We start from the raw sequence: 57,293 nt of genomic DNA, 5'->3' as shown, positions 1-57,293 counted from the left end.
GGCGTATCCGCGTCGACCGTTGCTTCGGTTATGAATGGCTCATGGGAAAATCGAAGAATTACCAAAGCAACCGCCGACAGAGTTCGAGTAATAGCGGGCGAACTCGGTTATACCACCAACCTTCAGGCACGCGGGTTGCGCATATCCAATTCCGGCATGATCGGCATGATCTTGCCTATGCTGGACAACCGATACTTCAGCTCCATGGCCGCATCGTTTGAGACGGTGGCGCGCTCACGGAATCTTATCCCCGTTGTAGCCAGCACATTACGCGACCCGCAGCAGGAACGCAGCACCGTGGAAACATTGATTGCCCACAATGTCGACGCCTTGTTGATCGCGGGCGCAACCGATCCGGACAGTGTCGCCGAACTCTGCGAAAAGGCTCATCTGAAACATATAAACGTGGATCTTCCCGGAAAGCATGGCGCATCCGTAATCAGTGACAACTATGACGGTGCCCGCGTGCTGACGCATCAGATTGCCAGCCGCAGGTCTCATCGAACGGAAAACAGCTTCTACTTCATCGGTGGCGTGGATAGTGACCACAACACGCGCGCACGTGTGCGCGGGTATAAGGATGAACTGGCTGCGCTGAACTTCCCTGTTCACTCCGACGCCATCATCACGAATGGTTATGGTCCCGATGACGCCGCGAGAACCATCCGCGATGTTTATAACAAATTGAATGGGTTGCCAGAGGCACTGTTCGTCAACTCGACGAGCCCCTTTGAGGGCGTCGTCAGTTTTCTCAAGACGCTGCCGGTTGACGAGGTCCGGGAGTGCTCCATCGGATGTTTCGACTGGGACCCCTTCATCGAAGTTCTCCACTTCCCGGTTGTGATGGTCCGGCAAAATGTTCAAGCAATGATCGAACGCGCCTTTGAACTTCTGGACGAGCCCGTTCAAACGATCAACCTGCCCGAAATGATACCGACAGAGCTCATTATTCCGCGTGGTCTTTGAACCTCATTCCGTGGATAAGAGAAACATGCCATCCACGCGATCACCGATTGTTTTGTTTTTTCAGATAGATAAGCTGAGCTGTCAGTCCTATGATGAGGATGATCAAAAGACTGCCCTGCGCGCCCAGCAACAACGGGGATTTGAGATCAGTCACAAATGGATGTCCATCTGGTACGCGCCGTGATACCTCGCTTCCCGCCGGCACCATTAGCAGGAAGGCAGTCAAGCTTAGAAAGACTGTTTCCAGGTAGCGGGTCGCACGACCGAAGACTGAACTGTAACCGATTGAATAACCGGCAATCAGCAGAACCATCGTCACAGCACCGATAACATAGCTGACCTGCTGGCGTGCAACGAGAAATGTTGTGCCGGCACCTATAAGCATCGAGACAAAATAAAGGCCTCCGGATTTTGACCGGGGCAAAATTCGCCCGTAGCGGACGAACATGTAGATGGCCAGGGGAATGGCAGGCAAACTGCCGATCGTGTGCACCCAGCCTAGCGGGGAAATTCCAAACATAACCAAAGCTCCTGTAAAGTTAACAACCTACTAGTAGATAGGTTTTAGAATAAAACCTTGTTCATTGATCAGGACGGTCGATTAACCATTCAAAAGATACTGATAGCATCCATCCACATTCACCACAGTCATCCTTCCCAAAATTCCCTCACCATTTCGACAACTGGCCGACGAGAAACATCGTCGCGACAGCGACATTCCAGAAACAGGCACGCAACATTTCGATATTCATTCCAGGCATTGCCTGCGCCCGGCATGTTTCGAAATATCAATGCGATGATGGCTGCAAGCTGGATAATGGGGTCGCCGCATTCACCTCCCTGCCAATTGATAGCCTGACTACCGAGCATGATCAGGCTTTGATCGAAATCACTGTGCCGCAGCCAGTCTGCGAAGCATTGGTTCAACTATAAGCGAAAACATCTTCGGATCGCTGTGGGCTCTCGCTGACAACATCCCTCCGTGAACGGTAGCAGCAAAGGCTTCTGCCTCGATGTCAGGGGAGTCGATCAAGCGAATGCGGCCCTGTCTTGCGCCGCGTGTGAGGACTGATGTCAACCATCTCGATAACGATCTGAAATAGTTTTGAATCTCAGAAGCAAGTTCCTGTGGCAATACAGGAATTTCGCTTGCCAGAAGCGCCCCTATACAGAATGGCGCACTCCCGTCTGTGATACACGCACTCCAGTATTGAGTATAAGCCTGCAGTTGCGCCAGCGGATCATCGACTTTGCTCTCGAGATTGGCAAAACCTGCTTCTGTATCTTCACGATGCCGCACGATTAGTGCCTTTACCAGATCGACCTTGCTCGGGAAGTGATGATGGATACTGGCCTTGCGAATGCCTACGACGCTGGCGATATCCGCGTAGCTGAATCCATTATACCCACCCGACATGATCAAGGTTTTGGCGCAAGCGAGAATATCATCGGAAGTGGTGGACAAATTGCTCATACTCAGTACCTACCTTCCAGTAGGTTGAATGTCAAGATAGATCAAAGTGAAGAGATTTGTCACACGGTCGAATTTTACCTCATGCAGAACCCGATCCCGTCGACACAGTTCATATGTTGCAACAGTCCGGGGCAAACGGCACGAAATGGATCGGCTCTGGACTTCGCAAACAGGTTAGTGCCGGAAGTCTTGACCGCGGTCGAGTTTCTGGCTCTGACGTATCACTGCAATTTCCTGGACCCTGGCGGTCGAAACTGTTTGCTGCAAAATCTTCAACTTGTCCTGCAGCGCCTCGAAGACGGAACGTTGTGCCGGAGGCACACGTTTGACGTTGTCACTGTCGCCGCGCATGATTGCGTTGCGCCCGAATCTGAGATCAAGAGCGCGGCTGACGCTGATAAACTCCCGACGAATATGCGGTTCGAGCGAACCGGCGAGGGCATCAGGCCGTGCGCCCTTCTCTTGCATCGCGGCTGTGATGCGACGGAGTTCCTGGCCAGCCTCTTCTGACAATCCGGGAATGGCGGTCGCCATCTGCTGACGCTCTGCGGCGATTGCTGTTGTTGCAGCCTTCAGGTGCATAGCGGCAATCTAGGTGAGATTCAGCGTCAATCAGGATGAGACTCGCGCCGGGGTGTGACGGAGTGAGGGCGTAGCCCGATCGTAGTCATACCCCGGCGCGGCGCAGAATTTGGCGTCTCAAGATCGCGGTCGGTCCGGTACATTTGCGGTTTTCTGGATTGGAGAACCAGTTTGTGCCGGGTTGCCATGTAACCGATCATCAGATGAGACTCTTCATGAAGTACCGACAAACGCATTCCGTAGAGGTCGCCGCAGCAAAAGCGTCGATCAGCCGAGCTACGGCATACCGCCTCGACAAGGAGGTGCAACTACCATCTCAGAGCAAAGCGCCGCGTGGACGCCGCCGCCCTGATCCCTTGGAGCCAATATTCGAGACTGAAGTCGTCCCGCTCTTGAAGGCCGCACCCGGCATCCGTGCCGTCGCTGTCTACAACGAGATGCTGCGCCGACATCCAGAACTGTCTGAAGGTATCCGCCGCACGCTTGAACGACGCATTCGGTCGTGGCGTGCTGTCCATGGCGAAGCGCAGGAGGTTATCTTCCGCCAGACGCACGAGCCAGGCCGGTTGGGCCTTTCGGACTTTACCGATGCCAGCGGTCTTGGTGTGACCATCGCCGGCCAGCCGCTTGATCACCTGTTCTATCACTTCCGGCTTGTCTGGTCGGGCTTCGAACATGCCCATGTCATTCTCGGCGGAGAAAGCTTTGTCGCGCTGGCCGAAGGGCTTCAAAATGCTCTATGGTCCGTGGGTGGTACGCCGCTTTATCATCGAAGCGACAGCCTTTCGGCGGCATTCCGCAACCTCGACGCCGATGCCAAGGTCGATCTCACGCACCGATACGACCAGCTTTGCTCCCATTATAGAATGACGCCGACGCGCAACAACAAAGGCGTCGCGCATGAGAACGGCTCGATAGAAAGCTCCCATGGCCATCTCAAGAACGCCGTTCATGATGCCCTGCTGATGCGGGGGACCAAGGAGTTCGACGATCTCGGTTCTTACCGCGCCTTTGTCGACGAGATCGTCAGCCGTCGCAATGCTGCCCATGGCAAGCGTATCGATGCTGAGCGATCCCATCTGCAGGCGCTGCCCGAGCGCAGGACCACGGACTTCGAAGAGATTGTCGTCACGGTGTCCCGGACGGGCGGCTTCACCTTGCGCAAGGTCTTCTACACCGTGCCATCCCGCCTGATCGGCCACAGGCTACGAGTTCGCCTGTTCGACGATCGGCTGGATGTCTTCGTCGGCGGTACGCATCTGATGACGTTGCGCCGCGGACGCGGCCACCCCGACGGGCGACACGATCAGGTCGTCAACTACCACCACGTCATCCATTCCCTGCGCAAGAAGCCGATGGCGCTCCGCGGCCTCGTTTATCGCGACAAACTCTTCCCGCGTCCGGAATATCGCAAGGCCTTCGAAGCCCTCATCGAGCATCTTCCCGACAAGCAGGCTTGCAAGATCACCGTTGAGCTTCTGGCATTGGCGCATGACCGTGGTTGCGAGCGCGAACTTGCCAAAGAATTGGCCAGGACCCTGGATGCGGGCGATTTACCGGATCTGGCCGCCATGCGAACGCTCTTCGGCCCGGATCCAGCCAAGCTGCCTACCGTTCATGTGCAGCTCGCATCGCTCAACGGTTATGAGGCCCTGATCGGGACAGGAGAAGCCGCATGAAGAACGCCCACGTGATCGACGAAGCACGGCTCGCCATCATGCTCAACGAACTTCGGCTACCGACCATCAAAACGCTGTGGCCGCAATTTGCCGAGCAGGCGGACCGGGAAGGATGGCCAGCAGCTCGCTTCCTGTCGGCTATTGCCGAGCACGAGCTGGCAGAGCGTGCCAATCGCAGGATTGAACGGCATCTCGCCGAAGCGCACCTGCCGCCCGGAAAGACCTTGGATAGCTTCGCCTTTGACGCGGTACCCATGATCTCGAAGGCGCAGGTCATGGCAATTACCGCCGGCGACAGTTGGCTCGCCAAGGGAGCCAACATCCTCATGTTCGGTCCGCCCGGCGGAGGAAAGAGCCATCTTGCTGCGGCTATCGGCCTTGCGCTGATCGAGAACGGATGGCGGGTCCTGTTCACCCGGACTACCGATCTTGTGCAGAAGCTTCAGGTCGCCCGCAGGGAACTGCAGCTTGAGTCTGCCATCGATAAACTCAATAAGTACGACTTGCTCATCCTCGATGACCTCGCCTACGTCACCAAGGACCAGGCGGAAACAAGCGTGCTATTCGAGCTGATCTCGGCACGATACGAGCACCGGTCGATCTTGATCACTGCCAACCAGCCGTTCGGAGAGTGGAACCGGGTCTTTCCAGATCCTGCCATGACACTCGCAGCAGTCGACCGGCTTGTGCACCATGCCACGATCTTCGAGATGAATGTCGAAAGTTATCGCCGCAGAACCGCGCTTGAGGAAAAACGCCAGCGGGGCCGACCGGCCTCGTTTGCGACAATCAGGACCTCAACGCTGTCTGTCGCGCAGCGGCAATCAGAAAACGAAGAAGAACTTGTCACCGGCAATCAGCATGATAATTTGATCCCCACCGCGACCTAAGAATCTCATCCAGATCGTCGCAAGCGTCTCATTCTGATTGTCGCGCTATACTTCAGGGCTGACGCCCAGCCCGACCCCAGCGAGCGGACACTTGCCTGCACATCCGGCACGGCTTCCAGTGCTGTCTTTCGCTCGCGGCCACCGGCCAGAAACCTGTCCCTCAGTCGACTGGAGCCGCGCAGGGCACCATAGGCCGCAGGATCATTGCCAATGGCTGCCGCAATCCGCCCGCCGGCAATGCCTTTCCGGATCAGTGCCTCGATCGTATCGACAGCACTGGCGGGTTCCCGCCAGAGATGAGAGGCCGTTTTGGCAAGTGCTGTTCGGTTATGGCGGTAGTGGGCTGCCGCGGATGCCCTCGCGCGCGCCTCAACCTCGACCGGGGTTTTGAACCCTGTCACGGCGGCAAGCAGCGGCGGTATGGAGCGGGCTTCCCGGTCCTGCCCGATATGGCCGGTCGGCCGGGCTCGGGGCGAATTCTGGGTGTTTCGATCCACGGACATCCGGGCTGTCGGATTCTGCACGGGGAATCTTCCGGATTGCCTCTCATGATAAGAAACCTTGCGTTCCCGATCGATTGCCAAACCGAGCGCCGCACCTGCCCGCTCCCACAGCATTGCCACCTGCTGGCGCCCTTGTGCCAGCCACGCCAGCTGGCGTCTTGCCCTCGCCCCTGTTTCGGCCACAACTTCGGCAAGTGTGTCGATACCACGCCTGCGGGCAAAGTCCCGCACATGTGCCTGGTAGCCAGCCTCGCCAGCAAAATCCAGCGTCGTGGTTTTGGCGCCCGAACGCCCGAGGCGCTTGGCCAGTTGCCGGAACAATTCCGGTGTGTGGCTTTCCCCTTCAATGCTTTTGCGGCGGACATCTGTGGTTTCATGCAGCCTGGCCGTCCAGACATTGCGTTCAACCGTGCGTTCCTCAAAGCGCCTTTTGCTCGCCTGTGCATCAGGGACTGCAATTTTTACCTTCACGGTCTCGACGCCATCCTTGCGAAGCGTGACCATATCACCTCTGGAAGCTCCCACAGCCGACAGGGCTGCCGGCAGACCGACACCCCGGAGGCGATGGACCTTCCCGCCCTCAACCTTCACATCAGCACAGGGCGTGTCATTCGTATCCTCATTCCCGGGCCGGAATTTTGTCACCCCGGTTTCGACCAGTTCACCCGTGATCCCCTTCGCGTAATCAATACGGGATCTGTCCTCGCGTTCGGGCCTGAAGTCCTCGCGTGCAGCATAAAGATCAGCCCTGTGACGATGACGGGTCATGGACACATAGGTCAGGTGCCTGTCCATCATGCCGCTGGCAAGCACAAGGGTCCGGTCGACAGTCGCGCCCTGCGACTTGTGGATGGTCACCGCATAGCCGTGATCGATGTTGCGGTAACTGTCCTCGCTGAGAACAATCTCGCTGCCACTGTCGAGCCGGACAGAAAGCAGCGGCGCGCGGAATGCGTTGCCGGTGGAGACCACCGTGCCGAACATGCCGTTCCTGACGTATTGCGGACTGTTTCCTCTTGCACGCGGCTCGAGGAAACGGGCGTTCTCGAGAAAGATGATCCGGTCGCCAGCCGCAAACTCCCGCATGCCCCGCTCCGTCCGGAAGCTGCGCGCGGCACCGAGTGCTCCCTCTTCCCCCATCACCTTGCGCAAGGCCTCATTCAGCCTGTGGACATCCCTGTTGGTGTGCGCCAGCACAAGCAATGCATCACCCCGCAACTGGCCACCACCGTTTGGTGCTGCGATCCCCATCCCTGGCCGCACGCCCCGTCCAGGCGATGATGGCGTGATCAGTTTCCGCCGCGCATCCGTCCAGTCCCTGACCAGACGCCCGATCAGTGCATCCCGGGTTTCCGCCTCGACCAGATGCCCGCGTCTGGCGTAGATCTCCAGTCCGGCCGCGGTGTCGCCGCGGGCGAGGAGCCTTGAGGCATCACGTGCCCATTGGTCCTGTTGCCGGCGCACACCGGCAAGTTCGGCCGAACCGATCCGTTCCGCGATTGCCCGGAAAGCCGCACCGGCCCCGATTGGCTGAAGCTGCATGGCATCGCCGACCAGAACAACCTTTGCGCCAGCCTCCTCTGCAGCATCCAGCACACGTGCCATTTGCAACGAGGAGACCATGCCTGCCTCGTCAATGACGAGGATGTCACCGCGCATCAGCTGGTCACGCCCGTTATTCCAGGCATGCTCCCACGCGGCAAGCGTTCGCGATCTGATACCGGAACTCTCCTCCAGCCCCTCGGCAGCCTTGCCGGAAAGTGCCGCACCAAGGACACGGTGATGCCCGCTCTCCCAGGCAAGGCGTGCAGCTGCAAGCAATGTCGACTTGCCCGTACCGGCAAGACCGACGACAGCAGCGATGCCGTTGTCGCCCGTCACATGCCGAATGGCTTCAATCTGCTCAAGATCCAGCCTGAACGGCTTCAGCGGATTGTCCCCTTCGACGAAACGCACTGCGCCTGCGCGTCCTGCGTCCGAAATCCCGAACCCCTTCCTCCCCGACAGGATATCGGCTGAACGCATCATGTCATGTTCGGTGCGCAGGATCTGGCGAGTGGTGAAGATTGCCGGTTCCATTGCCTCGCCAGTCGCCAGGCCATTCATCGGGCCAGTCACACGACCAGTCATCGGGTCAGCCTGCTGCGGTTTCAGGAGCACCAGATCAGGAGAGGCCATCAGTCGTGCACGGATGTTGGCAAAGTCTGCCGGATCATCGACGTAGCGGTGGATGACCCTTGCGATATCTTTCTCATCAAAGGTGGAGCGCTCATTGCCAAGCTGCCTGAGGAGAGGTCCCGGATCGGCAAGCAGCCGCGCGGTCATTTTCTGCCGGCGTGCCAGATCGGCGGGTGCAAAATACATTTCGACGCCCTTGCGCATCATCGCCGACTTCCCGGGTCCCAGATGCCTCTGCGCAATCCCCTCAAGTCCCTGTTCGGCATGGGAACGACCGTCAAGGCGGATGTCACGGCCAGCCAGTGCCAGATAACGGCTGGCTGTTTGCGCCCAGGCGATCTTCCACGCCTTCATCGTCTCCCTGTTACCCGCCCAGACTGTGTAGACGATCCTGCCGTTCGGCTGGTCCCCTGCCGCCACACGCAGTGGCTTTCCGTCATCGCCGGGGACAGGCATGACCTTGAGGCCGAAGCCTTGTGCTGTCAGGGGCCTGAGCGTTGTCAGAACATGTACATGCGGGTTGCCATCCCTGTCGTGATAGACCCAGTCGGCGATCATGCCCCTTGAGGTCAGGTTGTCTCTTACGAACTCACGGACCAGGGCAATGTTTTCCTTAAGCGTCAGTTCCTCCGGCAGTGCTATAATCAGTTCACGGGCAAACTGCGCGTTCACACGCGTCTCAAATGCGTCAACCGCATTCCAAAGTGTCTCGCTTGCCGCAGCCACTGTTTTCCCCTCGATAGCAGTCTGCAGCCACGCTGGAACCGCGTCGGGTAGAGCCAGTTCCTCGTGCCTCAGTTCGTCGTCGCGATCCTTGAAGCTGAAAGACACTCCCCTTTGTTCGTCCATCATTCTGGTGCGGTGCCGATACGCGGCAGCCGAGATGATGTTGCGTCCCGCTCCCCGGCTGATCATCTGCGCTCGCACGAACATGATTGCCACGTCTTTCCCCCTGACTGTCAGTCAGGAAACGCACGTGTCGATGGAGCACAGACCGCTATGCCTTGATGGGAATTGAGCCCACGGCCCGCCGGTAATGTGGACAGTAATACATCATCTTGGATTATCAATGAATGCCGTCCAGACGAACAATCGATCTGACTATAACGAGCCTAGGGCCACTGGCTATTGCTGCACGCTGACTAGGAGCTATTAACCGTACGGCCAATTCAACGGGTTCATGCAGCTCCACTTCCAAATTGCCAGTCTAGATCGCCTTTTAATTATCAATGCTCATTACACCGGCTCTTGTTGAAACAAGAGCCCTACATAGATGGAACCGAGCCCATTCGATATAATAAACTATCTTCAAATAGCCACGTTTCGCATTGTTGCGGGCGATTTCTTAACTTATGAACCTACATGCAAAATAGCCCTGAAGGACGCTTAAGCTGCAACAATCGTTCCCTGAGCGACCGCCACCAGTATCGCATCGCAAACAATCTTGCATTGACACACAGCTTGCCGCTTCCCTTTGCTTAATGTCCAGGCATTTGCAAGCAATATACGGCCCTTGGCAGGTCGAACAAAGTTGATCTTGAATTCAGAGGTAAGCGCGTCACCGCCTAGAGCGAGCCCGCCTGCAAATGTCAGCGCATTATCTGCCAGATAGCTGATCACGCCTCCATGAACAAAGCCATGTTGCTGGGTATGATGCTCGCGGATAATCAGAGAGATATTTGCATTGCCATCACCGACAGCAACGAGCTCCGCGCCCAGATACTGACTGAAGGGCTGACTTAGAAATACTCTTCTGGCCAATTCTTCCACGTTCATCGTTTGGTCCTCCTTTCTTGCGGAAAGCCCCACCCTCAATTGATATGATCGCTTGCGGCCCGTCCCAGGAATAATGCTCATTGCCGGACTGTAAGCGGTGGCCCATCAACGTCGGCGTTAATGAACCTCTTCATGTTTCTGGCATCCCCTCCTCGCGTTCAGGTCGAGACGGAAACCTGCGCGGACTGCTCACGTAGATGAAATTGGACGCAAAAGCCCAGCTTAGATTGGAATTGTGCGCCAGCTATGAAGTCGATTTCGGCCTGTTGATAGTGATCCAGTCAATGACTGAGCGCGTGAGTAGACTGTTCTCTTCAGACAGACCGGGCCTGACGTGGGCAACAAATTCAACATCGGGCAACGAAGGCAGCAGCTCATTGGTGTCAACCGTCTGCAGTTTTGCGGGTATGGAACTCGAGTTCAATGGTGTGACCGCGAGCCCAGCTGCTACCAATGCCGTCAAACTGCCGAGACTGGGACTGATGGTTGTTATCAGCCATTTACAGTTTTTTGCAGCCAGCGCGACAAGAGCAGCATCCCGATAGGGACACGGTTCAGGAAAAACTGCGAGCGGGACGGTTGCTCCAGCTTCGAGCGAAGTCTTTCCGATTGCCCATCGGAGGGGCTCGTTCCACAAATGAATACCGGACTGGTCGCCACGGCATCGACAACCGATGATCAGGTCAAGTTCGCCCTTATCCATTATTCCCAGCAAAGAGTTTGTATTGGAAATCTGAATCTCTAGCGTTCGCCCCGAACGAGAGTCCTGAAACCTCTTCAATACAGATGGCAGCCAGGTGCTCGTCAAATCATCGGATGTGCCAATCCGCAAATGGACTGCGTTGGCGCTGCCTTTCATTAGTGTCCGCGCTTCCTCGCTCAGGCGCAGGATCGCCTTTGCGTAACCAAGCAGCGCCTGTCCTTGTGGGGTCAGTGCCACCGTGCGGGTATTGCGTTCGAGAAGAACGTTTCCCGCCTGCTCCTCCAGCCGCCGGATATGGGCGCTTACGGCGGATTGCGTCAAGTTGAGTTGCTGCCCTGCCTTTGTAAAACTTGATAGGCTGGCGACTGCCTCGAAGGTCCGCAACAGTACAATATCAAACACCGTTTCACCTCAGATCGTCATGAATAGCATGATGATAAATCGTTTCTCATGATGAATAAAGTTTGGTTCATTCTTTCTCGGCGGGAGATAGGAGATCGGCAGCATGTTGCTGGAAACCTGGATACCATTCGTCCTTGCCACACTGGTGTTCGCTTTCATGCCGGGTCCGGCCATTTTATATATGTCAGCGCAAACCCTGGCTTACGGGCAAAGAGCTGGCTTGATGGCAGCCCTCGGTATTCACCTCGGATGCTATGTCCATATAGCGGCGGCGTCTGCGGGGCTGGCGGCACTCCTGCACCATGCCCCCGTACTTTATTCATTCCTGCGGCTGGCGGGAGCTTTCTACATGTTGTGGCTGGGTGGAAGGATGATGTTTGCCTCCGTCGCAAACGAAGCAACCGAAATCTCCTCGCGGCACAGACGCGTTCTACGCGACAGCATCGTAGTCGAGATTCTCAACCCGAAGACTGCGTTGTTTTTTCTGACGTTCCTGCCCCAATTCGTCGATCCGCAAAGAGCGATGCCCGGTTGGCTTCAGTTCCTGCTGCTTGGTATCATCGTGAACGGAGCTTTCTCGCTCGGCGATCTTGCATCTGTGGCAATCGCCTCCTTCGCTGCGCCACGCATTGCCTCCTCCGGTTTCGCTGACTGGATTCCGAAGGTTAGCGGTGGCGTCCTTGTCGGGCTTAGCGCCGCGCTCATGGTGCATTTCATTTGAACGGAACTTCAGCTCCCGAAGGCGATTATCGAATGGAGAGAAGGATGAGTATTTTGAAACGACCCTTTGCCGGAGCCTTAACCATTTCATTCCTGTGCATGCCAGCTGTGGCATCGGTCCATCAATGGGATGTCTATGAAAATTTGCGCTTCGGTTACTCCATCTGCTATCCGGCAGATCTTCTGACTGCTCAGCCCGAGGCCGATAATGGCGACGGCCGCAAGTTCACCGGCAAGTCGGGCGCAAAACTGGCGGTCTGGGGCAGCTACAATGTCCTCGAGCAGGACATGGATACACTCATTGGCGGCCTTGCCGACGCTGGCGCCACCGTCACCTATCGCCGCGCTACAATGGACTGGGCCGTCGTCTCCGCTCACTGGAAAGGCAATGTTTTCTTCACCAAGCTCCTGCTAGAACGAAATGCGGCGGACGGCATCGACATAGTTCGTGTCTTTCGTCTGATCTATCCTGCCAATGAGGTAAAAACCTATAACGCGGTGGCTGCGCGGCTGGCCCAATGCTTCAAGCAGACCGGTCGAGGCATCGACGACTGATTGCAACCCCTGCCTTCTGATCGCCATGATGAAAGGACAATACGATGAACCGGCAGCTGCTCGGACTTTCCCTGTTCTTTATCGGATCGCAGATGGCATGTCCCGCCATGGCTGCCGACAGGCTGTTTGCACAAGCCACCGAGACTGACGATGAGCTCAAACAGCTCTTCAACCAGACTGGTGACATCTGCCTGCACAGCATAAGCCATGATGTCCAGATCGTCGTCGCCTGCGCATCAATGAGGATTTATGGCGTAGCGCTGAATGAAAGGGACTGGTGCTACGGGCACCGCGATGAACCGAACGCGCAGATGGATTGGCACCGCTGCGACGCAAGTTCCGAACGTTTTTCGCTCGACAAGCTGGTTGATGTTGGGATGTAAGGGACAATGCTGAAACCGATCTTCTTTTTTCTCATCAGCCTTCTGCTGCTGGTGCCGGTCTGCCTCTTCGTCGGATATGGGATAGGCGAAATCATCGCGGCTTTTGTCTATCCTGTAACCGGGACGCCCGACAGGTTCAGAGAAGACCGCGAATTGTTCGCCGGCATATACGGCATCATGTTCATCGGCGGATTTTTATATCTCGCTTCCGCTGCCTTTGCCGTCTTCCGTCTGGTCATAGCAATCCGCAAGAGACAGATATGATAATGTCTGGCGCGACTTCAATTAACTCGAACTCCTGAAAGCTACGCAAATGCGATAAGAAGCTTTCGACCGCCGAAGGGCTTGGATGTCGACGGTCTAGAACGGCTCACCGGCGGCCTTCCAAACGATTTGAGGAGCATACTGACGGCGGACGCCTCGCAGCGGCACATCTGGACATGCGTTGCGACGTTGATTTGGCCGGAGAGATAGGGCTTCTCCGGTATCTGGATCAGAATGCATGGCGGTACCGCTTCCTTTCCCAAAGAAGGATGGGCGATGTTCGAAGATAGTCAGGTCGTGATAAAGTATCTGAAAGGTAATTCACCACAAACGGAGAAGAACTGGCGGCGGGTGGCTACTACATTACACGAACTGCACCGCCTGACCCGAAGTTGGCCCCTACGTCCTGGCTGGCGGTCATAAACCGACCTTCTAAACGCCGAAAAAGGGACGAAACTTAATCTTAGCGCGGCGCCCCAGAGAGTGAAGTGCGATGCCAAGCCGTGTAGACGCGGCTTCTCGGCCGCCAGATCTGCGTTGTTCGCAGCGCCCCTCGCTAACGGAACATCTTAATGACGGACGATCGGATCGCGCTGATTGACTGGGGCGAATCGTAATTTGACGCTGCCGCGCTTGATCTATCGCTACCCCATAATGCTGCGGATCTTGACGTACACGCCGGGATATTGCTCATCAGGCTTCGGACGCTTGGAAAGCCATCGTTTGCTGGTTTAAATGGCGATGATTGAAGTGTTACAATATTACAGTTGTTTGCGCATAGTTATGCGCATATATTTCTGGCAAGAAGGAGCGTTTCTTATGCCACAATCGCAACCTGTCCGCACACTCAAACGCGCAGCCAATCTTTCAATTGATAGTGAGCTTCTTTCGGAAGCACGCCGCCATAATATTAATATTTCGCGCGCAGCCGAGATTGGTATTGCACAGGCGTTGGCTGCTGCCAAATCAGCACTTTGGAAAAAAGATAACCGTGCAGCGATGCAAAGCTCAAATGCGTACATCGAAGCAAATGGCTTACCTCTCGACCATTATCGTCAGTTCTAATGGCAAGATATGACGTTTATTCCAATCCGGGTGGCGGCTATGTGCTAGACGTGCAAGCCGATCTACTGGATGAGCTTAAAACACGTATTGTCATCCCCCTCATTATCAAAGCGCTGGCACCCATCCCCGCCAAACGGCTTAATCCCACCTTTGATATTGAAGGAGAGGAGTACGTCTTAGTCACGCAGTTCATGGCCGCAATACCAGTATCGGTCTTGAAGACCTCAGTTACAAACCTCTCTGCATCGCATGACGAGATTGTGGCTGCGCTTGATATGGTATTTCATGGGTTCTGAACTCTATGGCTCGATTATTCCGTCTGTGCGACCACATCCTGGACTGATTGCCAGTCAAAATTCGTATCACGCTTGTTTACGTGTTGCTACGGCAGGCCCTCTTTGATCTGTGCAGCAGACCGTCAATGCGGCAGGAATAGAAACAATCCTACACCGCAGAGGATGGTAGTGATTAGTTGGGAGAAGCCGCTGCGCTGCGCCTGAAGAAGCAATTTTAAGCAGAGCATTCACGACTTCTCGCAAATCTGTATTGCATGGACGGCCAAGGCGACACCCCGAAGGAGTTTAACAGCTCGATTACAGCCCAATCCGTATTTATCCAATTACTTGCACAGAGCAAATTGCATCGTTCATATTGCTGGCGAGCATTTGGATGGAGACATGATGGCGTGGATTGAAATCGTGCACCAGGCAGCGAGACTGAATTACTATTCCATAAATTATTATAATAAGTAAGCTGATTGAGCCACAAATAACGGAATTACAAACCGTTTTCCGGAACAGGCGCTAACGTACGCGTCCCGGCGCGCCAGAACCCTAAACAATGTGGGAGTGCCGACGACGGGAAGTATGTCTAACCGATGCAACCGCGGCTTTTATTAAGGTGCTGGATTATTAGGCCAGCAAATTCATCGCGGTATTTTCATCGGTAATGAGTCCATTGATGATGTTGCCGCGGAGCGCAGACAACAATGGTTGCACTTTCCGTTCACCTGAAGCCACGCAAATACGTTGTCTGCCGACATTGATCTGCGGCGCGACGCTGGTGATACGCAAATTCGTAGCACCTTCGACGATTTTCCCATCGATATCAAATGCCCAACCGCAAATTTCTCCAACGCCTCCGAGCCTGTTAAGTTCAAAAAGCTCATCGCGGCTCAGAAACCCTTCTTTTGCAAGTGGCGAATCCGCCGCCAGATCGCTGATCCCGGTCACCCAGAGATCGGCAGTCGATGCGAGTTGGTGGACGCGCCTCACCGGCTCAATCGCCAGCAACGCGTCCCTTTCTTCTACCGAAGATAGGTAGAGCGGCAAAAGAAGCGGATAATGCTGTGCGTTGACTGTTTCCGAAAGTTTGATCAAGGCGTCGAACGGGCTCGCCGATCCGTCAATGCCAATATGCCCCACCAATGATACCAGTCGATGGACCGAGCCGTTGAGTGGAGAAACGCGCTGGACTGTGGCGCGCATGGTGCGGCCGGTGCCAAGCGCCATCACAATGGCAGTTCTGGACCGCAACTGCCGCTCTATGAAAACGGCAGCGGCTTCAGGGACAGTCGTTGAGCCTTCCGGCCAAGTCCCCTCTGAGGGAATAACGTCGCAATAAGCTAGATCGAATTTCTCCGACAGCCTGCCTGCAAGTTCCATGCAATTTGCTATTGGATGGTTCATTCGAAACGTGATCAGTCCTTCAGACCGACATTGGGATACAAATCTCTGTGCCGTCGGGCGCGAAACGCCCAGCATCTGGGCGATCTCGTCCTGTGTCTTACCGGCAATATAATAAAGCCAACCCGCTCTTGCGGCATCGTCCAGTCTGGGCTTGTCGTTATCGGCCATCGGCGGAAATTTCTCTCAGTAAGGAAGGCAGGTCAGCAGCACGCTTTAAAATGTGATCCGCACCGGCATTACGCAATGTTTCAGTATTGTCCAGTACCGAATAATGGCTCCCACCCGTAAATCCGACAGCCGTCATGCCCGCAGCCTTGGCGGCCTTCACGCCGCTGGGGCTGTCTTCGATGACAACACATCGTGAGGCCGGCACGCCCATCTCTCTGGCCGCATAGAGAAAGAGGTCAGGAGCGGGTTTGCCATGCTTCACCATCGTTGTGCTGAAGATATTGCCTTCGAAAAGTGGCAGCAGACCGGTTTGCCCCAACGACATCTGAAGTCGCTCCTCATCGCTGGATGAGGCGACGCAGCGGGGCAATGGTATCGCTTCAATCGCCGAACGAATTCCATCGACGGCAACCAGTTCCTGTTCAAAGCGCGTAAATAGATACTCACGCCAGCTTGAAACAAATGTGTCGGGGAGTGGCTTGTTCATTTGTTCTGTGAAGGCATCCGTCACTGCCGACGCCGGGCGTCCCAGGAAAGTGCGCAAGGCATAGTCGAGGTCCGTGGGTACGCCGTGCCTGTTCAGCACATCGGCCACTGCGCCGCAGCTGATGATCTCGCTGTCGACCAGCACCCCGTCACAGTCAAAAATGATTAGATCGAATGCTAGCGTGGCAGGATTCAGTGGGGTGATATCCATCGAGCGACTCGTGAGAATATGATTGATAGGTGAGCGTATGATAATCATAGTCCGTCTGGAAGAGCAATAACCCTTCGCGTGAAGATATGGAGATATACATATTAAAGGCCATGAAACGTGATTAACTGGATGTTTCAAATTATGGGCTGGACAAACCCTTGCTAGAGCGTATGCTCATCATAAAAGCACTTGATCGATATGGGAGGATACGATGAGGCGTCTTTTAGTGGCTTCCTTGATGTTGGGCTGTTCGATGCTTTCCAGCATAACGGCCGAAGCAAAAACGCAGATCGAATTCTGGCATGCGATGGGAGGCGTGCTCAATGATCGCGTGAATGAACTTTCGAAGAAGTTCAATGAATCTCAAAATGAGTATGAGATTGTCCCGGTCAATAAGGGCAAATACGAAGAGCTCATCAATGCGATGATTGCAGCCTATCGCGCAAAGCGCGCGCCGGTCATTGTGCAAACCAATGAGCGCGCATTTTTGACCATGCTGAACTCATCGGCAGTAATACCCGTCGCCGATCTGATGACCAAGGAAGGCTACACCATCGACTGGAGTACGGTGATTGCACCGGTCGCCGCTTACTATAGCGACAAGGGCACGTTGCAGGCTCTGCCATTCAACTCGTCAACGCCAATCCTTTGGTATAATCAGGATCATTTCAAGGCCGCAGGGTTTGAAAAGCCAGCTGATAACTGGGATGAGCTGACACAACAGTTGCACGCCATCCATGACAAGGGCATTTCGAAATGCGCCATGGTTTTGCCGGGCGACTATGAGTGGAGTTTTCTCGAAAATTACGCTGCCGTGAACGACTACCCCTATGGCACAAAGCGCAACGGCATTGATGGCATCGATACCGAGTTTGTCTTCAACAAGTCTCTGACCCGTCAAGTGGAGCGCATGCATGACCTTGTTTCGAGCGGGGTTATGGAGATCGCGGGACAGGGAATTCAGCCGGTTCAGTTGTTCACCTCAGGTACCTGTTCGACGATTATTGCATCGACTGCGTCTCATGCCGCGGTGGAGGCTTCAGCAAAATTCCCGTGGAATGCGACTTTCCTGCCCCATGAAAAGGACCGTACAGCACATAATAGTGTCATCGGTGGCGGCGCTTTATGGGCAATGAAGGGCCATTCCGACGATGAATATAAAGGCGCTGCCGCTTTCTTCGATTTTCTAGCAAAGCCGGAAACTCAGGTGTGGTGGAGCAAAAACACCGGCTATGTTCCCGTTACGACGACGGCCTATGAAGCGCTGAAAAGCGAAGGCTATTTCGAACAGCATCCCACCCGCGCCATCGCGATTCAACAGCTTATGCGCAAGCCGAACTCCGATAATTCACTGGGCTTCCGCTTCGGTAACTCCAATCAGGCCAATATCTTCATTATGGAAGAAGTGATGGCTGCCTCACTGGGGCAGAAACCGGCACAGGAAGCGTTAGATTCCGCTGTCACGCGCGGCAACGAAGTGCTTCGCCGCTTTGAAAAGCTAAGCGCAGGAAAATAAGGCAATGAAAGCACAAGGTGGAGGTGCTTTCCGTCTGCGCTCCCCTTTGGGGGAGCGGCAGGAAAGCGGCCTGAAACGCGCGCATTTTCGAGAATGGAAAACGCCAGTCCTATTGCTGGCGCCACAAATGCTCGTCTTGCTGTTCTTCTTCTTCATTCCCTCATTCAGAGCACTCATCCAGGCGTTTCAGCTCAATGATCCGTTTGGCGGTTCAGTGCAATGGGTTGGGTTCGCGAACTTTGCGGCATTACTTGCCAGCCCGTCCTATTGGATGGCGGCCAAAATGACGCTCTGGTTCACGCTGGCGCAGAATGCAATCACGCTTTCGGTTGCGTTGCTGTTTGCTTTTGCGACCAACCATGTCATTCGTGCGCGTGTCGCTTATCGTACGATCTTGTTGCTTCCGTATGCTATCGCGCCAGCAGTTGCAGGCATAATGCTGGCATTTCTGTTCAACACGCGCGTTGGACCGATCGCGCAAATGCTGCACATGCTGGGTATTGGTTGGGATCCTACGAAGAACACCACCGATGCGATGATCCTCATCATTCTTGCGGCATCGTGGAAGCACATCTGCTACAACTATATTTTTCTTGTAGCTGCGCTTTTGGCTGTACCACGCTCGATCTTGGAATCTGCCGCGATCGATGGTGCTGGGCCCATTCGACGGTTCCAGCGCATTTCCCTGCCGATGATCGCACCTACGCTGTTCTTCCTGATCGTTATCAATTTCGTCTACGGCCTGTTCGACACATTTGCGATTATTGATGCCACCACACGTGGCGGACCAGCAGGTGCGACTTCGATCCTCGTCTATAAGGTCTATCAGGATGGCTTCGTCAACCTGGATATGGGCTCTTCTGCCGCGCAGTCGGTCATTTTGATGATACTCGCTCTTGCCCTCACATTCGCACAGTTTCGCCTGGTCGAGCGGCGCGTCAATTATGCGGTGTAAATCATGAATGAACGCACGCCGGTTCTGGATGTCGTTTGCCATGCGGTTCTCATAATCGGGATCCTACTGGTTTGCCTGCCACTTTATTTCGTGGCGGTCACGGGTTCACTGAGCCAGCAGGACGTGTTGAAAGTCCCGATGAGCTGGTTGCCGGGCGATCAGTTTTTGGTTAATTCGCTGGAAGTTCTGACAACTGTCAATTTCGGACAGCTTTTGTTGAACACGGTTATTGTGGCCCTCGGAATTACCGTCGGTAAGCTGGTACTGTCTGTGCTGGCGGCTTTTGCCGTTACCTATTTCCGCTTTCCGTTCCGAATGACCGCCTTCTGGCTGATATTCATATCGATGATGCTGCCGATTGAGGTGCGCATCGTCCCAACTTATGAATCCGCAGCTAATATGGCGCTGCCGCTCAACATCATCTTTGCCTGGCTCGGTGTCTCAGTCGAGTTGAACTGGAACATGGTGAACACCTATTCCGGGCTTATCCTGCCGATCATCGCCTCCGCAACGGCGACATTTTTGTTCAGGCAGTTCTTTCTGACAATTCCAGACGATTTGTGTGAAGCTGCACGAATTGATGGCGCTAAACCGATGCAATTTTTCTTCCGCATTCTACTTCCACTGTCCCGGTCGAACATCGTGGCATTATCGATCATTCTTTTTCTGATGGGCTGGAACCAGTATCTGTGGCCATTGTTGATGACAACCGACCCCAACATGGCGACCGCAGTTGTAGGTTTGAAACAGGTCATGCCGCAGTCGGACGGCCTTCCGACATGGCACCTTCTGATGAACGCCTCGCTTTGGACCATGCTTCCGCCCGTACTGGTGATCCTCATCATGCAGCGATGGTTCGTGAAGGGCCTCGTCGACAGCGGCAAATAGCAAGCAATTGGAGAATATGAAAATGGTGAAGATCATTGGTCATCGCGGTGGGCGCAACCTGTGGGTCGAAAACAGCCTAACCGGCTTCCAGAACCTTCTCGCTCTGAATGTCGACGCAGTGGAACTGGACGTTCATCTGAGTTCAGATGGTGTGCCGGTTGTGATCCATGATCCGTTACTCGATCGCACCACCAATGGCAGAGGACCAATTCAGGCGCAAAGTGCAGAGGCGCTTGGAAAAGTCCTCTTGAACGACAGTCGCGGTCAAACCGTACCCACCCTGGCCGACGTTCTGGATATCTTCGCTCCTACCAAGCTGGAGCTTGAGCTGGAGATCAAGACTGATGAGCGAGGAAGGCCTTATCCGGGCATGCCTGAAAAGATCATCACGCTTGCTCACGAGCGCAATATGCTCGATCGCGTCTTTCTCACTTGCTTCGTGCCGGAAGTGTTGGAGGATGTGCGCATGAAATTTCCAGGCCAGCAGTTGCTGATGTCAATTGACCGGCGCTCCGCGGAGTTCTTTGGTGGGTTTGAAAAAGTGCTGAAGCGTGGCAACGATGTTGCAACGGTGTTGGCTTTTGAGAAGAGCTTGCTGGAGATTGTATTAGACCAATGTGTGGCTGAAGTTGGGATACCAAGGCTTGGATGTTGGGTACCAAATACCGAAACTGAGCTTGAACATTGGTTGAGCAAGCCTATCGGCCAATTGACGACTGATCGGCCCGATCTTGCAGTTCTCGTTGCGGGTCGGCAGTCTTCGCCGGTCAATCGCCAGAAAGGGTGACTTCATGGCCTCGGTCGAACTTCGTTCAATTCACAAAGCCTATGGCAATGTGGAAGTCATTCCAAGCATCGATCTTTCGATTGCGGATGCCGAATTTGTTGCGCTTGTCGGACCTTCGGGATGCGGTAAGTCGACTTTACTGCGCATGATCGCCGGTCTGGAACAAATCACATCCGGTGATCTGCACATTGGCGACAGGAATGTGAACCGTGCTAATCCTAGTGAGCGCGATGTTGCCATGGTTTTCCAGAATTATGCGCTTTATCCGCATATGTCTGTCTTTGACAACATAGCGTTCAACCTTCAACTTGCAGGCCGTCCGAAAGCGGAAATACGGGATCGGGTCGGGGAAGCAGCTCGGATGCTCGATCTGACGGCCCTATTGGACCGCAAGCCGCACCAGTTGTCGGGAGGCCAGCGCCAGCGCGTTGCAATGGGGCGCGCCATTGTGCGAAAGCCTTCTGTCTTTCTGTTTGATGAGCCGCTTTCCAATCTGGATGCAAAATTGCGCGTCTTGATGCGAGCAGAGATCAAGGAACTGCACCAGAAGGTAAAGATCACGTCGATCTATGTCACGCATGATCAGATTGAGGCGATGACACTGGCCGATAGAGTGGTGGTGCTTAACAAGGGGCGGATCGAGCAACAAGGCACGCCAATGGAACTTTACACAAAACCAGCCAATATCTTCGTCGCAGGCTTCATCGGTTCGCCAGCCATGAACTTTCTTGAGGCGACGATCGAGCATAGTTCAGCAGGTGCTGCTATTCGTCTGGCAAGCGGTTCGAAACTGGAAATGCCCGACAGCGACACCGATAGAAGCGGCAAAGTTGTGCTAGGTCTGCGTCCTGAACATCTGGAAGTCAGACGCGATGGCGGCATTCCGGCTAAAGTGCGTTTGATCGAGCCGACCGGTGCACAAGCACATGTTGTGTTTGAGGTTGGATCCGAGAAATTGATGGCTGTGGTCGACAGCGAAATGTCGCTAGCAGTGGGCGATGTGGTCGAACTGGGTATCTCATGCGAACGGATGCATCTGTTTGATCCGACCAGTGGTGCTCGCATCGATTGATGATCGTTATATGGAACTTTGCGATAAATCGTTTTTTTTAGATCCGTTATATGAGGGATCTGTTGTAAAAATTTCGATGGTAGAAAGCGTGGCTAACCGCTGGACGCAACTATGCTGCAAGCGTTGTGAACTGTTGTTTGAGCGAAAGCGGTTCGGTTGGTCCGAAATTGCCTTGCAGCTTCCGCATCATGTGAATGAGTTTGATACCTGTGAGCGTAATGCTAGCAGCGGCTTCAGACTTGAAGCCGAGCATGGATCGTATCCGTCGTTTCACACGGCGATGATCCTGCTCGATGGTGTTGTTCTTGTATTTACTGGAACAGATGACGATGGGCCTGCTCCAGGTCTTTTTCAGCCATGTCCAGCACCAGCTTGATAGCTTCAATTGCCTTGGCTTCATCTCTCATGCGTAATGCTTCCACGAGATTACCGTGAGCTGTTATGGCGTCGTCTCGTGTATCTGCAATCTCGTTCGATGTTTGCAGTGAATATTTGAGAGCTGCACTGATCGTGTGGGAGAGCTGACGGAAAATCTGGTTGTGGCTGGCCTTAAGCAGGCAGGAATGAAAAAGCACGTCAGCTTCCGTGAAGCTTCCGATGTCATTTTCAGCATCCCGCATCATTTGCCAGGCCTTCTCGATATCCGCAATTTCCTGCGTAGTCGCCTTTCTTGCAGCGAGGACGACGGCGGCTGGCTCTATGGAACGCCTAGCTTCCAGCACACAATCAAGCAGATTGAACTCTACAACCCGATCACCGAGCCATTCAATGACTTGCGGGTCCAGAATATTCCATTCTTCATGTTCACACACAATGGTACCGACGCGGGAACGTCCACGAACCAAGCCCTTGGATTCCAACACTTTAAGCGCTTCGCGAATGACTGTCCGGCTCACATTGTAGCGTGCACAAAGATCATTTTCGCGCGGCAAAAAACTGCCCGGTGAGAAGGTGTCGGAGCAGATATCGAGAGCAAGTGCTGAAATGACATTGTGCTTCACGCGCGGGCGCGCCGACACGGATGAGGCTTCCGGCGTCGCTTCGTTCGATGATATTGTTGTCACTCTCAACCTCCACTCTGCAAAGTTACGGCAAGGCGCCTCAACGAAAACTGCGCGCAGTTTTGCCACTTCAGGCGCATTAACTGAAATCAATGGTTCGATCCACCATGACGGTGCGTTCCTATCAATCATGTATGATTATATGGATATTTAGATATTACAACAGGGATAATTCATCATACTAGCTAGTTGACGAATACGATCATTGAAGTTACGAATCTGCAACCGTCGAGGAGGCGGGATAAGTTTTATGGGAGGTCATCATGAGTTTGTTTAAGGCTGCGCTCGTGGCCGGAAGTGTTGCATTCGCCACCCTAACCTCGGCAATGGCCGCGGACGTGAAGATCGGCTTCGTCGTGAAGCAACCAGAAGAACCGTGGTTCCAGGACGAATGGAAATTCGCCGATATCGCGGCCAAGGAAAAGGGCTTCACCCTCGTCAAGATCGCTGCGCAGGATGGCGAAAAAGTGCAGGCTGCGCTTGATAATCTCGGTGCGCAGGGGGCACAGGGCGTGATTATCTGCACCCCGGACGTTAAGCTTGGACCTGGCATTGTGGCGAAGGCTGCAGCCAACGATCTGAAGTTGATGACGGTCGATGATCGTCTTGTCGGTGCCGATGGCCAACCGCTGGAGGACGTGCCTCATATGGGCATTTCCGCCACCAAGATCGGTGAAGCTGTCGGTCAGGCCATCAGCGATGAAGTAAAGAAGCGTGGCTGGGATTGGAAGGATGTCGGTGCAGTCCGCGTTTCCTACGATCAGTTGCCGACTGCAGTTGATCGGGTTGAAGGTGCGCTGTCGGCGATGAAGGCCGCAGGCTTGCCTGAAAGCAATGTTTTCGATGCGCCGCAGGCGAAGACCGATACGGAAGCTGCTCTGAATGCATCAACCGTAGTGCTGAACAAGAACCCTAAAATTAAATATTGGGTTGCCGTTGGTCTTAACGACGAAGCAGTTCTGGGTGCTGTGCGCGCCACAGAAAGCGTTGGCATTTCATCGGACAATGTCATTGCCGTTGGCATTGGTGGATCGGATTCGGCCATCAACGAGTTCAAGAAGCCAAACCCTACCGGTTTCTATGGCACGGTTATCATCTCGCCGAAGCGTCACGGTTATGAAACCGCGCTCAACATGTATGATTGGGTCGCCAATGACAAGGAACCGGAAAAGCTGATCCTCACCACTGGTGAACTTGCTCTGCGCGATAATTACGAGCAGGTGAGAAAAGATCTCGGCATCGAGTAAGTCGAGCTGTTCTTCCCGACGCGGTCGTTGGAACTTCACGCGGCCGCGTACCTTTTTCACTATATGCGATACCAATCTCCGGAGATGTCATGGATAGCTTTCTGGCGTTCAGTCATATCTCGAAGTCCTATCCGGGTGTGCACGCGCTTTCCGATGTTTCCTTCACGGTGGCTAAAGGCAGTGTTCATGGCCTGATGGGTGAAAACGGCGCGGGAAAATCCACGCTGATCCGTATCCTTTCCGGCGATCAGGCCGCAAATAGCGGTACGATATCCATTGATGGAATCGAGCAGAAATATGCATCCGTTCGTGATGCCTTCCAGGCGGGCGTGGTGGTCGTCCATCAGGAGTTGCAGCTCGTACCGGAGCTGACGGTCGCTGAAAACCTCTGGCTTGGCCGTTTTCCCAATCAGGGTGGCATTATCAATGCCCGCCAGTTGATCGATGAGGTTACCAGAAAGCTTGCCGATATCGGCCTGGACATCGATCCTTCGATCAAGGTAGCGAGGCTTTCCATCGGCGAACGCCAGATGGTGGAGATAGCAAAGGCAATCATGGTCGATGCACGCGTGATTGCACTGGACGAACCAACTTCATCACTGTCTTCGCGGGAAAGTGAAATTCTGTTCAAGCTGATCCGCCGGCTCAAGGCCGAAGGTAAAGTGATCCTTTATGTCTCTCACCGGCTGGATGAGGTCTTCAACCTCTGCAACAGTCTCACCGTGTTGCGTGATGGCAAGCTTGCGGCCCATCACAGCAGCCTTGAGGGTGTCACACGCGATCAGGTGATCGCGGAAATGGTAGGACGAGAAATTTCCGATATCTGGGGCTGGCGAGGTCGACCGATCAAGGATGAGGTGCGGCTGCGGGTCCAAAATCTGAGCGGACCCGAATTGCCCGATCCGGCCAGCTTTGAGGTGCGCAGCGGTGAAATCCTCGGCCTGTTCGGCCTTATTGGCGCCGGGCGCTCCGAAATGCTGCGACTGCTTTACGGTGCTGATAGCCGCCTGAGCGGCAGTGTTGAAGTCGATGGCATAAAGGTTTCAGCAAACAGTCCGCGCAAGTCGATCGAGGCGGGCATTATGCTGTGCCCGGAAGATCGCAAGGCGGATGGCATCCTGCAGGGGCGATCCATTGAAGAAAACATCGCCATTTCGACACGTCGACATTTTTCCCCGATGGGACTGATCAGTCCCCGCAAGGAAGCAGATATCGCCGAAAAGAGCATCAAACAGCTGCGCGTGCGCACGCCGTCGCGCAAACAGGACATCGTCCATCTGTCGGGCGGCAACCAGCAGAAGGTTATTCTCGGACGCTGGCTTTCTGAGCAGAACGTCAAGGTTCTGATGATCGATGAGCCGACACGCGGCATCGATGTTGGCGCTAAAGCCGAGATTTATGAAATTCTCTACGGTCTTGCCGAGAGCGGCATGGCGATTGTCGTCGTTTCGAGCGAATTGCCCGAAGTGATGGGCATTTCGGACCGCATTCTCGTCATGTGCGAAGGCCGCATTGCCGCTTCCGTTGACCGCCCCGGTTTTGACGAGCGCACCATTCTTGCCGCGGCCTTGCCGGATCGCACAGCATCTATTCAATTTGACAGTCAGAAGGTTGCATCACGATGACCGCTTTGAAAAAACTCCTTCTCGGTGAACAGGGGCTGGTGGTGATTTTTGCCATCGCTTTTGCAGTCGTGGCGCTGACGGTTCCCAACTTTCTCACCGAGCGCAACATGCTGGGGCTGCTGCAATCAGTCGTAACCATCGGTATCGTGGCCTGCACGATGATGCTCTGTCTGGCTTCGCGGGATTTTGACCTTTCGGTCGGTTCGAACGTGGCGTTTACTGGCATGATTGCTGTAATGGTTTCCAATGTCAGCGGCTCCATTCTTGTCGGCTTGCTGGCCGCTTTGGCGGCTGGCTTTATTGTCGGGCTCTTCAACGGCGTCGTCATCGCGCGGTTCAAGGTCAATGCTTTGATCGCCACACTCGCCACCATGCAGATTGTTCGCGGCCTGGCGTTGATTTCCTCGGACGGTCGCGCCGTAGGTATCAACGACCCTTCTTTCTATCAGCTCGCGCTTTCGAAGTTCCTCGGTGTACCAACACCGATCTGGGTGATGATCGCTCTATTCGTCGTGTTCGGCTTTGTCCTGAACCGCACCGTCTTCGGCAAGAATACGCTGGCTATCGGCGGCAATCCGGAAGCGTCACGTCTGGCAGGTGTCAATGTTGTGGGGATGCGAATCTGGATCTTCGCGCTGCAAGGACTGATTTGCGCTATTGCAGGCATTTTGCTGGCTTCACGTATTACCTCAGGTCAGCCCAATGCGGCGACCGGTCTTGAGCTTTCCGTTATTTCGGCATGCGTACTCGGTGGTGTGTCGCTGGCCGGCGGACGTGCTGCCATGACAGGCGTGATCGTGGGTGTGCTCATCATGGGCATCGCGGAAAACGTGATGAATCTGCTGAACATCCAGGCATTTTACCAATATGTCGTGCGTGGTTTCATTCTGTTGCTGGCCGTGCTGCTCGACAATCTACGCTCCTCCACCATTGCGTTCAGAGCATAATCCGACCGGAGTGAAAACGAGGATCGATGAGATTGTGCTTTGTATAAAAGGAGTTAGAGCGCCGATCTGATACAATCAGATTGAAATGCGCTCTAGAAGCTGATGGCGACAGATAATGAGGAATGAAATGTTCTATGCTCTGGTCGATTGGGGCACCTCCAGCTTCCGGCTTTGGCTCGTCAATCAGGACGGCGCAGTGCTGGGCGAAAGCAAGAGCGACGAAGGCATGATGAAGGCGGTGGAAACCGGGTTTGCCGCTGTTCTGGAGCGACATCTTCACCAGCTTGGCGCTCCTGCCGATCTGCCCGTCCTCATAAGTGGAATGGCAGGCGCGCGCCAGGGCTGGGTGGAAGCGCCCTATTTGCCCGTTCCTGCACGGCTAGACCGTCTGGCAGAGGAAGCGGTTCATGTACCGAAAGCTGGACGCGATATCCGCATCATCCCCGGCGTCGCGCAAATTCGAAGCGATGCCGCCAATGTGATGCGCGGCGAGGAAACGCAACTTGCGGGTGTCGTTGAAACCTTGCCTGACGGGCTTGTGTGTATGCCGGGCACCCATTGCAAATGGGTCAGTATTGCCGACCGGCAGGTGACTGGCTTCACCAGTTTCATGACCGGTGAACTATTTGCGGTGCTGTCGCAACATTCGATCCTCAAGCACGCTGTCGATCCTGCGAACAATTTTGACGCCCAAACACCGGCTTTCGCACGAGCTGCCGAGCACAGCCTGAAGGCACCGGAACAGGCTCTCGCCATGCTGTTCCAGATTCGAGCCAGTCAGCTTTTGAACTTTGAACAGCACGCCGACGGCGCCGCCCATTTGTCGGGCGTGCTGATCGGCGCCGAAGTCGGCACGGCGTTGCGCAACTACGGTGGCGGCAAAGCGGGGTTGGTCGCATCCGAGCGGTTGAACCGGCTTTACCGGCCCGTAATGGAGCAGGCCGGCTTCAGCGTTCAACTCTTCGATGGCGAGAAAGTCGTGAGAGCAGGATTGCTGGCTGCTGCTCGCTTAATCCATTCCCAGTCTGGAGTATGAGATGAATACCAAACCTGTCTGGCCGTCGCTGCAACGCTCGCTTGTGGCGATTATCCGCGGCATTCGTAACGAAGAGGTGGAATCCATTCTCACGGTTCTGCTGGAAGAAGGTTTTGAGGTGATCGAAATCCCGTTGAATTCTCCACAACCGTGGGATTCCATCGGGCAGGCGGTGAAACTGTTCGGCGACAAGGCGCTGATCGGCGCCGGTACGGTCTTGACTGTGGATGATGTCGCAAAGCTGGCTGATTTCGGCGGCCGCATCATGGTCAGTCCCAACACGGATCCGGAGGTCATCAAGGCTGCGGCTGCACGCGGGCTCTATTCGATGCCCGGATGCTACACGGCCTCGGAAGCGCTTCTCGCACTGAAAAGCGGCGCATCAGCGTTAAAGTTCTTTCCGGCTGGAGCGCTCGGACCGTCCGGCGTCGCAGCGATCAAGACTATCCTCCCGGCAGATGCGGTAGTGGGTGCTGTTGGCGGTGTTTCCGATGCGAGTTTTGCCGATTATGCCAAGATAGGTGTTCGGACCTTCGGTCTCGGCACCAGTCTCTATAGACCCGGAGACGCGATCGAAACAGTCCGGGACAATGCACGCCGTACTATCGCGGCTTACGACCGGGTCTTCGGAACGGCTTGACCTGTTTCCCAAAGTGCGGAGCGGTTCCGCCTGACTTCGCAATGCTCCAGCTCCACGCGCTGACAAAGAGGCTCCCATGGCTTTGCACATCAATTCGAACAAGCTATCGGCCAGCATCTCCGCGCAGGGTGGTGTCATGCTCGGGTTATGGTGGCGACAGGAGAACGGCTCGCAGACTGCATTATTACGGTCTGCGGCGCATGATCAAGTTGGCCCGGGAGATAGCGCGGGGTTTCCCATGGTTCCGTTCGGAAACCGGCTTGGCGGCAACAGTTTCACATTCGAGGGTCGCATTCATCATCTTGCGGCCAACAGCGCGCATGATCCCCTCTACCTGCATGGGGACGGCTGGCTGGCATTCTGGAATGTGGTCGAACGGTCGGAAAACGCGCTGACCCTGAGCTACCGCCATCATAGCGACGGGATCAATCCTTATGATTATACGGCTCGTCAGGTTTTTCGCGTTGACGAGCATGGCTTCAGCCTGCACCTGTCCGTCGTCAACGAAGGCGCGGACGCCCTGCCCTTCGGTCTTGGCTGGCATCCTTATTTTCCACTGCGACCTGATAGTTTGCTTGAGTTTCAGGCCAAGAGTTTTCATGAAGAAGCAGAAGGTTCACTGCTAGGTAACGAGCTGGAATTGAGCGATCCTCTCGATTTTCGAAAGCCGCGTCAGCTGCCCGATCGCTGGATCAATAACGGTTTCTCGGGCCTGGAAGGATCAACACGCATTCTTTGGCCAGAAGCAGGTCTTGCGCTGGAAATGAGTTACGATCCGATCTTCGCCCATGCGTTTCTGTATTTGCCTTATGCAGCAAATTCCGCAACGGCCATGCCGGATTTCTTTTGCCTTGAGCCGATGACTCACAAGGCTAACGGGCAACACCGTCCCGATCTTGGCGGTTTGCGTATTCTTGCTCCGGGTGAAACCTTGGCCGGAACAATTCACCTGACCGTCGACACCCTCCCGAAATCCTTCAGAAGTGAGCGATCCAGATGAAGATAACCAAACTGACGACCTATATCGTTCCGCCACGCTGGCTGTTTCTGAAGATTGAGACTGATGAAGGGATTTCCGGTTGGGGCGAGCCGGTTATCGAAGGCCGGGCGCGGACGGTTGAAGCCGCGGTACACGAATTGTCCGAGTATCTCGTCGGCAAGGACCCGCGACTAATCGAAGATCATTGGAACGTCATGTATCGCGGCGGCTTCTACCGTGGCGGCCCTATTTTGATGAGCGCTATTGCAGGCATTGATCAGGCACTGTGGGACATCAAGGGCAAGGCGCTCGGCGTGCCGGTGCACGAACTGTTGGGAGGCCAGTGTCGGGATCGTATCAAGGTTTATTCCTGGGTTGGAGGCGATCGTCCATCCGATGTAGCGGCTAATGCGCGGGAGATGGTGGATCGCGGGTATACCGCGCTGAAGATGAATGGCGCTCAGGAACTCCAGATTGTCGACAGTCACGCCAAGATCGACGCCATTGTCGAAACGATTGGCGCTGTGCGTGCGGCCGTCGGCCCGCATGTCGGTATCGGTGCCGATTTCCATGGGCGGGTCCATCGTCCGATGGCAAAGGTTTTGGCCCGCGAACTGGATCAGTTCAAGCTGATGTTTATCGAAGAGCCAGTGCTGTCTGAAAATGTAGAGGCATTGGTTGAAATTGCCAATCACACATCGACCCCGATTGCTCTGGGCGAGCGGCTTTATTCGCGCTGGGATTTCAAGTCGATCCTGTCGCGCGGTTATGTCGATATTATCCAGCCAGATCTGTCCCATGCAGGCGGTATTACCGAATGTCGTAAAATTGCGGCGATGGCCGAAGCTTATGACGTGGCGCTGGCACCACATTGTCCATTAGGACCAATCGCGCTCGCCTCCTGCTTGCAGGTGGATGCTGTGAGCTACAACGCCTTCATTCAGGAGCAGAGCCTGAACATTCACTACAATGAAAGCAATGACATTCTCGATTACATTACCAACCGCGAGGTTTTCGAATATCGCGACGGTTATGTCGCTATCCCGCAAGGGCCGGGTTTGGGCGTTGAGATCGACGAGGATTATGTCAGGGAGCGGGCCAAGATCGGCCACGACTGGCGCAATCCCGTCTGGCGTCATGCTGATGGCAGTGTGGCGGAATGGTAATACCAAAACTCGATGAGCTTGACACATTAGGTTTTGGTTAAGCCATTGCCGCGATTGAGCATTTTCAAGGCGTGATGCATGAGCATCTCAGCGTCTCGGTATAAGAGGGAAATAGAGTTATGGCTGACCGGCTTGTCGGAAAACGGATATTCGTCACAGGCGCGGCGCAGGGTATCGGCCTTGCCATCGCACGGGCTTTTGCAAAGGAAGGCGCGCGGCTGTTTCTCATCGACATGGATTTGGAGCGCCTTGAGCATGAAGCTATCGCTTTGCGCGAGCAGGGAGCAGTATTGGGTTTCGCAAAGGCTGATATTTCAGATGCTTCCGCAATCTCTGCAGCCGTTGTACAGGCAAACGACGAGATCGGAGCCGTCAATGCGCTGGTGAATAATGCCGGCATCAATGTTTTTGCGAAACCGCTGGAAACGAGCGACGATCAATGGAACCGTTGTTTTGACGTCAATCTCAAGGGCGCGTGGAATTGCAGCAAGGCTGTTCTGCCGGGTCTGATAGAACAGGGCGGCGGCGTTATTCTCAACATTGCCTCCACCCACGCTTTCACCATCATCCCACACACATTTCCGTATCCGCTGGCAAAACATGCACTGATGGGCATGACCAAGGCACTGGGTCTGGAATATGCACCACAGCAGATCCGCGTGAACGCAATTGCGCCGGGCTATGTCGAGACCCAGAAAAATGTCGATTATTGGAACAGTTTTCCTGATCCCGTGGCGGCGCGAGCGGAAACAATGGCGCTGCATCCGGGCGGGCGGATCGCCTCACCGCATGAAATCGCGATGGCGGCAGTGTTCATGATTTCGGACGAATGCCCGTTCATGAACGCGACATGCCTCACTATCGACGGCGGCCTGAGTGTTCAGCAACATCCTGCATAGGAATTTACCGGAGACACGAAAGCATTTCACTCTCCGTCGTCGGTTTGGGTGACCGTGCTGCCAGGACGAGATCGGTACGGTCTTCAGGTGTTTTTTTCGATGTAGCGTCCCGTCTCCGCAAGCAGTTCCTTCATGTTCTGTCTCGCGGCGGCGGCATCTCCACGAGAGATAGCTTCCGCGACCTGATGGTGGTTCTCGATATTATCGGCGAACGCCTTCGTCGTATAAGGAAACAATGCGTCGAAGATGGCTTCGATGACTTTCTGAAAGCTGAGCAAGACCGGGTTGCCTGTAGCAGCGAGAATCGCCAGGTGAAATGCCTTGTCGGCCGCAACAGCCTTGCTCTCCTCTTCCTGATTGTGTGCCATTCGGCGGTAAGCCTCGATTATTCGTTGTTTTTGGCTCTCGTCGCCGCGTAAGGCAGCAAGCGCTGCAGCCTCCGGTTCTATGATTTGGCGGATTTCGGAAAAGGCCAGCAATTCCTGCTTGGCCAAGGTGCTGGTTGACAGCCACCTTATCAAATCGGCATCGAGCCAGCTCCAATATTCCCTACTGTTGACATGTGTGCCATGCCTTTGCCGCACGGTGACGAGCCCTTTTGCGGACAATATTTTTATCGCCTCGCGAATGACCGTCCGACTGACCTGATATTCTCGCTCCAGCTCAGGTTCCGAAGGAAACACGACATTGATGGCAAACTCACCCGATACGATGCGTCTTCCCAGCGCATCAACCACCGTCTGTGTCCGGTTCGGCTTCTTCTGATTCATATGGCCTTCTCCGCTCGTCTGCTTCTGCGTTGGCACGGGTGAAAGAGATTGGCAACAGGCTAATAGCTTAATCCTGTTTGTCGGGTGTCCAGATCCCAAGCTTCCGCTTCAACTCTAGCAAATTTCGGTCTTGATAATCAAACATCATATGTTAAACGTATGATGTTTAAATCAACCATCAAATGTCGACTGGGGAGGAGACGATGAGTAAGGAACACCAGGCCACAATGCGGAAGATAAATCTCCGCATCTTGCCTTTCTTGATGCTGCTGTACCTGATTGCCTATATCGACAGATCCAATATCTCTGTCGCAGCGTTGGGTATGAATGCCGATTTGGGACTGACCAGTCGAATGTACGGGTTGGCTGCAGGTCTGTTCTTCCTTACCTACATCATCTTTGAAGTGCCCAGTAATGTTGCGCTGACCAAGTTTGGAGCGCGGCGCTGGATTGCGCGCATCATGATCAGCTGGGGGCTGGTGGCCATGGGTATGGCCTTCATTACCAGTGCGTATCAGCTATACGGGATGCGGTTGCTTTTGGGAGCTGCAGAAGCCGGTTTTACGCCCGGCATCATCTATTATCTGGCGCGCTGGTATCCTTCACAGGAGCGCGCGCACGCAATGTCCTTCTTTTACATCGGTGCTGCTCTTGCATCCGTCATAGGGCTCCCACTTTCAGGCCTGCTGCTTCATGCTGACGGAGCTTTGGGCGTGGCAGGCTGGCGCTGGGTGTTCTTCGTGGAAGGTTTGCCAGCGGTCCTGCTCGGATTCGTCGTGTTGTGGTTCCTGCCAGATCGACCGACGGATGCCAGCTGGCTCTCGCAGGCGGAAGCCTATGAACTGGAGCGAAAGATCGACGCTGAACAGGGCACGGGTCAATCTGAGCATAAGACAGGCTGGCAAACAGCATTCCGAAACGGAAATGTCTGGCTGCTTGCTGCCTTCTGGTTGTTGCAGGCATTTGGGACGATTGGAATTACGCTTTTCATGCCCTTGATCGTGCGAGGCATTTCAAGCGGCGACGATCTAGCCATCAGCCTGCTATCCGCCGTGCCTTTCATAGCAGCGTGCATCTTCATGTTCTTTAATGGACGTCATTCTGATAGCACGCGTGAACGCGCCTATCATCTGGGTGTACCGCTGACACTTGCAGGCCTGCTGTTGTTAGCCGCCGTATATATTGGCAATGCCCATCTTTCTTATGTTCTCATCGTTCTGTCGGTCGGCCTGAACTGGGCGGTTATTCCCATCTTCTGGGCTGTGACAACGGAATATGTTTCGGGGCTCACGGCTGCCGTCTCGATTGCACTCATCAATGCACTGGCCAACGTGGCTGGACTGGTGTTGCCTCCCGCTATCGGCTGGATCAAGGACACAACCAATAGCTATGATCTTGCACTCACACTCGTTTCGGCAGCGCTGATACTCGGCGGCTTGTTGGGCATTTCTCTTGCAAAGAAGCTGGCAGCGCCAAAAGGCCTGCAAACGATTATCGATATCCGCAACTCGGCTGATCCTGTCGGCTCCAGCAAAAGACATTGAGATTGATGTATGTCCCGTTTTTCTCCTAGCACCCTTCACGGTATCCACGCCATTCTCTATGCGCTTTTCGATCGGGATGAAAATCTCGATCGCGAAGCGATGCGCCGGCAGACCGAATTGTGCCTTGCGCAGGGCGTGCATGGCGTGGCTGCGCTGGGGCTGGCCACAGAAGCATCCAAGATGAGTGAAGCCGAACGGTGCCAGATCATGCAATGGCTCGTTGAGGACACCAAGGGACAGGTGCCTGTGGCAATCACCATTTATGGTTCATCTGTCGCAGAGCAGGTACGTCAGGTGCGTGAAGCAGAAAGATTGGGCGTTGATTGGCTCATTCTCCAGCCGCCCATGATCGGGCAGTTTCAGGCCCGCGAATATATGAGCTTTTTCGGCCGCGTTGCAGATAGTACCTCTCTTCCGGTTGCCATCCAGAATGCCCCCGCCCTGATGGGCCGCGGCCTGAATGCCGAAGATATTCGTGAGCTCGGTGAGCGGCATCCCAATATAAAGCTGATCAAAGGCGAAGGGCCGGTCGTTGACATTGCCAATCTGATCCAGGTCACCGCAGGACGGATGCCGGTATTCAATGGACGCGCCGGGCTTGAGCTGCCGGACAATCTGCGGGCGGGTTGCAAAGGGCTCATTCTTGCTCCCGATTGTATCGACTACGCCGTCAGGACCTATGAGTTCTTCATGGATGGGTGGGATGAAGAAGCTCAGCATTCCTACGAGACAATGCTCCCGGCGGTCGTCAATACCATGCAGGGCATCGAGCATCTGATGTGCTATGGCAAGCGTCTCTTTGGGCTACGAGCAGGTATCGAAATTTTTGATCGGGCGCCTGCGCTCAGGCCTACCGAAGCTGGATTGGAGATGGTAACGCGTTTCGCCAAGTCTCTTGGGCCTCTGATCTACGAGGACAGCTAAGCGACCGTTGAAGATCGCCACGCAACATTCGTCTCTGTTCCAGCCTAAATATACGGCTCTGTCGAATATTTCAGGGTGTTTGCAAAATGCGGTTGGGACGGAGCGAGCTACCTCTGGGCGTCGTTATGCCATGAGCGTTATGAACTGTTGTTTGAGGAAAAGCGCTTTTTCTGATGAGCAGATGCGAGCATGTCATCCACCATGCCTAACCACATCGTTTCAGCCTCATAGTAAACCATAACAATACCATGACCAATTTATTGGCGTTGACGAATTCCTGGCTAAATGTACTGTTAAATTATAGTATCCACTCCATTATTACGCGTTCATCCAATCGTATATAAAATTAAACATGTGCATATATTGCAAATATTGATTTTGCAATAATAATTTACTTTATAAGTATTGTTCTTTGCGTTTGGAACAGTTTCACTGGGTAGTCAAAAATGAATTTTCGATTACCTACCTGCATGCGCCAGTGAATATGCAATATTATTTCAAATAGATGAGTAATCTCTCACCTATTAGTTCCTTAATCGGTCTTGTATATTGTTCACGCTTACCTCAGTAGCCGATACTGCTGGTGATCACATCTGGCTGCCCTTTGCAATACCTAAGAAAGAAAATCAAATCAGACGGAGATTATAATGTACGCCAGGAATATTCTATTCAGCATATCATGCCTTATGGCATCTGCAGCCTTTATACCTGTAGCTAGTGCAAAAACCACTACTGGTAAGTTGACGGTTAAAATCAATATTAAGCCGTCATGCGAATTAAAGAGTCGCAACAATTCTCTTATTGATTTCGGGAGTGCCGATAATCTCGAAAAAGATCTAATTATGGGAACGACTGACACTTCTGGAATTGAGGTTCAATGCAGCAAGAGTATTGCGTACCAAATCGGCCTTGATGCTGGCACTTCTCCATCAGCACTTGGTGACTATAATACCCGAAGATTAAAATCCGCTGCAAGCCAATATATTTCTTATAATCTCTATAAAGATATTAATACTAAGGCAGTATGGGGAAACGATGAGAAAACTTCCTTACAGAGTACAGGGACTGGGGGAGTACAAAAATTTCCTGTCATAGCCAAGATTCCCAAAAGATCAACACCGCCCGCTGATGACTATTCCGACACGGTGAGTGTTATCGTTACATACTAGTTTCCCTCCCCGGAGATATTTCCATGTCCAGATTTACTGTCTTGCTGGTTTTCGTCTCCGGGTTGGTGTGCGTGAACAGCGTTCAGGCGGCATCCTTGCAAGTATCGCCTGTTTCCCTCGACCTCACCGCGCCAGTCCGTGCATCATCCATAACGCTTCGTAACAATAGTGATGACCGATCCAACGTTCAGATTCGTGTTTACAAATGGACCCAAATCGCAGGGAAAGACCAACTGACACCCGCCACAGATGTTATCGTCAGTCCACCGGCCGCCGTACTACAACCCGACAAGGCTTACACCATTCGCGTTGTCCATCTCACCGCTCCTTCTAGGAGTAGCGAAGAGAGCTACCGGCTATTGATTGATGAACTTCCTGAAATCAATGTCCGTCGTCGCGCTGCCGCCGTCAATTTGGCTACACGCTATTCCATTCCGGTGTTTTTCTCAGATCGCTCTGCAACTGCAGACTTGCACTGGAAAATACAGCGTTCCGGCAAGGAATTGGTGATCGAGGCAACCAATACCGGCAATCGCCATGCCAAAGTTGCCAATTTGACTGCTTCAACATCCGGTAGCCATGTCAATTTTGGCGGAGGCCTCAATGGCTATGTCCTACCCGGTAGCACGGTGCGCTGGACCGCCTCTGCAGGCCCCATTCAGGCCGGTAGCCATGTAAATATTACGGCCAAAGGGGACGATTATGCGGTTAACCAGACAGCCATGGTCTCGGGCCGCTAAATTGACATTGACAGTCTGGTGTCTGCTGATGGCAGGCACCAGATTACCGGGGGCTCAAGAAGCCGTTTCCGCCAGTCAGCAGGCACAAACATTAATGCTGGGTGTCGTCATCAATGGCCAACCTACTGGCGCACTCGCGGCATTCAAACGTCTTCCCAAGGACAAGTTTGCTGCGACACCCGGCGACCTGCAAACTGCCGGAATTAAGCCTGAAACAGGCAAGCTTGGGCAAGATGGCCTGATCGCACTGGATACGCTGGCTGGCGTCACCTGGCGCTATGATGAACCGGGGCAGCTTATCATATTCACGGCCCCGGATGCAGTTCGCGTTCCCAACCGTATTAATGTCGGCTCAACCAGCAAGTCGATCGATTTTTCCAAGGTACGCTCCAATTTTGGCTTTATTCTCAATTATACGCTCTACGGCGCCACGGGCTGGAACGGGGGCTCTCACAGAGCCTTTAGCGGTAGTTTCGATGCACGGTTTTTGACACCTTTCGGCGTCACTTCGACCTCGGCGCTGGGTAAGTTCGACGCAGTTGTAGACAAGACAAATGATTTCAGGAACGGGCTAACCCGTCTTGACAGTTCTTGGCGTTATACCGACCCCGAGAAAGCCCTCGTTTATCAAGTTGGCGACAGCGTTTCAGGCGGTCTTTCGTGGAATTCGTCCTGGCGATTTGGCGGCATCCAGTTCAAACGCAACTTCGCCGTTCGCCCTGATCTCATCACCTCTCCGGTTCCCAACCTGTCCGGAAGCGCTTCCGTGCCTTCCACACTTGATCTTTATCTCAATAACATCAAGACGTTCTCAGGTGACGTCCCCGCAGGGCCGTTCGAATTCAGCGGACTTCCATTTTTCAACGGCTATGGCGATGCGAGCATTGTCATGCGCGATGCGCTGGGCCGGGAAATCCGCACGCGACACACTTATTACTATGGGCCGGATATGGTTGGTAAGGGTGTCTTTGATTGTGAGCGCGACGAACATCCCACCTTTTCTTTTGTGAATGATGCCGCGAGATAAGCTCCTTCATTGATAGGAGCGGACCGGGATGATTGGAGATCGCGCTGATGCCATGCTTGAAGACATGGATGAAGCCAGGCATGAGGGAAAGTATCGTCGGATCGAGGTGATTACCGGCCGGCGGCAGCGGCGGAATTGGACTGACGAGGAGAAGGCGCGGATCCTTGCGGAAAGCGCGGAACCTGATGTTAACATCTCGGCCGTTGCCCGGCGCTGGGGCGTCAATCGCGGCTTGCTGAACGTCTGGCGCCGGGACGCTGGGCTGACCTCTCAACGATCTGCGAGGTCCAGTGCGCAGCAGGCGATGTTCGTGCCGGTGACGGTAGTTGGCGATCGAACGCCGGCTCCAGGCTCGCCGTCAGATGTCGCCCACTTTGCCGCGGGTCGAATTGAGATCGAGATTGCTGGCGCGCGCATGACGGTTATCGGCCCGGTAGCACCTGAACTGGCGCAAGCGATGGTGGCGGCCTTGCGAGGTCGCCGGTGATCGGAGTTTCGCCGAGTGGCGTGAAGATCATGGTGGCTACGCAACCGGTCGACTTCCGGCGCGGCATGAATGGCCTTGTGGCTTTGGTGGCGTCAGCGCTCGCGGCCGATCCCTATTGTGGCGACGTGTTCGTTTTCCGCGCCAAGCGTCTGGATCGACTTCGCTGCATTTACTGGGATGGGTCAGGCATGATCCTGGCGACAAAGTGGTTGGAGAGCGGAAAGTTTGTTTGGCCCCCGATCCGCGATGGTGCGATGCAGATGAGTGCCCAGGAGTTCTCGCTTTTGCTAGCTGGCATTGACTGGACGCGGGTCAAGCGAAACGCGGTGAGACGACCCTCAAAAGTAGGCTGATCCTATTGGTTTTGCTTGAAGATTCAGGCTAATATGATAGGGTCGGTCATGCTGCTTCGACCCGATCCCTTGCCCCAGGATGCTGCGCAATTGACCCGGATCATTCTCTTACTCGACGAAGAGAATGCCGATCTCAAAGCGCGTATTGCCTTCCTTGAGCGCCAGCTCTTCGGGACGAAATCGGAGAAGATGACGATCATCGATCCAGCCCAGGCAACGCTCGACCTGGGCGATCTAAGCGATATTCCCGTTGCAGCCAATGACGATGCCGCACCGGCCGGTGAAGACAAAACACAGGCACGGCGATCGTCTGCCCGCAATATCGGCCGCTTGCCCAAGCATCTTCCGCGCTATGAAGAGATCATTGAGCCGGAGAGCAAGATTTGCCCCTGCTGTTCGTTCGAACTGCATTGCATCGGCACGGACGTCAGCGAGGCGCTCGACATCGTACCTGCTGTTGTCCGGGTCAAACGGACGATCCGGCCGCGCTATGCATGCCGGGCCTGTGAGAGTGCCATCGTGCAAGCACCTGCACCGGCGCGCGTGATGGACGGTGGCATGGTGACCACGGCGTTTGCCGCGCATGTCGCTGTTTCGAAGTTTGCCTGGCATCTCCCGCTCAATCGACAGGCGCAAATGCTGGCCTCCTGCGGTGTCATCATCGATCGCGGTACGCTTGGCGCCTGGGTGATGCGGGTCGCCTGGTGGCTGGAGCTTCTCTATGACGCGCTTACCGCCTTTATCCGCTCGCAGCCGAGAGTGTTCTGTGACGAGACGCCGTTGCCGCGGCTCGAGCCGGGGCGCAAACGAACCAAGGTCTGCCAGTTATGGGCGCAGGCGGTTGACGACCGTCCCTGGAATGGTCCGGCACCGCCGGCCGTGGCCTATATCTTTGCCGAAAGCCGCAGCGCCCGCGAGATCGAGGGGCAATTGTCGTCGTTTACCGGCGTGCTTCAAGTCGATGGATACCAAGCCTATAAAACCATGGTCAAACGTCGGGGCAAGAGCAATGTCGCACCCATGCGGCTGGCCTTCTGCCTTGCTCATGCGCGGCGCAAGTTCGTCGATGTCGTCAAGCTGACGGGTTCTTCGGAGGCTTTGTCGATCCTTGCCAGGATTGCGGAAGTCTATCGGGTCGAAGCAAAACTGCGCGGCGAAAGCGCCGATACCCGGCTCGTCGTGAGACGTCGCGAGGCTGCTCCAGTCATGAGAGAGCTGAAAGTCCACCTCACCGAACTGCGCGACGAGGTGTCGGCGAAATCGGCGCTTGGCAAGGCCGTCAGCTACACGCTCAACCATTGGAGCGGGTTGACAGCCTGCCTTGATGATGGCCGGGTCGAGATCGATTCCAATGTGGTCGAGCGTTCAATGAAATCCGTGGCCCTGACGAGGAAGAATTCGCTGTTCGTGGGCAACGAGCGGGGTGGAAAGACTTTCGCTGTCCTCGCATCGCTCGTCAACACCTGTAAACTGAATGGTGTGGACCCCGAGGTCTGGCTTGCCGATGTGCTGGAGCGCATCATCTCCGGCAAAGTGAAAGCCAACGAAATGGAAAGTCTCCTGCCGTGGGCCTGGAAGGCTGAGCGTGAAGCGATGACGCAGCAGGAGCGACGGGCGGCATGATGCACAACAGCCAGGGGACGACGGATCGACCGAAGCTTGATGACGCGGCGTTCGAAGCCTTTATCAGGGGACGCCGTCCGGCATCGCCAATCTGGTCAATGAGCGGTCTCGATGGTTATCTTACGGCTCTGATCATTGGCCCAAAGTTCATCGACCCACGCAAATGGATCCCGGAACTGACTGGCCCGGACGCCCTGAACCTGCCGATGGAAACAACCGAACATCGGGCCGTGCAGACGATCGTTGCGGAATATAACCGTATCTCGGGGAGCCTCTCTGAAACCCCGAAAGACTACCGGCCCAGGTTCACCAGGATCGATGATCAAACCTTTGATCCGTTCGATTGGGACCTCTGCTTTTTGCTGGCAACAGGATACGCGCCGAGACTTTGGCAGCCGGTTCTTCGCGGTCATGCCGTCACCGGCGATATCATTGCGCCAATTCGCAAGCTCGGCGAGACAAAACGCAAAGCCACCCGCCAGGATGCCGCTGACGTCGCTGAAGCACTCGTCAATATCCGAACCTATTTTATGCCGAAGCGGGCAAAGCAAAAGTTTTGACTGCCAGCCGGAAACCCATTCCGTCAATCACGAAAGACGTGGGCTATTCGTTGCGCTCACCTTTGATTTTTCAACGGAGTTGGGCTTTCCGCGCGTTGGATATGGCTACGACTCTTTTGAATATGATCGCAATCTCGCTGGTTCGGCAAGTGTGCGTTACGGTCTGCCGAACTGGCTCACCACGGAAGCGCATTTCGAAGCTACCCAAGGCTTACTCAATGGCGGCGGCGGCTTCATCACCAGTCTGGGCTCTTTGGGATCGCTCCGAGCGTCGTTGGCCGTTAGTCGCTTCAGTGGACCGGACAGGATCGAAAGCGGCGGCAAAGCCGCGATAGGCTTCCAGACCGGGTATAATGGTTATATATTTTATATCAGCACCAATCGCAATTTTGGCGATTATAACGACATTGGCCTTGTCACTGACCGGCGACATAGCGAACAAGCGCCCATTTCAGTGCGCGCCGGTAGTATCGACAGCATCGGCTTTTCTTTCCCGCTAGGGTTTGATCCCTCTTCGCTTGCTATTAATTACTCTCGCATTCGTGGTGCAGGTAAAGACGACGATGCCAGTCTTCTCAATGTTTCCTGGTCGCGGACAATTTTCAAAAACGCTTCACTTTATGCGACCGGCTATACCGATCTGGATAAACATAACAATTGCGGAATTTTTGTTGGCTTCAGTATTCCTATCGGCGAAAATATGACCGCCTCGGTCAGCGCTGACAATAATGGCCTCGATACGACTTTGACAAAATCCGCGCGTCTTGGCGAGGATCCCATCGCTTGGTCATTGAGGGATCGGGAAAACATAAAAAGCAGAGGCAGCCGTTCGGCAACAGTCGACTATCGATCTTCCTTTGGCGACTTCTCCGGTTCAGTTGACCAGTCCGGTGATGAAGGTCGTATTACAGCCACCGCTGATGGTGCTTTCATTATTGCAGGTGGTGGCATATTCTTTGTCAATCAGGTCAGCGATGCCTTTGCCGTGGTAAAAGGCGGAGGACCGAATGCGCGGGTTTCCCTCAATGGCCGTCATGTCACCAATACCAATTCCGTCGGCCGTGCTTTCGTGCCCGATTTGCAATCCTACCAAAACAACATAATCGCAATTGATCCTACCAATCTGGCTGTAGACCTTCAGCCAGATAATACTCAAGCGATTGTTGTACCTGCTGATCGTTCCGGCGCCGTTATTGATTTCGGTACGAAAAGGATACAAGCCGCAACTGTCATACTGATAGATGCAGATGGCAAACCATTGCCCGTGGGTGCTGAAGTTTTGCGTGAGGGAACCGATCAGCCTGCGATTATGGGCTACGACGGGCGCGTATGGCTTACCGACCTGTCCCCGAAAAACAACCTCACCGTTACGCTACCTGAAGGGTTGGGCACCTGTCACGCCAGTTTTGATTACAAACCTGTGGTGGGCTCTATAGCTGAAATTGCGGGTGTCGTATGCCACTGAAACGGAGAATGTTCATGCGTATGTCCTGTATGCCCCCTAACTGCTGGCTTTCAAATATTCAAAACGCTTCTAGGTTCCTTCCGCCGTTTTGCATAGGAATAATGGTTATCCTGATTTCACTGTCTTCCCCGGCCGCAGCCGGTGGTGGGGTTTGCAGCCTCAGAAGCCTCGGCACATTCGGCAATACAGTGGTCGACATCGTAGCAAACGCAGCCGCATCAGCCACAAGTCGAGTGGAATACAACTGTAGTTCGCCGACGAAATTCAACAGCATTCAGTTTTGTACCTACATACAATCTGCAGATAGCGGCCTCGCAAGCTCAATCGCAAACAACACATTCTATCAGACACGCGACGCCAACTCCCAACTTGCCTGGCAGATGAGGCTGCAAGGCAGCGGAGACATACCTATAGCAAAATTTGGCGGCTCAAAATCGACGGCTGGCTGGACGCATTATGCCAACTGGACGCCAGCGCAGCATAGTACCATTGCGGCACAACAACTGACGCTGACCTATCTCGACCGGCAACAACAAGATCGTGTCCAGTCAGGCGTTTACAGTAATGCTTATCAACTGGTCACACAGTACAAGTTCAACAGTGGTGAAGCATCATCATGTGGCTCCGGCATTGCCAATCCGGATGGAACAATTATCAGCGATTTCATCGCAATCGCGACCGTTACCAAGGACTGCCAGATGGAGAATTTTCAAGACATTGATTTTGGAACCCAAAGCAGCATCGAGATTGCATCTAAGAACGCGGGCCAGCTTCACGCCTATGGTAATGTGGGAATCCGGTGCACGTATAAAACACCTTACAGTATAAGCATTAATACTGGTGACAATGCTGAAAATGGCATCGCCCGGCTGAAAAACGGCAATAATTTTTTACCCTACAAGTTACTTCAAAACGAATGTAAGACTGCGTGGGATGACAAAAGTACTCTTTCAGGCATCGGAAATACCGTCAACGCGATCGATAATCATCAGGTCTGCGCCGAAATCATTACGCCGCTCGCAATAGCACCTGCCGCAGGAGCTTATTTGGATACCGTTATTGTAACCGCAACCTTCTGAAACCAATAAATATGGGCATTGCCGGTTCTGATGGGACGGACGCCCCTCGGATAACTCGATCCCGGCAGACACGGTTTGCGAAGGCGTCCGAAACAGTTGACCCGAACAGCCCAACCGCCGGCAGCAAACAACTTTTGGCAATACCGTATAATCGCCACGTATACGCCAACTCAAACCAAGGCCGTGTAAAGCTACTTAAAAAGAGCGCCGTGAGAATTTTTTGCAAATCTGTTCCAGCCCCCATCTTCTTGCGGTGTTCTCTTTGGCGTGTCTGTGTTGATATCTCATCATGACCACTCAAAACATAGATGAGGATCACATGCTGTTTAAAACCATGATCATACTGGCTTCACTCAGTGTTCCATTGGCTCCGCTTGCTGTACAGGCAAAGCCGGTTACCAAACACACCATGACGGCTTCATTTAAAGCAGATAATTTTAAGGAGCTTTCACCTCACACAACTGAACTGTCAGGAAATGTTTCTATCAAGGTCGGCGGTTCTGAGATAAAGACGGATCGCGCGACGCTGACACGGAAAAATGATAGGACGAAAATCTCCACCAAAGAGTTTGAAATTTCGGTCAAACAATAATCTGACACGGGGTATTCGCGCCGTCCGCCGCCATAATCATTCCAATACGGGGCTGCGTTTGGTATGTCCCGCTCTGTGGTCTGACGCACTGCCTTATGATTAAACTCTTCGCCAAAATTCGACTTATCACAATGCTCTTGCCACCTCAGATTTGGAAATGAAGGCGCCTACAAATCTCGGAGTTAATCAGAAGAGCGTCGGGACTGCGCTAAAAAAGAGTTTCTGCCTTGTTAAATGGCGGCCGCCATCACTGCCTGCTGGCACCCCCGCCTGATTACCAGTCATGAACATTTAGAGCATGTCTCCCAAAAGGGGGAACCGGCTTTTTGGGATAAAGACATGCGTGAAAACAAATAGATAGAGTATTTCCAACAATTCAATCAAAACAGGAAATGCTCTAGGTGCCGTGACAGACACCTGGCGCATTTTTTGAGTAAACAGAAAGCGTTCCCTCGAAGTTAATCACCCCAAGAGAACGCTCTAATCGTAAGTCAACTGTCAGGTGTTATACTTGTCGTGATACATTTGCATCATCGCGATGTAGTCGGCAATGTATTTCGCGTCATACCAAACACCGAACAAGAAGCTGGAGCGGCGCCGCGATTGGAATGGCAATCCCAGGAAGTAGATGCCCGGCTCCTTGGAGACACCAAGTTCGTGAACAGGATTGCCGTCCTCATCGAATAAATCCAACTCAAGCCAGCTATAATCACGCTTGAAGCCTGCAGCCCATATGATCGAGGTAATGCCGGCCTCGGCGAGATTCAGCTCAAGAATGGCGTTCTTCTCGTATTCCGTCGGCGGAAGCAGGTTACGTGCATCAGGATATTCCGGCAGATCAAGCCCATTATACTCAATATATTGATCGATCACATCGAGCGTACTGAGGTAGCTCTTGTTGCCTTCGTCAATGTTCTTGGCCAGATCGTCCGCAAAGGTGAGCTTTCCATCGTTATAACCTTCCGTACGGCCAACCAGAACGGCACCCTTGGAGGCCAACAGACGATAGTCGATTGGCATCTTGGTATGGACGCCGCTGATCGCGAGGGCAATATTCTGGACATTCTTGTCGCGGTTGACCGTATCCCATCGACCCAGCACACCTGTCCAGTATGCGCCTTCACGATCGCGATAAAACCGCGGTGGACGGATGTGACGACCCAATGACAGATAAACCTTGCGACCAGTATCAACCAGTTCTTCAGCGATCTGGCCACCCGAGGCACCCGCACCGACGACAAGCACTGCGCCATCAGGCAATTGGTCCGGATTCTTGTAGGCGACCGAATGCATCTGGACAACGTCGGCAGTTTCAGGAACGATCTCGGGCATTACTGGAACTTGGAACGGACCGGTTGCCGCGATCACATTTATCGCTTCGAAATCACCCGCCGTCGTTGATACAAGAAAGCCCTGCTTCTTGGGCAGCTTCTTGACCGAAAGCACTGTAACATCTGTCCGAACTGGTGCTTTGGTGTTCTCGGCAAAGCTCGAGAGATAGTCGACCAGTTTTTCCTTGGGCGTGAATACATCTTGTTCGATATCCGGGATTCTCATGCTCGGCAGCCGATCGTGCCAAGCTGGACCATTGGCCCGCAGCGAATCCCAACGTGCTGAACGCCAGCTCTCGGCAATTCGCCCCTTTTCGAGAACAACATGGCTGATATTAGCGTTGCTCAGGTGCTCGCTCATCGACAGGCCGGCTTGGCCCGCCCCCACAACTACCGTGTTAACTTTTTCCATTGTTCTTCAAACCTTTCTCCGATGCACAGCCCAAACCTGTTTTCCATTGGCTGAACGAGGCGCGCACCAATCCCGTGCCACCGCACCGGGGAGGAGCGCGGCAGTTAAATCCGTCTGTTTTTCTGAGTTGAGTTCTACAAAGCGGGTATCACATCACTCATGAGACGACGCTGTTTCATGACCGGCATGTTTTTGCGAATTGAGTGGAGATTCTCCATATCCAATTTGGCTGTGATAATGTCTGCGTCCTGCCCGGCACGCGCCACGACCCGCCCCCAGGCATCGACAATGACGGAATGGCCATAGCAGCGCTTTTCCTGGCCATCGACAATCACGCTGCCGCCAAGGCCACAGGCAATGAAATGGCATTGCGTTTCCGCAGCACGAGCGCGAGCCAATAACTCCCAGTGAGCCTCACCGGTAACCATAGTATAAGCGGCGGGAAGCGTGACGACCTCAGCCCCCTTGAGCCGCAGAGCGCGGAAGAGTTCGGGAAACCGGACGTCGAAGCAGATGGCGGTACCGAAGGTAACACCCTCAAACGTCCAGGTGACAATCTCATCGCTTGGCTTGATATAGTCGGATTCACGAAAAGCGCCGCTGCCCAGATCACCCATATCGAACAGGTGCATCTTGCGATATTCCGCGATTACCTCGCCCTGCCGATTAAAGACGACCGATACGTTTTCGACGCGCTCGTCGCCGAGAACCCTGGCAAGGATCGTTCCTGCCTGCACCGCGACATCGTGGCGCTTGGCAAACGCCTGCGCCATCCGGAAAGCGGGCGTTTCGCGCAAGGGCTGGGCAAGTTCGACCGAGCGCTTCTGGTCAGGGCCGTAATAGCTGAAATATTCAGGAAGAATGAGAAAGTCTGGTCGGTCCTCGGCCTGCATTGCTCTTATCATCGCAGTTTCCGCTGCCGGCACCGTGACGTCTGGCGACAACCCCATCAACGTTTGAACCGCTGTGACTCTCATTGTCTAGACTCCTTGGATGAAAGAATTTCCAGCGAGTTGGTTGCCCGTCCCCCTGAATCTGGATTCAGAACACGCTCTACGAAGGTGGCCATTTGCGGCTCATAGGCCTTCCAGAGGTTACGCAGTTCTCTCAATGGCTCGGCGGCCTTATCAACGCGCAGATCAACCGAACAAAAATCCGGATATTCAGCGATCTTGAGCGCTGCTGAGGACAACGGGAAAATTTCGCCTCCAGCTTTCAGCGCAGCATCGAGCGCCGCCAACAGTCGCTCGGCCATCGGTTTGTCGCTTGTTTCAAGCGCTGCTGTCACCATCGCAGCCGGAACCTGATCATTCCTCAGAATATTGCCGACTGCGACGATCCCCGAAGCAGATGCGCTTGCATAGATCGGCTCCTGATGGGTGCCCTGCCGTAACGCTGTCGCGCCATCGCGATCGACGATTGCAAGTTCGCGCCATTCAATACCTGGCGCGGTTGCGATCTTGTCCAGTGTTTCCTGGGCTGACAGTCCATTCCTCAGATGATGGAGCGCCGCAACGCCCAAACGCGGATCTGTGCGGTGCTGTGTGATGACAGCACCAGCATCATGATTGACGAACAGACAACGCGCGCCCATCGCCATCGAAGAGGTCGCGCCGGCAACACCGAACTGTCCCGTTTGTGGACAGCGAAGAGCGATGGAGAAAGTCATCAGTTCAGCCTCAACATGGATCTGGCAGGAGAAAACGGTGAAAGATCGATACTTGGTTTATCGCCCGTCATAAGCTCGGACACGAACTTGCCGGTAATACCGCCGAGCGTTAGCCCAAGGTGACCGTGACCACATGCATAAATGATGCGGGGATCCTTGCGGGATGGCCCGATAAAGGGGAGGCTATCAGGCGTGGAGGGGCGGAAGCCCATCCAGGTGTCCTGCCTGTCACCCAATGCGGGCAACATTCTTCGAGCTTTATTCTCAAGGACATCGAGGCGTGATTGACGTGCTGGCTTATCCAGACCGCCTAGGTCTACAGTCCCCGCCGCGCGGATCTGATGGGACAGCGGGGTGAGGAAAAACCCATCGGATGGATACATGACCGGATGCGTCAACAGCGGCTCGTGGTGCTCGAATGCGACATGATAACCGCGCTCGGTATTCATGTTAAGGCGATCGCCAAGCTGATTAGACAGACCACGCGACCAGGCACCAGCTGAAATCACGATGCGGTCAGCAGAGATGACCTCGCCTCCAGTACGGATGCGCACGCCATCGGTGCCACTTTCGATCCGCTCGGCCTTCGCCGTAACGAAACGGCCGCCGTGCTTTTGGATTGCCTGGGCAAGTCCCCTGCAATAGGCTTCAGGACTGTCGACCACAAAGCAACCGGGGAAAATCGTGCCGCCGATATAACCCCGCGCGAGATTGGGTTCCATGGCAGCTATTTCGTCCTGTAAAAGGTACTGCGCTTCGATACCCTCAGCGCGCCGCCGGTCGTTGGATTTCTTGGCGTTCTGAGCTTCCTCTTCGGTGCGATAAAGGTGAATCGAGCCCGTGCCGCGCCCGAAACGAATGCCACCGACTTCTTCCATCAGGGGAGCGTGCCCCTCTTCGATCACCTTCATCAGCGAGCCAAGCGCCGAAATGGTCCCGTCCTGGCGGCTGCGCAGTGACGCAGAAAGGAATGCTGCGAGCCATGGAGCAAGATCGAGAAGATCACGCCAATAGAGCGTAAGCGGTCCATCGCGACGCAACAACATTCCCGGGACTTTCCAGAGAATTCCGGGAGCAGCAGTGGGGAAGATTCCCGAAGGCGCGACCGTCGCGGCATTGCCAAACGACGCGGCATTGCGAAACGATACGTCTGACAAGGGCGGTGTCGGGTCAACGAGGACCACATCCAATCCCTTTTTTTGCAGCCAGCGTGCTGTGGAAAGGCCCACGACGCCGGCTCCAATCACCGCAACAGTAAGCTTGCCGCTCTTCTTGGTCTGCATTGGAGGCCGTTCCCTCAGATTGCCGCAGTTACGATGATCTCGACATCGTAACCGTGCGCCGCAGGCGGCACGACACCGGCAGCGCGGGATGGCTGATTTTCTGGGTCGACCCACTGCTCCCACACTTCATTCATGGCGTCGAAGTGCTTCTGATCCGAAATCCAGACCGTGGCGCGCAGGATTTTGGATCGGTCGGTTCCGGCTTCCTTGAGCCAACGGTCGACCTTTTCAAGCGCAACGCGGGTCTGATCCTGAATGGTTTCGCCCTGGTTGCCGCACATGCCAGCCACATAGGCGATGCCGTTGTGGATGGAGACCATCGAGGTGCGCTTCAGTCGTTCAATACGGATTACATCGGCCATGTTATTTCACCAGCTTTCTGACCCCTTCGGACCATTGATTTTCGAGAGCTCGCCAAAAGGCCTCCAGCTACAGCCTCAGGCTCTTTTGGAAGCCCATGAGCTTTTCGAGCAGCGCGACCGCGATCACCGAGAGAACGATCAGTGCTGTTGCCATTGCAGCTACAGTCGGATCGTCAAAATCCTTGATGTATTGATAGGCCGCGACGGGCAGTACCTTGGTCCGATCATTGGTGAGGAACACGGCGATCGAAAAATTGTCGAGTGCCTCAACGAAGATGAACACAGACGCTGCCAGAATGCCCGACTTCAATTGCGGAAGGACAATGACAAAGAAGGTGCGGAAGGGGCCGGCACCAAGGTTGCGTGCCGCCTCTTCGATCCGCGGATCAAGGCCAAGGAGATTGGCTGAAAGTGCACGAATGGCAAAGGGCAATGTGAAGACCAATATGCCCAGGCAAAGACCAAAAAGACCAATACGGACGCCACCTGCCGACAGGAGCGAGAGGAGCGAGACACCCGTTACAACGCCCGGAATGATCAGAGGTGACAGGATGATTTGCTGGATCAGCCCTTTGCCTTTGAAGTCAGTGCGCACCAATGCGTAGCTCGCGGGAATTCCGATCAGCAGGCTCAAGGGCATTACGATCAGAGCCATCGTAAACGAGCTCTTCGCGGCGTCCATGAACATGGAAGAATTATAAAAATTCTTGTGCCAATCGAGTGTGAACCCGGAAGGTGGCCACTGGAAATAGCGCGTCGGGCTGAACGAATGAAGCACGACAAACACCACCGGTAACAACAGGAAAACGACCGCTATTGACGCCAGAGCGATTACGACGACGCCAAATCTCGCTTCAAGATCACGATTAAACATCACGAAACGGCCTTCTTGATTTTCTTCGCGGCGAGGTTGATCAGCCAGATCGAAGCGAACGCACTGATGAGAAATACGACAGCCGTTGCAGCAGCATAGGGAACGTCATATTCGGTAAACATGCGGTCATAGATCTGGTTTGCGACCATCCTGACCTTTCCGCCGCCCAGAACCATAGGGAAAAGGAACGAGGCCAACGCAATTGAATAGACAAGAACCAGCGTAACCATGAGCCCTGGCAAGAGGATCGGCATGGTAATGCGCCAGAATGTGGTCGTGCGGCTGGCGCCAAGACTACGCGCCGCTTCCTCGACCGAAACGTTCAGGTTCTGGACGACACCGATGAGCGTAAAGACCGCAAACGGCAGCAGGTAATGGGTAATGGCAATGCCAACACCTGACCAGTTGTAAAGAAACTGGATCGGCTTGGCGACGATACCAAGCTCGATCAGGCTCAGGTTTATCAGTCCCCGGTTGCCAAGAAGGACAAGCCAGGAATATGCGCGCGTCACACCACCGGAGAGGAAGGTAACTGCGATCGCGAGCATAATCAGTGTCCCGACCCATTCTCGCTTGGAACGCACGATTACCATGGCCATCGGCACGGCTATTGCGACGGTAATTACCGACATCACAAAAGACGCCCAGAGCGTGGTGAAGAGGATCGACTGGTTGGCCCCCGTGAACAATACACGCCAATAATTGTTGAGTGTAGCCTCACCGGCAAACTGCGTTCCCGGCGGGCCCTTCATGAAGAAGCTTGAGAGACCGAAATAGCTATACGCCGCAACGATAAGCAGGCCGATAATCAGCGCGGGGGTGATCAGATATTTGGCGCGGTTGTTATTCGCCTCCATCATGCCCTCAACACGATTGTATGAGCCGGATCGAGCGCAAGCTTGACTGACTGGCCGGCGGCATATCTGGCGCGATTGTTGTTTCGCGGAGAGTTCGCATCAATAGTGAGGCCTTTGACCTCAACCTGATAGACTACTCGCTCGCCAAGCTCGTGGGTGGTCTTGACGGTTCCATTGAGCCCTTCTCGCGGGTCTTCAACGCCGACAATTTCGATATGGGAAGAACGGATCGAAACCTTGCAATCAGCGCCCGCGAATTGACCGCAAGCGTCATTGACAACAACCTGCTGTCCAGCAAGCGACAAAGTTGCGCCACTACCGTTGACCGCGACGATCTTCGCATCAAAGATATTGGCCACGCCGAGAAAACGGGCAACGAATTCGCTCTTGGGCCTATCATAGAGTGCGATCGGAGTATCAAGCTGCTCGATACGACCCTGGTTCATGACAGCAATATAATCGGAAAGATAGAGAGCTTCATCCTGGTCATGCGTCACCAGGATCGATGTGATGCCCAGCTTCTGCTGAAGCTCACGCAGCTCGGATTGCAGTCCTTCGCGAAGATGCCGGTCGAGCGCACCAAGTGGCTCATCGAGAAGCAGGAGCTTGGGCCTGATGACGACGGCACGCGCAAGCGCGACGCGCTGTTGCTGACCGCCTGACAATTGGCTCGGATAACGATCCGCGAGGTGGGACAGCCGGACCATCTCAAGCACGTCGCGTACGCGCACGGTCTGCTCTTCCTTTGAAACACCACGCATCTTGAGACCGAACGCAATGTTGGATTCGACAGTCATATGGGGGAAGAGAGCATAGTTTTGGAAAACCATGCCAATGTCGCGAAAGTTCGGCTCGACCCCGCTGATGTCCGTGCCATCGACGACAATTTCACCGGATGTCACATTGAGAAAACCGGCGATCATCCGGAGAACAGTACTTTTACCGCAGCCGGATGGCCCCAGGAGCGTCAAGAGCGATCCACGTGGCACCTCCAGGTCAAGGTTGCTCACGGCCTCGAAGGAGCTGTACCGCTTGGTCAGATTCCTGAGTTGCAACGTGCTGCTCTGCAGATGTTCCATGGTTGCGGTTCCGTCAAAGAATAATGGGGGAGAGCGCGTTCGGCCTAGGCCGAACGCCTGAATAATCGTTCTGGTTTGATTTTGCAGATTGGAGGCGTGCTAGTCTTTATCCAGGCTCAATGCAGAGGGCCTCCTGAATGCCGGACCATCCCGCAATCTACCAAGTACAGCATATACGATCCGGGGATAAGCACCGTCCTTCATTGTTATTCCGCTGTCTGGTTAAAACCGCGGATCAGGTGAGCTCTCATCAATTGCTCAGCCTTGTCTGCTTCCCGCGCTTTAATCGCCTCGAGAAGTTTGACGTGATCTTGGATTACTTCCTGCGACTGCGCCTGATTGAGGGCCGCAAGACTGGCTTCGCTCATGAAAAATCCGGCATAGTTTTCGATCGCATTCTGGAGTTCCGGTACGCCGCAAGCGTTGTAGATTCTCCAATGAAATACGTTATTGTTGCGCACCCGCTCGGTACGAGCCTCTTCCGGGAGGTTCAGCGCCAATTCGATTGAAGCCTCAAGAATCTGGAAATCGTCCTCGTTCAGGTGGGGTACCGCGAGCTTCGTTGCGTAGCCTTCAAGCGCAATCCGGATTGCGCGGATGCCCTTGAGGGCGGACAGCACATCCGCAACGACAACGCCGGAAGACGTGCGCTCAAGAAGCCGGTTGGAGATGAGACGCGTGAAGGCTTCACGCAGCGGCGTACGACTTACCCCGAGCTTCTGAGCCAGCTCCACTTCCCGCAGACGCTGGCCTGCCTCAATCCGTCCGTCCAGAATGAGTGACCGCAACAGTTCATAAACGGCATCCGCCGAGCTCACTGCAGCCAGCCGACGACCGCCCAGATCGTCAATTCCATTGGCATCCATGATTTCTCGTCTCCATATACTCATTGACTCGCTCTAGTTATGCCGCGATCACCTATTGGCTGCCAGTCCCCATATGGCCTGTTTGCGTCTTATCCCTTGTTCCCGACATTCCCGTTCTCGGAGAGCGTGGCGATCAGTGTCGAGAACACTGCGCCTCGACCCACGAGACTATCAATGACGATTGTTTCGTCGCGTGAACAGATGTCATTGCAGATAGGACCCAACCCGTCGATCGTCGGCACCCCGAGCGCGCCGCAGAAGCTGGCGTCAGACCCGCCCGAAACATTGGTCAATTCAAAGCAGGGCACACCGATTTCCTCGGAGGCCTTGGCTACGATCTCGTAAAGCGCTTGCGTTTCAGGCGTCCTGGCCCATGCAGGCCGCGTCCAACCGCCTTTCAGAACCACCGAAACGCGATCCGTCGAGACCTCGGAAATCAGCTGCTCAACTTCCTTCTGCAGCTTTGCAGCCGCTTCGGGCGTGCGGGCACGCATGTCGACATGGAGTTTAGCATGGCCAGGAATGACCTGCCTTGCATCACCACCTTGGAATACGCCAACGTTCACGATGACACCATTCTCGAGATCCGTCAGGGCCTCGATACGGGGCACGAGGATTGCGAGCGGCCGAACCGCAGAAGCGCCCTTGAGATAGTTGGCCGCCGCGTGCGCAGTCTGCCCGGTCGCTTCGATAAAGAAGGCACCAACAGCACCACGGGAGGTAAAATACCCGCCTCCTGGACGACCAGGCTCAAGAGTCAGGACCCAATCGGAAGTCTTTGCATGCTCCTCGATCCAGCCGCGCGAAAGCGGACTTCCCAGTTCCTCATCGCTAACGACGAGAAACTTGATCTCTTCAAATTCGGCAAGTCCGGCCCTTGAAGCAACATCAATTGCATTGATAGCCAGCACAAGTCCGCCGCGCATGTCGCCAACACCGGGACCTGTCGCAAGTTCACCTTTTATCTCAAAGGGCCAGCTCTCCAGCGTGCCGCGCGGCCAAACGGTATCGGCATGGCCGAGGATCATCAACCGGCCTTGGCCCTGCCCTTTTCGAACCGCCAACAAGCGATTACCGCGCTCGGGAACTTCTTCGTAATGAAGTTCAAACCCCTGCGTCTGCAACCGCTCGCCGATCCAACGTGATGTGCGGGTCACACCTTCCACATCGTAGGATCCTGCTTCAATGCCGACAAGTTCGGCAATATCTGCAAGCATCGCGTCAAGACGGCCCGCAAAAACGCCGCGAAATCTACTAGCCAGATTCAAGAGTGCCTCCCAGTTTGTATTTTTGTATACAAGCATACTCGTATGCATTTCGCAATAGAAAACTGCCCTCCAGACTGGAGAAAATTGCCATCGCGAAACCGTCGCTATTTCAGCAAATCTAATTCGATCGCCGTCTTCGGACTAAAAAGCGAGAGCGGGGAAAGGCCGTTTTCCTGAAGGCGGCTACCCAGCGCCAGCAGCGCAAAGTCGGCATGCATTGGAGCCATGATCTGCATGCCAATCGGACACCCACGAGAATCGCGACTTGCAGAAAACGCCAGCGCCGGCAGACCAGTAAGGTTGGCCGCCGCAGTGAATTCCAGTGGATTGCCGAGCCCCTTGTTGGGCGCGCCGAACGCGTTATCAAGCAGCGGCGGAATGACCGCATGAATGGGCATGGCCAGCCAGTCGATATCATCGAACAGCTTGTTCCACAGAACGGTAATCTCGGCATACCGCTTGAGAGCCTCGAAATAGTTCTCGTCGGACAGGCTCAATCCCGTTTCGATCAACGTGGCGAGTGCCTGACCATAGGCTTTGCTTTGTGCAGGATAGCTGGTGGCATGGCTGCGTGCGGTCTCTTTGGCGCAGATGCAGTCCCATGTCTCCTGCAGATCAGGAACGTCAGGCATGGTGCAAGCGACGAGGTCGAGACCCATTCGCTCGGCTGTATCAAGCAGACGGCGATAGGCAGCTTGAACCTCTGGGTCGAGCCGTGAACTGAGCAAATCGGGAAGATAACCAAAACGGCGAGCCGACGCTGGAGAAGGTGGAAGCGTATTTCCGAGGCCGCTCATCGCTCCGAGCAACAGAGCGCACCCATCCGCACTGGACGCCATCGGACCGAGATGATCGAGACTGGGCGCCATGGTGCAGATGCCCTCCGTGCTGACAAAACCGCGGCTGGGCTTGAGCCCAGTCACCCCACAGTAAGCCGCTGGAAACCGGATTGAACCGCCTGTGTCGCTGCCAATGGCTGCGGCTGCCAGACCTGCCGCGACGGCAACACCCGATCCCGACGAAGACGACCCGACACGGAACGATGCGCCCCATGGGTTTACCGGAACCGGCATTTCAGGATGGTGGGTGGAGCAAGCTCCCTCAGCCATGGCCAGTTTACCAAGGATGACCGCGCCAGCCGTCAGAAGATTAGTGACGACCGTTGCATTGCGGCCAGTCTGGCGATCACGAAAGATAGCCATACCATTGGACGTCGGCGCGAAATCCGTTTCACATAAGTCCTTGAACGCAACGGGTACGCCATGTAACTGTCCAAGCGACCTGCCCTCGGCGAGGGCTTGGTCGGCTGCACTTGCTTGCGAAAGGGCGGTCTCGGCGGTGACCATGACGTACGCCTGCAGCGACGGATTCAACCGCTCGATCCGCTCAAGATAATATTGCGTAAGCGCGACCGAGCTTACATTGCCGGTTGCGATCGCATTTGCGATATCTGGCAACGGTTTTGCGATGACTTCAGGAAGACTGCTGGCAACAAGCGGGGCGGTCTGGATCATGGGTGCTCGAAGGATATGAGTGCCAGCCTGGGAGCCGAAACAGACTACCAGCGGCTGTTTATTGTGAAATCAATTTGAAAAGTGGATCAGGTGGCTTTCGCCACCTGATCTGTTCAGTAACTTCCGCATGAAGGGATTAGCGGGTCGTAATCTGGTCAAACCGGACGGACCAATCGCTGATATTTTTCAGGACGACACTGCCATCCATCACGATGCCTTCGCCGTCAGCAGGCAGAGAGTCTGCAAGCTCTTTCGGTAGTTCCACGTTGCGGTTAACAGGAGCCATGTTTACCCGAGCCAGCATCTCTTTCTGGGCAGCCGCCGAGATGATGTAATTGATAAACTTAGCTGCCTCTTCCTGATGCGATCCGTTGGTCATCATCATGACGTCGAAATACATCGGTGCCGGGCGGGGGGAAATCATCTTCATTTTGATGCCTTCGCCCGCAACCGCATTCATATGTGAACTTTGGCCGATGAGGATCGTCCCCTCGCCTTGCACGATGGACTGTCGTGCCTGGGAGTCCGACGTATAATAGAGCGAGACATTCTCGTTGAGCTGCTCAAGCGCCTTGAATCCCGGATCGTAATTTTCCGAGGTGCCGCCATTGATAGTATTCGCAACCGTGAGAAGCGAGCCGGAGTAGATCGACATGGCAGGGGCGATGATCTGACCTTTGTATTCGGGCTTCCAGAGATCTTCCCACGAAGTCGGCGGCACCGGCACGGCATCCACATTGTAAACGATACCCATCGGGTAGTAGTAGATACCGACCCAATCATCGGCAATCGCCCCCTTGATCAGCTCGTCGCGGTTACTCAGCTTGTCACGCGGAATCTTGACGAACAGCTTCTGATCCTGAGCCGCCTCGCTCGCAATGGTATTGGTTGCGAACCAGACATCCACGATGGGATTGTCACGATCAACCTGGAGCTTGACGAGGCCCTCGCCCGAGGATGACTGCGTCACGGCATTGACCTTGATACCCGTTTCAGCCTCGAACTGCTGTGAAATGGCTTTCAGGCCATTTTCCCACGTCGAGCCCCAGATCTGAATGGTAATCTCGTTCGATTGTGCAAATGCAGAGTTGGCTGCAACGAGCACTCCGCACGATAAAAGCAGAGACTTAATGTTCACGGTTACTCCTCCTGAGTTTTTGGGAAAGACTCTCTTCAAGGTAGACGTGTGGCCGCCACACAAACGTCACCCGTTGAGATGAAGTGCACTCATCGACCAGAGAGCTTCGTTAAAAGCTCGCCACCCCGCCGATCGTGGAATGATTGTACTTTAACGAGAGCCGATACGCTTGAACCCCGACGAGTTCGAACGGTCTTTGATCGAAACCCATGTGAATAAAGCCAAATAACACTTGGGACTTGACGTTCAATCTCACTGAAAAAGTCAACAGCCGACCCTCCAAACTGTGTGCGGGGATACTTGCATACAATAATGCAAAGCGCAACTATATCGTTGCCCTGACGGGGAACAGAATGGGAGATGAAATTGAAGCTCATTCGAATTAACGGATCAGCACGGCCGAGTAGAGGTCATCGGAGACCGATGCAACCATTCAATACGAAGCCTGACCGACAGCCTTCGCACAGTAAATATTTTACAATTTTAGCAATAAAACTATCGCGGAACGGAAGTTAATTTCGATTTTTCTTTGGAAGATAAAGAGTAAATTACTGAGAATTACTACAGATAGAGGCTAAATTTACTAGTTGCCGATCAGAAATCAGAACGATGACATTTATGCCGTTAATCAACGACGCCATACAACGTAAAGGGAACTGGCGACCAAGACCGCAACACCTAGAAAGGTCACAGAGTCAGGCACTTGCTCAAAAAATAGCCAGCTGAAGAAGGTTGATGTGATAATTTCAATATATGCAAAAGGCGCGACGAGTGAGGCTTCGCCATAATGATAGGC

General features: G+C 54.4%; 56 protein-coding genes and 5 pseudogenes (2 of these 61 cut by a window edge). 36 read left to right on the top strand and 25 right to left on the bottom strand.

Features of this window, described 5'->3' with window-relative positions; all coding sequences use genetic code 11:
- Positions 1-60: pseudogene (locus tag MKS82_RS29705) on the top strand (LacI family DNA-binding transcriptional regulator) (its annotated part extends 48 nt beyond the left edge of the window); the annotation flags it as partial.
- 96 nt (positions 61-156) lie between these two features.
- A complete protein-coding gene (locus MKS82_RS25150) occupies positions 157-966 on the top strand; it encodes a substrate-binding domain-containing protein (protein WP_240579510.1) in 810 nt (269 codons plus the stop codon).
- Between the two features lie 40 nt (positions 967-1,006).
- Here MKS82_RS25150 and MKS82_RS25145 read toward each other — a convergent pair whose 3' ends face one another.
- The 3 genes from MKS82_RS25145 to MKS82_RS25135 form a co-directional block, all read right to left on the bottom strand.
- The gene (locus MKS82_RS25145; protein ID WP_109989858.1) at positions 1,007-1,486 is read right to left on the bottom strand and encodes a hypothetical protein; all 480 of its coding nucleotides are present in this window, start codon (positions 1,484-1,486) and stop codon (positions 1,007-1,009) included.
- 369 nt (positions 1,487-1,855) lie between these two features.
- Positions 1,856-2,440: a TetR/AcrR family transcriptional regulator gene (locus MKS82_RS25140; protein WP_109989857.1), complete on the bottom strand. Its 585-nt coding sequence runs from the start codon at positions 2,438-2,440 to the stop codon at positions 1,856-1,858.
- 174 nt (positions 2,441-2,614) lie between these two features.
- Positions 2,615-2,974, bottom strand: coding sequence for a hypothetical protein (locus MKS82_RS25135; RefSeq protein WP_181394356.1), 360 nt, complete (start codon positions 2,972-2,974; stop codon positions 2,615-2,617).
- Positions 2,975-3,195: 221 nt separating this feature from the next.
- On the opposite strand from MKS82_RS25135, the gene istA reads away from it, so the two are divergent.
- Together istA and istB are read left to right on the top strand one after the other, a co-directional pair.
- On the top strand, positions 3,196-4,701 hold the full coding sequence (istA, locus tag MKS82_RS25130; protein ID WP_105529096.1) for an IS21 family transposase: 1,506 nt from the start codon (positions 3,196-3,198) through the stop codon (positions 4,699-4,701).
- A complete protein-coding gene (gene istB, locus MKS82_RS25125) occupies positions 4,698-5,591 on the top strand; it encodes an IS21-like element ISRel5 family helper ATPase IstB (RefSeq protein ID WP_071634643.1) in 894 nt (297 codons plus the stop codon). The genes istA and istB overlap by 4 nt, the downstream gene beginning before the upstream one ends.
- A 56-nt stretch (positions 5,592-5,647) precedes the next feature.
- Here the strand turns inward: istB and traA are convergent.
- From traA to MKS82_RS25110, 3 genes and pseudogenes are all read right to left on the bottom strand, one after another.
- A pseudogene (traA, locus tag MKS82_RS25120) lies at positions 5,648-9,214 on the bottom strand (Ti-type conjugative transfer relaxase TraA); the annotation flags it as partial.
- Positions 9,215-9,658: 444 nt separating this feature from the next.
- Positions 9,659-10,048, bottom strand: coding sequence for a PaaI family thioesterase (locus MKS82_RS25115; RefSeq protein ID WP_109989665.1), 390 nt, complete (start codon positions 10,046-10,048; stop codon positions 9,659-9,661).
- Between the two features lie 244 nt (positions 10,049-10,292).
- Positions 10,293-11,153: a LysR family transcriptional regulator gene (locus MKS82_RS25110; protein ID WP_109989664.1), complete on the bottom strand. Its 861-nt coding sequence runs from the start codon at positions 11,151-11,153 to the stop codon at positions 10,293-10,295.
- A 103-nt stretch (positions 11,154-11,256) separates the two neighbouring features.
- Between MKS82_RS25110 and MKS82_RS25105 the strand changes: the two genes are divergently transcribed.
- From MKS82_RS25105 to MKS82_RS25075, 7 genes and pseudogenes are all read left to right on the top strand, one after another.
- Positions 11,257-11,874, top strand: coding sequence for a LysE family translocator (locus tag MKS82_RS25105; RefSeq protein ID WP_109989663.1), 618 nt, complete (start codon positions 11,257-11,259; stop codon positions 11,872-11,874).
- A gap of 44 nt (positions 11,875-11,918) precedes the next feature.
- Positions 11,919-12,428, top strand: coding sequence for a hypothetical protein (locus MKS82_RS25100; RefSeq protein WP_109989662.1), 510 nt, complete (start codon positions 11,919-11,921; stop codon positions 12,426-12,428).
- A 44-nt stretch (positions 12,429-12,472) separates the two neighbouring features.
- Positions 12,473-12,811: a hypothetical protein gene (locus MKS82_RS25095; RefSeq protein ID WP_109989661.1), complete on the top strand. Its 339-nt coding sequence runs from the start codon at positions 12,473-12,475 to the stop codon at positions 12,809-12,811.
- Between the two features lie 6 nt (positions 12,812-12,817).
- A complete protein-coding gene (locus tag MKS82_RS25090; RefSeq protein WP_109989660.1) occupies positions 12,818-13,075 on the top strand; it encodes a hypothetical protein in 258 nt (85 codons plus the stop codon).
- A 54-nt stretch (positions 13,076-13,129) separates the two neighbouring features.
- Positions 13,130-13,820 (top strand): annotated as a pseudogene (locus MKS82_RS25085) (phosphotransferase).
- Positions 13,811-14,140, top strand: coding sequence for a type II toxin-antitoxin system CcdA family antitoxin (locus tag MKS82_RS25080; protein WP_419191077.1), 330 nt, complete (start codon positions 13,811-13,813; stop codon positions 14,138-14,140). Before MKS82_RS25085 ends, MKS82_RS25080 begins: the two are co-directional and overlap by 10 nt.
- The gene (locus MKS82_RS25075; RefSeq protein WP_109989659.1) at positions 14,140-14,436 is read left to right on the top strand and encodes a CcdB family protein; all 297 of its coding nucleotides are present in this window, start codon (positions 14,140-14,142) and stop codon (positions 14,434-14,436) included. The genes MKS82_RS25080 and MKS82_RS25075 overlap by 1 nt, the downstream gene beginning before the upstream one ends.
- A 177-nt stretch (positions 14,437-14,613) precedes the next feature.
- On the opposite strand, the pseudogene MKS82_RS25070 reads toward MKS82_RS25075, so the two are convergent.
- The 3 genes and pseudogenes from MKS82_RS25070 to MKS82_RS25060 form a co-directional block, all read right to left on the bottom strand.
- A pseudogene (locus MKS82_RS25070) lies at positions 14,614-14,709 on the bottom strand (IS5/IS1182 family transposase); the annotation flags it as partial.
- Between the two features lie 342 nt (positions 14,710-15,051).
- Positions 15,052-15,996 (bottom strand): sugar-binding transcriptional regulator, encoded by a 945-nt coding sequence (locus MKS82_RS25065; RefSeq protein ID WP_109989658.1) that lies wholly within the window; start codon positions 15,994-15,996, stop codon positions 15,052-15,054.
- A complete protein-coding gene (locus tag MKS82_RS25060) occupies positions 15,986-16,693 on the bottom strand; it encodes an HAD family hydrolase (RefSeq protein ID WP_109989657.1) in 708 nt (235 codons plus the stop codon). The genes MKS82_RS25065 and MKS82_RS25060 overlap by 11 nt, the downstream gene beginning before the upstream one ends.
- A gap of 211 nt (positions 16,694-16,904) precedes the next feature.
- On the opposite strand from MKS82_RS25060, the gene MKS82_RS25055 reads away from it, so the two are divergent.
- The 5 genes from MKS82_RS25055 to MKS82_RS25035 are packed head-to-tail and all read left to right on the top strand — an operon-like array spanning position 16,905 to position 21,911.
- Entirely contained in the window at positions 16,905-18,209 is a 1,305-nt protein-coding gene (locus MKS82_RS25055) for an extracellular solute-binding protein (protein WP_109989656.1), read from the top strand.
- A gap of 4 nt (positions 18,210-18,213) precedes the next feature.
- Complete coding sequence (locus MKS82_RS25050; protein ID WP_109989655.1) at positions 18,214-19,164, top strand: ABC transporter permease subunit; 951 nt, start codon at positions 18,214-18,216, stop codon at positions 19,162-19,164.
- Positions 19,165-19,167: 3 nt separating this feature from the next.
- A complete protein-coding gene (ugpE, locus tag MKS82_RS25045) occupies positions 19,168-20,052 on the top strand; it encodes a sn-glycerol-3-phosphate ABC transporter permease UgpE (protein ID WP_109989654.1) in 885 nt (294 codons plus the stop codon).
- Positions 20,053-20,074: 22 nt separating this feature from the next.
- The gene (locus MKS82_RS25040) at positions 20,075-20,839 is read left to right on the top strand and encodes a glycerophosphodiester phosphodiesterase family protein (protein WP_176038206.1); all 765 of its coding nucleotides are present in this window, start codon (positions 20,075-20,077) and stop codon (positions 20,837-20,839) included.
- A 4-nt stretch (positions 20,840-20,843) separates the two neighbouring features.
- Positions 20,844-21,911, top strand: a complete 1,068-nt coding sequence (locus tag MKS82_RS25035) for an ABC transporter ATP-binding protein (RefSeq protein WP_109989652.1) — start codon at positions 20,844-20,846, stop codon at positions 21,909-21,911.
- A gap of 109 nt (positions 21,912-22,020) precedes the next feature.
- Here MKS82_RS25035 and MKS82_RS25030 read toward each other — a convergent pair.
- A pseudogene (locus MKS82_RS25030) lies at positions 22,021-22,242 on the bottom strand (DDE-type integrase/transposase/recombinase); the annotation flags it as partial.
- Positions 22,223-22,975: a FadR/GntR family transcriptional regulator gene (locus MKS82_RS25025; RefSeq protein WP_445558097.1), complete on the bottom strand. Its 753-nt coding sequence runs from the start codon at positions 22,973-22,975 to the stop codon at positions 22,223-22,225. The pseudogene MKS82_RS25030 and the gene MKS82_RS25025, both read right to left, overlap by 20 nt.
- A gap of 260 nt (positions 22,976-23,235) precedes the next feature.
- Between MKS82_RS25025 and MKS82_RS25020 the strand changes: the two genes are divergently transcribed.
- From MKS82_RS25020 to MKS82_RS24985, 8 genes are all read left to right on the top strand, one after another.
- Positions 23,236-24,219 carry an arabinose ABC transporter substrate-binding protein gene (locus MKS82_RS25020; RefSeq protein ID WP_109989650.1) on the top strand — a complete coding sequence of 328 codons (984 nt, stop codon included), beginning with the start codon at positions 23,236-23,238 and terminating at the stop codon, positions 24,217-24,219.
- An 89-nt stretch (positions 24,220-24,308) separates the two neighbouring features.
- Positions 24,309-25,844, top strand: a complete 1,536-nt coding sequence (gene araG, locus MKS82_RS25015; RefSeq protein WP_109989649.1) for an L-arabinose ABC transporter ATP-binding protein AraG — start codon at positions 24,309-24,311, stop codon at positions 25,842-25,844.
- A complete protein-coding gene (gene araH / locus MKS82_RS25010) occupies positions 25,841-26,791 on the top strand; it encodes an L-arabinose ABC transporter permease AraH (RefSeq protein WP_109989648.1) in 951 nt (316 codons plus the stop codon). The genes araG and araH overlap by 4 nt, the downstream gene beginning before the upstream one ends.
- Positions 26,792-26,906: 115 nt before the next feature.
- A complete protein-coding gene (locus MKS82_RS25005) occupies positions 26,907-27,827 on the top strand; it encodes a 2-dehydro-3-deoxygalactonokinase (protein WP_109989647.1) in 921 nt (306 codons plus the stop codon).
- 1 nt (position 27,828) lies between these two features.
- A complete protein-coding gene (locus MKS82_RS25000; RefSeq protein WP_109989646.1) occupies positions 27,829-28,467 on the top strand; it encodes a 2-dehydro-3-deoxy-6-phosphogalactonate aldolase in 639 nt (212 codons plus the stop codon).
- Positions 28,468-28,543: 76 nt separating this feature from the next.
- Entirely contained in the window at positions 28,544-29,467 is a 924-nt protein-coding gene (locus tag MKS82_RS24995; protein ID WP_240579457.1) for an aldose 1-epimerase, read from the top strand.
- On the top strand, positions 29,464-30,612 hold the full coding sequence (gene dgoD, locus MKS82_RS24990; protein WP_109989644.1) for a galactonate dehydratase: 1,149 nt from the start codon (positions 29,464-29,466) through the stop codon (positions 30,610-30,612). The genes MKS82_RS24995 and dgoD overlap by 4 nt, the downstream gene beginning before the upstream one ends.
- Before the next feature lie 119 nt (positions 30,613-30,731).
- Positions 30,732-31,511 (top strand): SDR family oxidoreductase, encoded by a 780-nt coding sequence (locus MKS82_RS24985; protein WP_109989643.1) that lies wholly within the window; start codon positions 30,732-30,734, stop codon positions 31,509-31,511.
- A gap of 83 nt (positions 31,512-31,594) precedes the next feature.
- On the opposite strand, the gene MKS82_RS24980 is transcribed toward MKS82_RS24985, so the two are convergent.
- On the bottom strand, positions 31,595-32,281 hold the full coding sequence (locus MKS82_RS24980; protein ID WP_109989642.1) for a FadR/GntR family transcriptional regulator: 687 nt from the start codon (positions 32,279-32,281) through the stop codon (positions 31,595-31,597).
- Positions 32,282-32,484: 203 nt separating this feature from the next.
- On the opposite strand from MKS82_RS24980, the gene MKS82_RS24975 reads away from it, so the two are divergent.
- From MKS82_RS24975 to MKS82_RS24920, 12 genes are all read left to right on the top strand, one after another.
- Positions 32,485-33,825, top strand: coding sequence for an MFS transporter (locus MKS82_RS24975; protein ID WP_109989641.1), 1,341 nt, complete (start codon positions 32,485-32,487; stop codon positions 33,823-33,825).
- 9 nt (positions 33,826-33,834) lie between these two features.
- The gene (locus MKS82_RS24970; RefSeq protein ID WP_109989640.1) at positions 33,835-34,749 is read left to right on the top strand and encodes a dihydrodipicolinate synthase family protein; all 915 of its coding nucleotides are present in this window, start codon (positions 33,835-33,837) and stop codon (positions 34,747-34,749) included.
- A gap of 686 nt (positions 34,750-35,435) precedes the next feature.
- The gene (locus tag MKS82_RS24965; protein ID WP_181394342.1) at positions 35,436-35,918 is read left to right on the top strand and encodes a Csu type fimbrial protein; all 483 of its coding nucleotides are present in this window, start codon (positions 35,436-35,438) and stop codon (positions 35,916-35,918) included.
- A gap of 23 nt (positions 35,919-35,941) precedes the next feature.
- Entirely contained in the window at positions 35,942-36,658 is a 717-nt protein-coding gene (locus MKS82_RS24960) for a fimbrial biogenesis chaperone (RefSeq protein WP_109989638.1), read from the top strand.
- A gap of 28 nt (positions 36,659-36,686) precedes the next feature.
- The gene (locus MKS82_RS24955; RefSeq protein ID WP_240579456.1) at positions 36,687-37,685 is read left to right on the top strand and encodes a hypothetical protein; all 999 of its coding nucleotides are present in this window, start codon (positions 36,687-36,689) and stop codon (positions 37,683-37,685) included.
- A 28-nt stretch (positions 37,686-37,713) separates the two neighbouring features.
- Positions 37,714-38,172, top strand: a complete 459-nt coding sequence (gene tnpA, locus MKS82_RS24950) for an IS66-like element accessory protein TnpA (protein ID WP_168436537.1) — start codon at positions 37,714-37,716, stop codon at positions 38,170-38,172.
- On the top strand, positions 38,169-38,525 hold the full coding sequence (gene tnpB, locus MKS82_RS24945) for an IS66 family insertion sequence element accessory protein TnpB (RefSeq protein ID WP_105528926.1): 357 nt from the start codon (positions 38,169-38,171) through the stop codon (positions 38,523-38,525). Before tnpA ends, tnpB begins: the two co-directional genes overlap by 4 nt.
- 48 nt (positions 38,526-38,573) lie before the next feature.
- On the top strand, positions 38,574-40,148 hold the full coding sequence (tnpC, locus tag MKS82_RS24940) for an IS66 family transposase (RefSeq protein WP_240578979.1): 1,575 nt from the start codon (positions 38,574-38,576) through the stop codon (positions 40,146-40,148).
- On the top strand, positions 40,145-40,708 hold the full coding sequence (locus MKS82_RS24935) for a UPF0149 family protein (RefSeq protein ID WP_105528924.1): 564 nt from the start codon (positions 40,145-40,147) through the stop codon (positions 40,706-40,708). The genes tnpC and MKS82_RS24935 overlap by 4 nt, the downstream gene beginning before the upstream one ends.
- The gene (locus MKS82_RS24930) at positions 40,632-42,173 is read left to right on the top strand and encodes a fimbria/pilus outer membrane usher protein (protein WP_240579455.1); all 1,542 of its coding nucleotides are present in this window, start codon (positions 40,632-40,634) and stop codon (positions 42,171-42,173) included. The genes MKS82_RS24935 and MKS82_RS24930 overlap by 77 nt, the downstream gene beginning before the upstream one ends.
- A 101-nt stretch (positions 42,174-42,274) precedes the next feature.
- Positions 42,275-43,252 (top strand): Csu type fimbrial protein, encoded by a 978-nt coding sequence (locus MKS82_RS24925; RefSeq protein WP_240579454.1) that lies wholly within the window; start codon positions 42,275-42,277, stop codon positions 43,250-43,252.
- 289 nt (positions 43,253-43,541) lie between these two features.
- Positions 43,542-43,844 (top strand): hypothetical protein, encoded by a 303-nt coding sequence (locus MKS82_RS24920; RefSeq protein WP_240579453.1) that lies wholly within the window; start codon positions 43,542-43,544, stop codon positions 43,842-43,844.
- A 498-nt stretch (positions 43,845-44,342) separates the two neighbouring features.
- On the opposite strand, the gene MKS82_RS24915 is transcribed toward MKS82_RS24920, so the two are convergent.
- The 13 genes from MKS82_RS24915 to MKS82_RS24855 all read right to left on the bottom strand — a co-directional run.
- On the bottom strand, positions 44,343-45,587 hold the full coding sequence (locus MKS82_RS24915; protein ID WP_109989724.1) for a flavin-containing monooxygenase: 1,245 nt from the start codon (positions 45,585-45,587) through the stop codon (positions 44,343-44,345).
- A gap of 134 nt (positions 45,588-45,721) precedes the next feature.
- A complete protein-coding gene (locus MKS82_RS24910) occupies positions 45,722-46,564 on the bottom strand; it encodes a nitrilase-related carbon-nitrogen hydrolase (protein ID WP_109989725.1) in 843 nt (280 codons plus the stop codon).
- A complete protein-coding gene (locus tag MKS82_RS24905; protein ID WP_109989726.1) occupies positions 46,561-47,256 on the bottom strand; it encodes a DUF1028 domain-containing protein in 696 nt (231 codons plus the stop codon). The genes MKS82_RS24910 and MKS82_RS24905 overlap by 4 nt, the downstream gene beginning before the upstream one ends.
- Complete coding sequence (locus tag MKS82_RS24900) at positions 47,256-48,539, bottom strand: NAD(P)/FAD-dependent oxidoreductase (RefSeq protein ID WP_109989727.1); 1,284 nt, start codon at positions 48,537-48,539, stop codon at positions 47,256-47,258. The genes MKS82_RS24905 and MKS82_RS24900 overlap by 1 nt, the downstream gene beginning before the upstream one ends.
- Before the next feature lie 14 nt (positions 48,540-48,553).
- Positions 48,554-48,901 (bottom strand): RidA family protein, encoded by a 348-nt coding sequence (locus tag MKS82_RS24895; protein WP_109989728.1) that lies wholly within the window; start codon positions 48,899-48,901, stop codon positions 48,554-48,556.
- 67 nt (positions 48,902-48,968) lie between these two features.
- Positions 48,969-49,775, bottom strand: a complete 807-nt coding sequence (locus tag MKS82_RS24890) for an ABC transporter permease (protein ID WP_109989729.1) — start codon at positions 49,773-49,775, stop codon at positions 48,969-48,971.
- On the bottom strand, positions 49,775-50,635 hold the full coding sequence (locus tag MKS82_RS24885; protein ID WP_109989730.1) for an ABC transporter permease: 861 nt from the start codon (positions 50,633-50,635) through the stop codon (positions 49,775-49,777). The genes MKS82_RS24890 and MKS82_RS24885 overlap by 1 nt, the downstream gene beginning before the upstream one ends.
- The gene (locus MKS82_RS24880) at positions 50,632-51,711 is read right to left on the bottom strand and encodes an ABC transporter ATP-binding protein (RefSeq protein WP_109989731.1); all 1,080 of its coding nucleotides are present in this window, start codon (positions 51,709-51,711) and stop codon (positions 50,632-50,634) included. Before MKS82_RS24880 ends, MKS82_RS24885 begins: the two co-directional genes overlap by 4 nt.
- Before the next feature lie 206 nt (positions 51,712-51,917).
- Entirely contained in the window at positions 51,918-52,577 is a 660-nt protein-coding gene (locus tag MKS82_RS24875; RefSeq protein WP_176038179.1) for a GntR family transcriptional regulator, read from the bottom strand.
- Between the two features lie 89 nt (positions 52,578-52,666).
- On the bottom strand, positions 52,667-53,845 hold the full coding sequence (locus MKS82_RS24870; protein WP_181394346.1) for a M20/M25/M40 family metallo-hydrolase: 1,179 nt from the start codon (positions 53,843-53,845) through the stop codon (positions 52,667-52,669).
- Positions 53,846-53,949: 104 nt separating this feature from the next.
- Complete coding sequence (locus tag MKS82_RS24865) at positions 53,950-55,359, bottom strand: amidase (RefSeq protein WP_109989734.1); 1,410 nt, start codon at positions 55,357-55,359, stop codon at positions 53,950-53,952.
- A gap of 136 nt (positions 55,360-55,495) precedes the next feature.
- Entirely contained in the window at positions 55,496-56,497 is a 1,002-nt protein-coding gene (locus MKS82_RS24860; protein WP_181394347.1) for an ABC transporter substrate-binding protein, read from the bottom strand.
- Positions 56,498-57,125: 628 nt separating this feature from the next.
- On the bottom strand, positions 57,126-57,293 hold the 3' end of the coding sequence (locus MKS82_RS24855) for a DMT family transporter (protein ID WP_109989736.1). Its footprint extends 717 nt past the window's final position; the window shows 168 of its 885 coding nt (coding positions 718-885); its start codon lies off the right edge, out of view; its stop codon occupies positions 57,126-57,128.

The organism is Ochrobactrum sp. A-1 (assembly GCF_022488005.1).
GTDB lineage: Bacteria > Pseudomonadota > Alphaproteobacteria > Rhizobiales > Rhizobiaceae > Brucella.
The sequence above is the reverse complement of the archived record's forward strand: the minus strand, read 5'-3'. Positions and strand labels throughout refer to the sequence as shown.

Bases quoted from the DNA above. Each gene is read 5' to 3' on its own strand.
- tnpC (WP_240578979.1), top strand. From the start codon at position 38,574: ATGCTGCTTCGACCCGATCCCTTGCCCCAGGATGCTGCGCAATTGACC.
- MKS82_RS24920 (WP_240579453.1), top strand. From the start codon at position 43,542: ATGACCACTCAAAACATAGATGAGGATCACATGCTGTTTAAAACCATG.
- MKS82_RS24915 (WP_109989724.1), bottom strand. From the start codon at position 45,587: ATGGAAAAAGTTAACACGGTAGTTGTGGGGGCGGGCCAAGCCGGCCTG.
- MKS82_RS24970 (WP_109989640.1), top strand. From the start codon at position 33,835: ATGTCCCGTTTTTCTCCTAGCACCCTTCACGGTATCCACGCCATTCTC.
- MKS82_RS25095 (WP_109989661.1), top strand. From the start codon at position 12,473: ATGAACCGGCAGCTGCTCGGACTTTCCCTGTTCTTTATCGGATCGCAG.
- MKS82_RS25050 (WP_109989655.1), top strand. From the start codon at position 18,214: ATGAAAGCACAAGGTGGAGGTGCTTTCCGTCTGCGCTCCCCTTTGGGG.
- MKS82_RS25075 (WP_109989659.1), top strand. From the start codon at position 14,140: ATGGCAAGATATGACGTTTATTCCAATCCGGGTGGCGGCTATGTGCTA.
- MKS82_RS25145 (WP_109989858.1), bottom strand. From the start codon at position 1,486: ATGTTTGGAATTTCCCCGCTAGGCTGGGTGCACACGATCGGCAGTTTG.
- MKS82_RS25105 (WP_109989663.1), top strand. From the start codon at position 11,257: ATGTTGCTGGAAACCTGGATACCATTCGTCCTTGCCACACTGGTGTTC.
- istB (WP_071634643.1), top strand. From the start codon at position 4,698: ATGAAGAACGCCCACGTGATCGACGAAGCACGGCTCGCCATCATGCTC.
- araG (WP_109989649.1), top strand. From the start codon at position 24,309: ATGGATAGCTTTCTGGCGTTCAGTCATATCTCGAAGTCCTATCCGGGT.
- MKS82_RS25000 (WP_109989646.1), top strand. From the start codon at position 27,829: ATGAATACCAAACCTGTCTGGCCGTCGCTGCAACGCTCGCTTGTGGCG.
- MKS82_RS24910 (WP_109989725.1), bottom strand. From the start codon at position 46,564: ATGAGAGTCACAGCGGTTCAAACGTTGATGGGGTTGTCGCCAGACGTC.
- MKS82_RS25090 (WP_109989660.1), top strand. From the start codon at position 12,818: ATGCTGAAACCGATCTTCTTTTTTCTCATCAGCCTTCTGCTGCTGGTG.
- MKS82_RS25135 (WP_181394356.1), bottom strand. From the start codon at position 2,974: ATGGCGACCGCCATTCCCGGATTGTCAGAAGAGGCTGGCCAGGAACTC.
- dgoD (WP_109989644.1), top strand. From the start codon at position 29,464: ATGAAGATAACCAAACTGACGACCTATATCGTTCCGCCACGCTGGCTG.
- MKS82_RS24905 (WP_109989726.1), bottom strand. From the start codon at position 47,256: ATGACTTTCTCCATCGCTCTTCGCTGTCCACAAACGGGACAGTTCGGT.
- MKS82_RS25100 (WP_109989662.1), top strand. From the start codon at position 11,919: ATGAGTATTTTGAAACGACCCTTTGCCGGAGCCTTAACCATTTCATTC.
- MKS82_RS25055 (WP_109989656.1), top strand. From the start codon at position 16,905: ATGAGGCGTCTTTTAGTGGCTTCCTTGATGTTGGGCTGTTCGATGCTT.
- MKS82_RS24960 (WP_109989638.1), top strand. From the start codon at position 35,942: ATGTCCAGATTTACTGTCTTGCTGGTTTTCGTCTCCGGGTTGGTGTGC.
- MKS82_RS24995 (WP_240579457.1), top strand. From the start codon at position 28,544: ATGGCTTTGCACATCAATTCGAACAAGCTATCGGCCAGCATCTCCGCG.
- MKS82_RS25150 (WP_240579510.1), top strand. From the start codon at position 157: ATGATCGGCATGATCTTGCCTATGCTGGACAACCGATACTTCAGCTCC.
- MKS82_RS24965 (WP_181394342.1), top strand. From the start codon at position 35,436: ATGGCATCTGCAGCCTTTATACCTGTAGCTAGTGCAAAAACCACTACT.
- MKS82_RS24895 (WP_109989728.1), bottom strand. From the start codon at position 48,901: ATGGCCGATGTAATCCGTATTGAACGACTGAAGCGCACCTCGATGGTC.
- MKS82_RS24865 (WP_109989734.1), bottom strand. From the start codon at position 55,359: ATGATCCAGACCGCCCCGCTTGTTGCCAGCAGTCTTCCTGAAGTCATC.
- MKS82_RS24975 (WP_109989641.1), top strand. From the start codon at position 32,485: ATGAGTAAGGAACACCAGGCCACAATGCGGAAGATAAATCTCCGCATC.
- MKS82_RS25040 (WP_176038206.1), top strand. From the start codon at position 20,075: ATGGTGAAGATCATTGGTCATCGCGGTGGGCGCAACCTGTGGGTCGAA.
- MKS82_RS24885 (WP_109989730.1), bottom strand. From the start codon at position 50,635: ATGATGGAGGCGAATAACAACCGCGCCAAATATCTGATCACCCCCGCG.
- MKS82_RS24980 (WP_109989642.1), bottom strand. From the start codon at position 32,281: ATGAATCAGAAGAAGCCGAACCGGACACAGACGGTGGTTGATGCGCTG.
- MKS82_RS25115 (WP_109989665.1), bottom strand. From the start codon at position 10,048: ATGAACGTGGAAGAATTGGCCAGAAGAGTATTTCTAAGTCAGCCCTTC.
- tnpA (WP_168436537.1), top strand. From the start codon at position 37,714: ATGATTGGAGATCGCGCTGATGCCATGCTTGAAGACATGGATGAAGCC.
- MKS82_RS24935 (WP_105528924.1), top strand. From the start codon at position 40,145: ATGATGCACAACAGCCAGGGGACGACGGATCGACCGAAGCTTGATGAC.
- MKS82_RS25035 (WP_109989652.1), top strand. From the start codon at position 20,844: ATGGCCTCGGTCGAACTTCGTTCAATTCACAAAGCCTATGGCAATGTG.
- ugpE (WP_109989654.1), top strand. From the start codon at position 19,168: ATGAATGAACGCACGCCGGTTCTGGATGTCGTTTGCCATGCGGTTCTC.
- MKS82_RS25020 (WP_109989650.1), top strand. From the start codon at position 23,236: ATGAGTTTGTTTAAGGCTGCGCTCGTGGCCGGAAGTGTTGCATTCGCC.
- MKS82_RS24925 (WP_240579454.1), top strand. From the start codon at position 42,275: ATGGTTATCCTGATTTCACTGTCTTCCCCGGCCGCAGCCGGTGGTGGG.
- araH (WP_109989648.1), top strand. From the start codon at position 25,841: ATGACCGCTTTGAAAAAACTCCTTCTCGGTGAACAGGGGCTGGTGGTG.
- MKS82_RS25080 (WP_419191077.1), top strand. From the start codon at position 13,811: ATGGCGATGATTGAAGTGTTACAATATTACAGTTGTTTGCGCATAGTT.
- MKS82_RS25005 (WP_109989647.1), top strand. From the start codon at position 26,907: ATGAGGAATGAAATGTTCTATGCTCTGGTCGATTGGGGCACCTCCAGC.
- MKS82_RS25140 (WP_109989857.1), bottom strand. From the start codon at position 2,440: ATGAGCAATTTGTCCACCACTTCCGATGATATTCTCGCTTGCGCCAAA.
- MKS82_RS24890 (WP_109989729.1), bottom strand. From the start codon at position 49,775: ATGTTTAATCGTGATCTTGAAGCGAGATTTGGCGTCGTCGTAATCGCT.
- MKS82_RS24930 (WP_240579455.1), top strand. From the start codon at position 40,632: ATGCCGCTGACGTCGCTGAAGCACTCGTCAATATCCGAACCTATTTTA.
- MKS82_RS24900 (WP_109989727.1), bottom strand. From the start codon at position 48,539: ATGCAGACCAAGAAGAGCGGCAAGCTTACTGTTGCGGTGATTGGAGCC.
- MKS82_RS24880 (WP_109989731.1), bottom strand. From the start codon at position 51,711: ATGGAACATCTGCAGAGCAGCACGTTGCAACTCAGGAATCTGACCAAG.
- MKS82_RS24955 (WP_240579456.1), top strand. From the start codon at position 36,687: ATGGCAGGCACCAGATTACCGGGGGCTCAAGAAGCCGTTTCCGCCAGT.
- MKS82_RS25065 (WP_109989658.1), bottom strand. From the start codon at position 15,996: ATGGCCGATAACGACAAGCCCAGACTGGACGATGCCGCAAGAGCGGGT.
- MKS82_RS24875 (WP_176038179.1), bottom strand. From the start codon at position 52,577: ATGGATGCCAATGGAATTGACGATCTGGGCGGTCGTCGGCTGGCTGCA.
- MKS82_RS25060 (WP_109989657.1), bottom strand. From the start codon at position 16,693: ATGGATATCACCCCACTGAATCCTGCCACGCTAGCATTCGATCTAATC.
- MKS82_RS24985 (WP_109989643.1), top strand. From the start codon at position 30,732: ATGGCTGACCGGCTTGTCGGAAAACGGATATTCGTCACAGGCGCGGCG.